52 protein-coding genes and 2 riboswitches (1 of these 54 running past the window's edge) are annotated in these 57,671 nt (G+C 50.5%); of the genes, 45 read left to right on the top strand and 7 right to left on the bottom strand.

All coding sequences use genetic code 11. The features are described 5' to 3' along the window. Positions 1-2,716 carry the 3' portion of a DNA-directed RNA polymerase subunit beta' gene (rpoC, locus tag ACTRC3_RS00260; protein WP_440320689.1) on the top strand. The gene continues 965 nt to the left of window position 1, outside the view, so the window shows 2,716 of its 3,681 coding nt (coding positions 966-3,681); the start codon falls outside the window, past its left edge; its stop codon occupies positions 2,714-2,716. A gap of 168 nt (positions 2,717-2,884) precedes the next feature. Here rpoC and ACTRC3_RS00255 read toward each other — a convergent pair whose 3' ends face one another. Further along, a complete protein-coding gene (locus ACTRC3_RS00255) occupies positions 2,885-3,115 on the bottom strand; it encodes a hypothetical protein (RefSeq protein WP_440320687.1) in 231 nt (76 codons plus the stop codon). Between the two features lie 112 nt (positions 3,116-3,227). Next, on the bottom strand, positions 3,228-4,400 hold the full coding sequence (fliB, locus tag ACTRC3_RS00250; RefSeq protein WP_440320686.1) for a flagellin lysine-N-methylase: 1,173 nt from the start codon (positions 4,398-4,400) through the stop codon (positions 3,228-3,230). 274 nt (positions 4,401-4,674) lie between these two features. Here fliB and yjeM point away from each other — a divergent pair, with 274 nt between their 5' ends. Genes yjeM through ACTRC3_RS00235 form a run of 3 tightly spaced genes read left to right on the top strand, consistent with a single transcriptional unit; the run spans position 4,675 to position 9,020 of the window. Further along, on the top strand, positions 4,675-6,168 hold the full coding sequence (gene yjeM / locus ACTRC3_RS00245) for a glutamate/gamma-aminobutyrate family transporter YjeM (protein WP_440320684.1): 1,494 nt from the start codon (positions 4,675-4,677) through the stop codon (positions 6,166-6,168). 13 nt (positions 6,169-6,181) lie between these two features. Next, complete coding sequence (locus tag ACTRC3_RS00240; RefSeq protein WP_440320683.1) at positions 6,182-7,594, top strand: Sapep family Mn(2+)-dependent dipeptidase; 1,413 nt, start codon at positions 6,182-6,184, stop codon at positions 7,592-7,594. A 4-nt stretch (positions 7,595-7,598) separates the two neighbouring features. Further along, positions 7,599-9,020, top strand: coding sequence for a Sapep family Mn(2+)-dependent dipeptidase (locus tag ACTRC3_RS00235; RefSeq protein ID WP_440320682.1), 1,422 nt, complete (start codon positions 7,599-7,601; stop codon positions 9,018-9,020). A 29-nt stretch (positions 9,021-9,049) separates the two neighbouring features. Here ACTRC3_RS00235 and ACTRC3_RS00230 read toward each other — a convergent pair whose 3' ends face one another. Beyond that, positions 9,050-9,712 (bottom strand): GntR family transcriptional regulator, encoded by a 663-nt coding sequence (locus ACTRC3_RS00230; RefSeq protein ID WP_440320680.1) that lies wholly within the window; start codon positions 9,710-9,712, stop codon positions 9,050-9,052. Between the two features lie 376 nt (positions 9,713-10,088). On the opposite strand from ACTRC3_RS00230, the gene ACTRC3_RS00225 reads away from it, so the two are divergent. The 6 genes from ACTRC3_RS00225 (at position 10,089) to ACTRC3_RS00200 (ending at position 16,827) form a co-directional block, all read left to right on the top strand. Then, a complete protein-coding gene (locus ACTRC3_RS00225) occupies positions 10,089-11,414 on the top strand; it encodes an MATE family efflux transporter (RefSeq protein ID WP_440320817.1) in 1,326 nt (441 codons plus the stop codon). An 84-nt stretch (positions 11,415-11,498) separates the two neighbouring features. After that, on the top strand, positions 11,499-12,635 hold the full coding sequence (iadA, locus tag ACTRC3_RS00220; RefSeq protein WP_158361828.1) for a beta-aspartyl-peptidase: 1,137 nt from the start codon (positions 11,499-11,501) through the stop codon (positions 12,633-12,635). Between the two features lie 423 nt (positions 12,636-13,058). Continuing rightward, the gene (locus tag ACTRC3_RS00215; RefSeq protein WP_262670604.1) at positions 13,059-13,226 is read left to right on the top strand and encodes a hypothetical protein; all 168 of its coding nucleotides are present in this window, start codon (positions 13,059-13,061) and stop codon (positions 13,224-13,226) included. A 407-nt stretch (positions 13,227-13,633) separates the two neighbouring features. Next, positions 13,634-15,007: a magnesium transporter gene (gene mgtE / locus ACTRC3_RS00210; protein WP_158361826.1), complete on the top strand. Its 1,374-nt coding sequence runs from the start codon at positions 13,634-13,636 to the stop codon at positions 15,005-15,007. 149 nt (positions 15,008-15,156) lie between these two features. Then, positions 15,157-15,816 (top strand): GntR family transcriptional regulator, encoded by a 660-nt coding sequence (locus ACTRC3_RS00205; RefSeq protein ID WP_262670603.1) that lies wholly within the window; start codon positions 15,157-15,159, stop codon positions 15,814-15,816. 15 nt (positions 15,817-15,831) lie between these two features. Continuing rightward, positions 15,832-16,827 carry an asparaginase gene (locus ACTRC3_RS00200; protein ID WP_158361825.1) on the top strand — a complete coding sequence of 332 codons (996 nt, stop codon included), beginning with the start codon at positions 15,832-15,834 and terminating at the stop codon, positions 16,825-16,827. Positions 16,828-16,922: 95 nt separating this feature from the next. Here the strand turns inward: ACTRC3_RS00200 and ACTRC3_RS00195 are convergent, their stop codons facing one another. Beyond that, the gene (locus ACTRC3_RS00195; protein WP_178039726.1) at positions 16,923-17,639 is read right to left on the bottom strand and encodes a GntR family transcriptional regulator; all 717 of its coding nucleotides are present in this window, start codon (positions 17,637-17,639) and stop codon (positions 16,923-16,925) included. 210 nt (positions 17,640-17,849) lie between these two features. Here ACTRC3_RS00195 and ACTRC3_RS00190 point away from each other — a divergent pair, with 210 nt between their 5' ends. The 14 genes from ACTRC3_RS00190 to ACTRC3_RS00125 all read left to right on the top strand — a co-directional run bounded on the left by ACTRC3_RS00190 (position 17,850) and on the right by ACTRC3_RS00125 (position 32,420). Further along, positions 17,850-18,290 carry a PTS sugar transporter subunit IIA gene (locus tag ACTRC3_RS00190; RefSeq protein WP_440320677.1) on the top strand — a complete coding sequence of 147 codons (441 nt, stop codon included), beginning with the start codon at positions 17,850-17,852 and terminating at the stop codon, positions 18,288-18,290. 15 nt (positions 18,291-18,305) lie between these two features. After that, entirely contained in the window at positions 18,306-18,794 is a 489-nt protein-coding gene (locus ACTRC3_RS00185) for a PTS sugar transporter subunit IIB (protein WP_158361822.1), read from the top strand. Positions 18,795-18,830: 36 nt separating this feature from the next. Then, on the top strand, positions 18,831-19,616 hold the full coding sequence (locus ACTRC3_RS00180; RefSeq protein ID WP_440320675.1) for a PTS mannose/fructose/sorbose/N-acetylgalactosamine transporter subunit IIC: 786 nt from the start codon (positions 18,831-18,833) through the stop codon (positions 19,614-19,616). Further along, positions 19,616-20,464, top strand: coding sequence for a PTS system mannose/fructose/sorbose family transporter subunit IID (locus ACTRC3_RS00175; RefSeq protein ID WP_440320674.1), 849 nt, complete (start codon positions 19,616-19,618; stop codon positions 20,462-20,464). Before ACTRC3_RS00180 ends, ACTRC3_RS00175 begins: the two co-directional genes overlap by 1 nt. A 14-nt stretch (positions 20,465-20,478) precedes the next feature. Continuing rightward, positions 20,479-21,579: an SIS domain-containing protein gene (locus ACTRC3_RS00170; protein WP_440320672.1), complete on the top strand. Its 1,101-nt coding sequence runs from the start codon at positions 20,479-20,481 to the stop codon at positions 21,577-21,579. Between the two features lie 57 nt (positions 21,580-21,636). After that, positions 21,637-21,808: riboswitch (Lysine riboswitch) on the top strand. Positions 21,809-21,898: 90 nt separating this feature from the next. Further along, the gene (locus ACTRC3_RS00165) at positions 21,899-23,410 is read left to right on the top strand and encodes a Na+/H+ antiporter NhaC family protein (RefSeq protein WP_440320670.1); all 1,512 of its coding nucleotides are present in this window, start codon (positions 21,899-21,901) and stop codon (positions 23,408-23,410) included. Positions 23,411-23,492: 82 nt separating this feature from the next. Next, positions 23,493-23,670: riboswitch (cobalamin riboswitch) on the top strand. Positions 23,671-23,882: 212 nt separating this feature from the next. After that, entirely contained in the window at positions 23,883-25,106 is a 1,224-nt protein-coding gene (locus ACTRC3_RS00160) for a sirohydrochlorin cobaltochelatase (protein ID WP_178039721.1), read from the top strand. A gap of 25 nt (positions 25,107-25,131) precedes the next feature. Further along, a complete protein-coding gene (locus ACTRC3_RS00155; RefSeq protein ID WP_440320668.1) occupies positions 25,132-25,701 on the top strand; it encodes a hypothetical protein in 570 nt (189 codons plus the stop codon). A 112-nt stretch (positions 25,702-25,813) separates the two neighbouring features. Next, positions 25,814-26,272: a hypothetical protein gene (locus ACTRC3_RS00150; RefSeq protein ID WP_158361817.1), complete on the top strand. Its 459-nt coding sequence runs from the start codon at positions 25,814-25,816 to the stop codon at positions 26,270-26,272. Further along, the gene (locus ACTRC3_RS00145) at positions 26,269-27,411 is read left to right on the top strand and encodes an ABC transporter substrate-binding protein (protein ID WP_440320666.1); all 1,143 of its coding nucleotides are present in this window, start codon (positions 26,269-26,271) and stop codon (positions 27,409-27,411) included. Before ACTRC3_RS00150 ends, ACTRC3_RS00145 begins: the two co-directional genes overlap by 4 nt. 102 nt (positions 27,412-27,513) lie before the next feature. Then, positions 27,514-28,557 (top strand): FecCD family ABC transporter permease, encoded by a 1,044-nt coding sequence (locus tag ACTRC3_RS00140; RefSeq protein WP_440320664.1) that lies wholly within the window; start codon positions 27,514-27,516, stop codon positions 28,555-28,557. Between the two features lie 3 nt (positions 28,558-28,560). Further along, positions 28,561-29,676, top strand: a complete 1,116-nt coding sequence (locus ACTRC3_RS00135; RefSeq protein ID WP_440320662.1) for an ABC transporter ATP-binding protein — start codon at positions 28,561-28,563, stop codon at positions 29,674-29,676. A 394-nt stretch (positions 29,677-30,070) separates the two neighbouring features. Then, positions 30,071-31,066: a DUF5688 family protein gene (locus ACTRC3_RS00130; protein ID WP_178039715.1), complete on the top strand. Its 996-nt coding sequence runs from the start codon at positions 30,071-30,073 to the stop codon at positions 31,064-31,066. A 52-nt stretch (positions 31,067-31,118) separates the two neighbouring features. Next, positions 31,119-32,420, top strand: a complete 1,302-nt coding sequence (locus ACTRC3_RS00125; protein ID WP_440320660.1) for a type II restriction enzyme — start codon at positions 31,119-31,121, stop codon at positions 32,418-32,420. 29 nt (positions 32,421-32,449) lie between these two features. On the opposite strand, the gene ACTRC3_RS00120 is transcribed toward ACTRC3_RS00125, so the two are convergent. Beyond that, a complete protein-coding gene (locus ACTRC3_RS00120) occupies positions 32,450-33,370 on the bottom strand; it encodes a LysR family transcriptional regulator (RefSeq protein WP_440320658.1) in 921 nt (306 codons plus the stop codon). A gap of 182 nt (positions 33,371-33,552) precedes the next feature. Here ACTRC3_RS00120 and ACTRC3_RS00115 point away from each other — a divergent pair, with 182 nt between their 5' ends. Both ACTRC3_RS00115 and ACTRC3_RS00110 read left to right on the top strand, forming a co-directional pair. Next, the gene (locus ACTRC3_RS00115; protein ID WP_440320656.1) at positions 33,553-34,842 is read left to right on the top strand and encodes an SLC13 family permease; all 1,290 of its coding nucleotides are present in this window, start codon (positions 33,553-33,555) and stop codon (positions 34,840-34,842) included. A gap of 30 nt (positions 34,843-34,872) precedes the next feature. After that, on the top strand, positions 34,873-36,021 hold the full coding sequence (locus tag ACTRC3_RS00110) for a M20/M25/M40 family metallo-hydrolase (protein ID WP_440320654.1): 1,149 nt from the start codon (positions 34,873-34,875) through the stop codon (positions 36,019-36,021). Between the two features lie 43 nt (positions 36,022-36,064). Here the strand turns inward: ACTRC3_RS00110 and ACTRC3_RS00105 are convergent, their stop codons facing one another. After that, positions 36,065-36,781, bottom strand: coding sequence for a potassium channel family protein (locus ACTRC3_RS00105; protein WP_440320653.1), 717 nt, complete (start codon positions 36,779-36,781; stop codon positions 36,065-36,067). A gap of 11 nt (positions 36,782-36,792) precedes the next feature. Further along, positions 36,793-38,097 (bottom strand): TrkH family potassium uptake protein, encoded by a 1,305-nt coding sequence (locus ACTRC3_RS00100; protein WP_440320651.1) that lies wholly within the window; start codon positions 38,095-38,097, stop codon positions 36,793-36,795. 205 nt (positions 38,098-38,302) lie between these two features. Here ACTRC3_RS00100 and ACTRC3_RS00095 point away from each other — a divergent pair, with 205 nt between their 5' ends. The 19 genes from ACTRC3_RS00095 to ACTRC3_RS00005 form a co-directional block, all read left to right on the top strand. Continuing rightward, positions 38,303-38,989, top strand: a complete 687-nt coding sequence (locus tag ACTRC3_RS00095; RefSeq protein WP_178039710.1) for an MBL fold metallo-hydrolase — start codon at positions 38,303-38,305, stop codon at positions 38,987-38,989. Next, complete coding sequence (locus ACTRC3_RS00090; RefSeq protein WP_440320649.1) at positions 38,986-39,342, top strand: VOC family protein; 357 nt, start codon at positions 38,986-38,988, stop codon at positions 39,340-39,342. Before ACTRC3_RS00095 ends, ACTRC3_RS00090 begins: the two co-directional genes overlap by 4 nt. 143 nt (positions 39,343-39,485) lie before the next feature. Beyond that, entirely contained in the window at positions 39,486-40,505 is a 1,020-nt protein-coding gene (gene galE, locus ACTRC3_RS00085; RefSeq protein WP_440320647.1) for a UDP-glucose 4-epimerase GalE, read from the top strand. 139 nt (positions 40,506-40,644) lie between these two features. Then, positions 40,645-42,099 (top strand): DUF1846 domain-containing protein, encoded by a 1,455-nt coding sequence (locus ACTRC3_RS00080; protein WP_349164395.1) that lies wholly within the window; start codon positions 40,645-40,647, stop codon positions 42,097-42,099. Between the two features lie 190 nt (positions 42,100-42,289). Continuing rightward, positions 42,290-42,913 (top strand): HD domain-containing protein, encoded by a 624-nt coding sequence (locus tag ACTRC3_RS00075; RefSeq protein ID WP_440320645.1) that lies wholly within the window; start codon positions 42,290-42,292, stop codon positions 42,911-42,913. 95 nt (positions 42,914-43,008) lie between these two features. Beyond that, a complete protein-coding gene (locus ACTRC3_RS00070; RefSeq protein ID WP_440320643.1) occupies positions 43,009-43,902 on the top strand; it encodes a hypothetical protein in 894 nt (297 codons plus the stop codon). 142 nt (positions 43,903-44,044) lie between these two features. Further along, positions 44,045-44,983 carry a DUF3878 family protein gene (locus ACTRC3_RS00065; protein WP_440320641.1) on the top strand — a complete coding sequence of 313 codons (939 nt, stop codon included), beginning with the start codon at positions 44,045-44,047 and terminating at the stop codon, positions 44,981-44,983. 22 nt (positions 44,984-45,005) lie between these two features. Further along, a complete protein-coding gene (locus tag ACTRC3_RS00060; protein ID WP_440320639.1) occupies positions 45,006-46,355 on the top strand; it encodes an esterase/lipase family protein in 1,350 nt (449 codons plus the stop codon). A gap of 169 nt (positions 46,356-46,524) precedes the next feature. Next, positions 46,525-48,177 carry a Na/Pi cotransporter family protein gene (locus ACTRC3_RS00055; protein ID WP_440320637.1) on the top strand — a complete coding sequence of 551 codons (1,653 nt, stop codon included), beginning with the start codon at positions 46,525-46,527 and terminating at the stop codon, positions 48,175-48,177. 2 nt (positions 48,178-48,179) lie between these two features. Continuing rightward, entirely contained in the window at positions 48,180-49,427 is a 1,248-nt protein-coding gene (locus ACTRC3_RS00050) for an ATP-binding protein (RefSeq protein WP_440320635.1), read from the top strand. Positions 49,428-49,478: 51 nt separating this feature from the next. Beyond that, a complete protein-coding gene (locus tag ACTRC3_RS00045; RefSeq protein ID WP_440320633.1) occupies positions 49,479-50,177 on the top strand; it encodes a winged helix-turn-helix domain-containing protein in 699 nt (232 codons plus the stop codon). 266 nt (positions 50,178-50,443) lie between these two features. Beyond that, positions 50,444-51,391: a substrate-binding domain-containing protein gene (locus ACTRC3_RS00040; RefSeq protein WP_440320631.1), complete on the top strand. Its 948-nt coding sequence runs from the start codon at positions 50,444-50,446 to the stop codon at positions 51,389-51,391. A gap of 19 nt (positions 51,392-51,410) precedes the next feature. Continuing rightward, the gene (pstC, locus tag ACTRC3_RS00035) at positions 51,411-52,286 is read left to right on the top strand and encodes a phosphate ABC transporter permease subunit PstC (protein WP_158364488.1); all 876 of its coding nucleotides are present in this window, start codon (positions 51,411-51,413) and stop codon (positions 52,284-52,286) included. Then, complete coding sequence (gene pstA / locus ACTRC3_RS00030) at positions 52,273-53,145, top strand: phosphate ABC transporter permease PstA (RefSeq protein WP_440320629.1); 873 nt, start codon at positions 52,273-52,275, stop codon at positions 53,143-53,145. Before pstC ends, pstA begins: the two co-directional genes overlap by 14 nt. A 2-nt stretch (positions 53,146-53,147) precedes the next feature. After that, complete coding sequence (pstB, locus tag ACTRC3_RS00025) at positions 53,148-53,897, top strand: phosphate ABC transporter ATP-binding protein PstB (RefSeq protein ID WP_440320627.1); 750 nt, start codon at positions 53,148-53,150, stop codon at positions 53,895-53,897. Positions 53,898-53,901: 4 nt separating this feature from the next. After that, the gene (phoU, locus tag ACTRC3_RS00020; RefSeq protein ID WP_349164406.1) at positions 53,902-54,549 is read left to right on the top strand and encodes a phosphate signaling complex protein PhoU; all 648 of its coding nucleotides are present in this window, start codon (positions 53,902-53,904) and stop codon (positions 54,547-54,549) included. A 1,160-nt stretch (positions 54,550-55,709) separates the two neighbouring features. Further along, entirely contained in the window at positions 55,710-55,976 is a 267-nt protein-coding gene (locus ACTRC3_RS00015; protein ID WP_440320625.1) for a type II secretion system protein, read from the top strand. A 64-nt stretch (positions 55,977-56,040) separates the two neighbouring features. Continuing rightward, positions 56,041-56,334 (top strand): hypothetical protein, encoded by a 294-nt coding sequence (locus ACTRC3_RS00010; RefSeq protein ID WP_440320623.1) that lies wholly within the window; start codon positions 56,041-56,043, stop codon positions 56,332-56,334. A 30-nt stretch (positions 56,335-56,364) separates the two neighbouring features. Then, the coding region (locus tag ACTRC3_RS00005) for a PD-(D/E)XK nuclease family protein (RefSeq protein WP_440320621.1) at positions 56,365-57,671 on the top strand (1,307 nt) is incomplete at its 3' end.

Below are 57,671 nucleotides of genomic sequence, written 5' to 3'. Positions count from 1 at the left end.
GTCTCTGTCTGACATGCTGAAAGGTAAGTCCGGACGTTTCCGTCAGAACCTGCTGGGTAAGCGTGTTGACTATTCCGGACGTTCCGTTATCGTCGTAGGTCCGGAGCTGAAGATTTATCAGTGCGGTCTTCCGAAGGAGATGGCCATCGAACTGTTCAAACCCTTCGTTATGAAGGAACTGGTACAGAACGGTACCGCGCATAATATCAAGAGCGCTAAGAAAATGGTAGAGCGTCAGGTACAGCCGGAGGTATGGGATGTACTGGAAGACGTCATCAAAGAGCATCCGGTTATGCTGAACCGTGCTCCTACCCTGCATCGTCTTGGTATCCAGGCCTTCGAGCCGATTCTGGTAGAAGGTAAGGCTATCAAGCTGCATCCGCTGGTTTGTACCGCGTTCAACGCGGACTTCGACGGAGACCAGATGGCAGTGCACCTTCCCCTGTCCGTAGAGGCGCAGGCGGAGTGCCGTTTCCTGCTGCTCTCCCCAAACAACCTGCTGAAGCCGTCTGACGGCGGTCCCGTAGCCGTACCGTCCCAGGATATGGTCCTTGGTATCTATTACCTGACCCAGGAGCGTCCGGGAAGTGAAGGCGAAGGCAAGTTCTTCAAGAACCTGAACGAAGCCATCTTGGCTTATGAGAATAAAGTCATCCGTCTGCAGTCCAGAATCAAGGTCCGCGTAACCAGAACCCTGGCTGACGGAACTGAGATGACCGGTATCGTAGAGTCCACGCTGGGCCGTTTCCTCTTCAACGAGATTCTGCCGCAGGATCTGGGCTTTGTAGATCGTACTGTTCCGGGCAATGAGCTGGTACTGGAGGTTGATTTCCACGTAGGCAAGAAGGGTCTGAAGCAGATTCTGGAGAAGGTTATCAATACCCACGGAGCCACCAGAACCGCAGAGGTACTGGACGATATCAAGGCGATGGGATACAAGTATTCCACCCGTGCGGCTATGACCGTATCCATTTCCGATATGACCGTGCCGCCTGAGAAGCCGGAGCTGATCAAGAAGGCACAGGATACCGTAGATAAGATTACACGTAACTACAAGCGTGGTTTGATTACCGAGGAAGAGCGTTATAAGGAAGTTGTTGAAACCTGGAAGGATACCGACGCTATCCTGACCAAGGCACTGCTGGACGGTCTGGATCGTTACAACAACATCTACATGATGGCTGACTCCGGAGCCCGTGGTTCCGATAAGCAGATCAAACAGCTGGCCGGTATGCGTGGACTGATGGCGGATACCACCGGTCACACCATCGAGCTTCCTATCAAGTCTAACTTCCGTGAGGGTCTGGACGTTCTGGAGTACTTCATGTCAGCGCATGGAGCTCGAAAGGGTATGTCCGATACCGCTCTGCGTACCGCGGACTCCGGTTACCTGACCCGTCGAATGGTAGACGTATCTCAGGATTTGATTGTCCGTGAGGTTGACTGCTGCGAGGGCAAGGGTGAAATCCCGGGCATGGTAGTAAAGGCCTTTATGGACGGCAAGGAAGAGATCGAGAGCCTGCAGGATCGTATTACCGGACGTTTCGCCTGCGAGACTGTATACGACAAGGACGGCAATGTCATCGTCAAGGCAAATCATATGATTACCCCGAGACGTGCAGCCGCTATTATGAAAAATGGCGTGGATAAGGACGGCAACCCCATTGACAGCCTGAAGATCCGTACCATCCTGACCTGTAAATCACACATCGGTGTATGTGCGAAGTGCTACGGCGCGAACATGGCTACCGGTGAGGCCGTACAGGTAGGTGAGGCAGTTGGTATCATCGCTGCTCAGTCTATCGGTGAGCCGGGTACCCAGCTGACCATGAGAACCTTCCACAGCGGCGGTGTCGCAGGTGGAGATATCACACAGGGTCTTCCCCGTGTCGAGGAGCTTTTCGAGGCCAGAAAGCCGAAGGGACTTGCGATCATCACAGAGATCGCCGGAACCGTTACCATTCTGGATACCAAGAAGAAGCGTGAGATTCAGGTGACAGCCGCAGACGGAGAGTCCAAGGTATACCTGATTCCCTACGGCTCCCGTATCAAGGTTCAGGACGGACAGGTACTGGAGGCCGGCGACGAGCTGACCGAAGGTAGCGTGAACCCCCACGATATCCTGAAGATCAAAGGCGTACGTGCCGTACAGGATTACATGATCCGCGAGGTTCAGCGTGTATATCGTCTGCAGGGTGTAGAAATTGCCGACAAGCATATCGAGATGCTGGTACACCAGATGCTGAAGAAGATTCGTATCGAGGACAACGGAGATTCCGATTTCCTGCCGGGTACTCTGGTAGATATTCTGGAGTTCGAGGACGCCAACGAGCGTCTGCTCGCAGAGGGCAAGCAGCCCGCAGAAGGAAAGCAGATTATGCTTGGTATCACCAAGGCATCTCTGGCTACCAACTCCTTCCTGTCCGCTGCATCCTTCCAGGAGACCACCAAGGTTCTGACCGAGGCTGCTATCAAGGGTAAGGTTGACCCGCTGATCGGTCTGAAGGAGAATGTACTGATCGGTAAGCTGATTCCTGCCGGAACCGGTATGAAGCGTTATCAGAATGTAAAACTGGATACCGATATGGACGAAGAGGCTGAGCTGGACTTCGACGAGGACATCGATCTGGATGAAAGTCTGGAGCTGACTGAGGACGGAGCTGAGGATGAGGCTGCTGTAGAGGCAGAGGAGACCGAGGAGCCGGCTGAGTTATAAGAGCCTGTATCAGAGATAAAGGATGCATTAGAAAACTGCTGTTTCACGAAAATGTGGGACAGCAGTTTTTTTAAATGCAATAAAAAACGCACCCGCCCGGTTTCCCACTGGAGCCAGTGGAAAAACGGGGGATGCGAGAATGTTTGGAATTATTTCCCGGGCAGGATGTCAGTCTACATAATGAATCCAGTTGGAATTCTCGGAAATATGATGTATCTGGAAGGACGGATGCTTCAAAAGCAGTACGCCGTTGACGCCGATAACTGCGATGAGCACACCTGCCAGGAAAGCCGGATGCATTACATGAACGCCGAACAGGATGGAAGATACATTTGCTGTGACAATGCCTGCAAAGGTAATCAGATACATAACTTTTTCAATCGTAGATTTTGTTCTCATAATAAACACCTCTCTATAGTTGACAGTATAGGAGGTGTTTGTTAGGTTTCAGGTGTATTTGTGTAAAGAGATTGTAAAGCTTCCGAAAAAAATCAGAGAAGGCTTACAAAGCTTAATGGCCGAGGATCAGGGCGAAATAGCCCCAGTCCCAGAGGGGATCTTCAAAGCTGTTTTCCAGGTATTCGAAAATGTCTTCTTCATTGTAGCCGGTCATACGGTTCAGGATGACAATGTAGTTCCGGACCGTCTCGTAGGAAAGTGGCTGCCTGCCGCCCTGAAGCCAGGCCAGGAACAGGCTGTGGCGGATGACGGCATAGGTCAGGATGATCCATTCCAGATGGAGAAGCAGCGTCGTGAGCGTGAGGTCGCTGCCGGGGAGCAGGAGACCGGAGTAGAGCTCATTTTCCAGGTAATGGAACAATAAAGGTCGCCAGACGGTGAAATCCTGTTGGAATGCGTCCCAGCCACGGAGCAGTTCTTCTTCGTCGCAGCCCTCGGAAAGTTCCTCTGCCAGCTGGATAATCGGTTCCAGATAGCCGGAATACAGGCCTTCCTTCCGGTAATTCACGGCCAGATCCTGTAAAAGCTCGTTGCACTCGTCCAGGGTGTCCAGGGGCGGCAGATCGATATTGGAGATGGCGTCGCGGAGTTGTGCGCGGGAACTATCGGAAAAGTATTCGGTGATATGGGCGTCGTCCAGAGTATCAGTCCGGTTCAGTTCCTGAAGGATATAGGAGAGCTCCAGGAAGGCCTGCTCCGGGGTATCATTTTCCGGCGCCCGGTGGCTTAAGTCCAGCAGACGGATGCTCGCAGAACGCAGACGGAACAGAAGCCGGGCTTGTTCGGAGGTCAGATCCTCCGGTGCAGGAGAGGGGAAGGAAAGCGTCTCCTGCTCCCGCCAGATATCCAACACCGCCGGACAGGCAGCCATCAGGCTCTCCTCTTCATGGGTGCGGAACTTCAGAATCTCCCGGGGAAAATCCTGGCAGGTCCTGGAAAGTACTGTGTCATCATAGGTGCATACAAGTTTACATAACTTATCTGAATTTAAAAACGGACATTTGTGTTCCGGGGTCAGTCCGATGACCCGTTCGCCGTCTTTGTGTATAGTATAAGCATTCAGATTTTTCTTCTGTTCCTCCACATCAGCCGGGGGAGCCAGCTTCTTCCAGCGCCTGGCGGTGTCGTCATCCACAGCGATTTTCCATTCCTGACAGCAGGTAATGGGACAGGCTCCGGCGATGCAGTGAAATAAGGGGTAATAATCAGGCTGAAGACATTTCATAAATTTCAAATCCTCCGGTTATGAAATAGGATAACATGTGCAGACTATCAAGGATATGATAGCATTTTCGGAGAAAGAAGGAAAGTAGCAGCTTGCCGGAAGGAGAATTGTCATTCTTCCCAAAATTAAGATACCTAGATTGTGCAAAATAAATAAAGATTATATAAAGTTGTTTAAAATGTTGCAAAATCTGAAAAAGATGATAAGATAGAATTAACCAAAAGGGGTGAAAATGACAGAAAACACCCGATAGGAAAAACGAAGGAGGAAACTTATGGAACAGAAAGGCAACGAAAAGAATATTACAGTGATAGGAATGGTCGCAATGATATTCACAACAATTTTTGGATTTTCCAACATTCACACGGCATATTTTATGATGGGATATTCGGCAATCCCCTGGTATATTCTGGCGGGGCTAGCATTCTTTATTCCCTATGCACTGATGGTGGCAGAATATGGAATGGCCTTCCGCAATGAAAAGGGCGGAATTTTTGCCTGGATGAGCCGTTCAGTCAGTACAAAATATGGATTTATGGGAATTTTCATGTGGTATACGGCATTTATTATTTATTTTGTGAATGTCAGCACTGCATTTTTCCTGAAGGTATCTGCATTCATCTGGGGAGAGGACCGAACCTCCACATGGAGCATTCTGGGGCTGAGTTCCACCCAGACCGTAGGTATTCTGTCGATTCTTCTGATTCTGTTAATTGCCCTTCTGGCTTCCAGGGGTGTCCGGAATGTCACCTGGATGGCGAAGATAGGCGGCACTGCAGTTCTGGTGCTTCAGCTGTCCGTGATCGTGGGAGCCGTGGTGATTCTGATTGCCAATAAAGGACAGCTGGCACAGCCTGTGAATTTCCAGGCATTTACCAAATCACCGAATGCAGGATATACATCCATGATAGCCATGGTATCCTTTGCGACTATGGCAGTGGGTGCCTATGGTGGAATCGAGGCAACCGGAGGTCTGGTGGATAAGGCAGAATCCAGTTCCGGAATTCCCAAAGCTATTATGGGCGCTGCTGTGGCCATTACAGTCTGTTATGCAATTCTGATCTTCTGCGTAGGAAGCTTTACAAACTGGAGCGAAGCTCTGGGTGGCGATACAGTGAATCTGGCGAATGTGCAGTATGTGATTATGTACAATCTGGGAGCAAAGCTTGCAGAAAGTCTGGGGGCAGCAGGAGCAGCAGCGGCAGCAGGAGCCTGGTTTACCAGATTTTACGGACTGGCAGTAGCATTGGCTACCTTAGGTTCCATCACCGTATTCTTTTATGGGCCGCTGACCCAGTTGATCGAGGGAACACCGAAGGAAATCTGGCCAGCATGGCTGGTGAAAAAGGATGAGAAAACGGATGTACCGGTTCATGCCATGTGGGTACAGAGTGCCATTATCTGTCTGTTTCTGCTTTTGATTTCCTTTGGCGGTACCTCAGTGAATTCCTTCTGGAATCTGATTTTACTGATGACAAATGTGGCAATGACAATCCCCTATATATTTGTGGCAGCTGCATTTCCGTTTTTCCGGAAAAATAAAAGCATAGAAAAACCTGTAAAACTGATTCGCTCGGATGCGGTTGCAACAGCTCTGACGATTCTGGTGGTATGTGTGGTCGGTTTCGCGAATGTGTTCACAATTATCAACCCTGCCATGGACGGGGATGTGACCTCCACCCTGATTCAGATTGCAGGTCCGGTGATTTTCGCACTGATAGGCTATGTACTCTATCGGAAGTATATGAAAAAACAGCAGCAGAAGTAAGAGGACAGAAAGTATGTATAAGACAGAACTGGATGAATATATCGAGACGCACCGGGAGGAAATGCTCCGGGATATTATGGAGCTGATCCGGATCGACAGTGTAAAATCAGAACCGAAACCGGGAATGCCCTTTGGAGAAAAAAATGCACGGGTACTTCAGAAGGCAGAAAAGCTTTTGGCCTCCTATGGTTTTCAGACGAGAAATTATGATAATTACGTGATTACAGCAGATTTGGCAGAAGGAGAGAGAAAGCTGGATCTTCTGGCACATCTGGATGTGGTTCCGGCGGGAAATGACTGGAGCGTGACAGAGCCGTTTTCTCCGGTGATTCAGGATGGAAAATTATACGGCCGGGGTTCTGCGGATGATAAGGGGCCGGCTCTGGCTGCAGTCTATGCCATGCGTGCGGTCAGAGAGCTGAAGCTTCCGCTTTCCGGAAACGTCCGTCTGATTCTGGGTTCAGATGAGGAATCCGGAAGTGACGATATTGCTTACTATTATCAGAAAGAAAAGGCGGCACCGATGACCTTGTCTCCGGATGCTCAGTTTCCGCTGGTGAATATCGAAAAGGGAATTCTGCACGGCCAATTTCAGGGAACCTATGAAGAAACAGAAAAAAAAGGAGCCCGGGTGGAAGAAGTTCAGGCGGGAACCGGCATCAATGTGGTTCCCGGACAGGCACAGGCAGTACTTGGAGGTATTTCGGAAGAAAAACTGGAAATGCTCTGTGCGCAGGCAGAAGAACAGACAGGAATCCGGTTTACTACAGAAAAAGAAGGAAACCGGATCCGCCTTACTGTTCATGGCAATTCCTGTCATGCGTCCCTGCCTGACACAGGTAATAATGCACTGACCGGACTTCTGACGGTGCTGACGGAGCCTGTATTTCAAGAGTGTGGAATGTATTCGAAGCTTCAGGCCCTGCATACCTGTTTCCCACATGGAGATTTCAGCGGTCAGGCTCTGGGAGCGGCGATGTCAGATGAACTTTCCGGAGCTGTGGAAATCAGCCTGACGCAGCTCACCTGTAAAGACGGACAGGTGACGGGAGGTTTTGACAGCCGTACACCGCTCTGCGCCACCAATGAAAATTTCCGTGATGTGATCCGGAGACGGATGGAGGCAGACGGCCTGCATCTGGGTGACAGAGGAATCTATGCGCCCCATCACGTACCGGAAGACACGCCATTTGTACAGAAGCTTCTGGACTGCTGTGAAATGTATGAAGGAAAACGTGAGAAACCTCTGGTGATAGGAGGAGGTTCCTATGTACATGCAATTCCGGGTGGAGTTGCCTTTGGCTGTGCAGACCCCAGGGTAGATAACCATATGCATGGGAAAGACGAGTTCGCAGAGATTGAGCAGCTTGTGAAGAGTGCAAAAATCTATGCACAGGCCATTGTCCGTTTATGTGGGAAGGAGTAAAAGAATGGGAAAAATAGACAAGAAAAAGCTGGAGCAATTTTTAGAAGAACACAGAGAGGAAATGGTGCAGGATATCTGTGATATGATCCGAATTCCCAGTGTGGTAACAGAGCCGGTGGGAGAATTCCCCTATGGGGAACAGGCCGCCGCAGCTGTCGATCAGTTTAGGAAGATTGCACAGCGTCTGGGTTTTGAAACAAAAAATGTGGATTATCGGGCAGTTTATGCATCCAGTGGCGGAAAGAAAAGAGGATTGGATCTTCTGACACACCTGGATGTGGTTCCGGCAGGGGATGAATGGACTGTGACAGACGGGTATACGCCGCTGGTAAAGGATGGAAAGATATATGGCCGTGGCGCAATGGACGACAAAGGACCTCTGATTATGGCGCTGTATGCACTGTATGCTGTCAGATGTCTGGGAATTTCCCTGGATAAAGAGGTAAGAATCGTTGCCGGTTCCAATGAGGAAAACGGAGGACGGGAAGATCTGAAATATTATCTGGAAAAAGAAGGAGAAGCGGAGATTACGTTGTGCCCGGATGGAGATTATCCTGTTATCAATGTGGAAAAGGGAAAACTCAGAGGAAAAACAACAGCGAAATTTTCCGATACAGGTGCATTACCAAAGATTGTTTCGGTATCAGGTGGAAGCAAGAGATATATTATTCCGGGAGAGACCCAGGCAGTTATTCAGGGATTTGAAGCCGGAGAACTGCAAAATTATATCAGAGAAGCAGAAAAAGAAACAGGTATCCGGTTTACTGTCACAGAAGAAAAGGATAAAAAATGTACCCTGCTTGCCACAGGAGAAGAGAGCCATATGGGAGCACCGGAAGCAGGTAATAACGCTTTGACAGGAATGCTTCACCTGCTGTGTATGCTTCCCTTTGCTCCCGGTGAAGGATTTGAGCGGCTGAAAGGACTGAATCGGGTCTTTCCCCATGGGGATTATCTGGGAAAGGCTTCCGGGATCCAGAGAAAAACAGAAGATTCCGGGGAACTGTTTGCAGTATTTAATATTTTTCACTACAGTCCGGAGGAATTTACAGGAAGCTTTGACTGTAAGCTTCCCAGAGGCTGTACAGAAGAAAATACGAAAAATATACTGATTGCCGCATTGGAGAAGCAGGGAATTACAGTGAAGGACAGTGAATTTGCAGAAGCGCTGTATATGCCCATGGACGGAAAGCTGATGCAGACAATCCTGAAGTTCTATACGGAGTATACAGGAAAGGAAAGCTACGGAATTACGATCAACGGAAATACCTATGTGGATATTTTGAAAAATCAGAGGGCTACCTTTGGATGTATGATGCCGGGAACAGATTATCATATTCATTTTGGAGATGAATACGCTCTGGTAGAGGAATTGCTTACCAGCGCAAAAATCTACGCGGAACTGATAGCGGAGTTCTGTTCATAAGAGAAATTTTGAGAGGCATACAGACAGTTTCAGGTGTTCAGAAACTGTCTGTATGCCTTTAATGCCAGTACCACATCATCCTGTGTATGTTTCCGCATCAGATCTGACGCCAGGTTATAGTCATCCTGACGGATGGCATTGAAAATAGCTTGATGTTCCTCCTGTATTTTGGCAATATTTTCAGAAGAACGGTACAGATTACTTAAGAGAGCAAGCTTGGCCTGAATCCGGCTGGCTGCCTCATACAGGTAATGATTATTGGCGTGGTGATAGAACAGCAGATGAAAATCTTCTGAATTTCCCTGCCAGGTTTCGATATCGCCCTGTTCCAGAAGCTGGGCGGAGGTGGTCAGAAGTTCCTCCATTTCTGAGATAAGCGGGGTGGAGGAATAAGAATAGCGGCAAAATTGTACAGAAAGGGAATCAAGCTCCGCAGCCAGCTGATAAAGCTCGCGAATGTCCTGTTCCGTAAAAGAAACAACATTGACACCGCAGTTGGAATAATAGGTAATGATGCCTTCTTCGTTTAATCTTGTCAGGGCATCACGGATGGGAGTGTGGCTGACGCCAAAATGCTCCTTTAATGTCTGAAGAGTAAGCTTGGCCCCACAGGGAATTTTCTGGGTAATAATGTCCCTGCGCAGCTGACGGTAGATTTGTTCTGATAATGTGATTTTGCCGGATTCATTCATGGTATTAGGTTCCCTTCTGGAAATAGGATTGTGGGGGTGCAGAGCACAGAACAATCCGTAAGTATCATAGGTGAGGACGTTTGTCCACAACATCATTTTATAAAATTGTGCGAAAATATGCAACATAAAAAAGAAAAGAAGAGCAAAATCATGTCATTTATCAGTGGGTTTGATGTACTTGGCCCCAATATGATAGGTCCTTCCGGCTTCCACACGGCCAGGGAAAAGATTTAGCGATAAAAGCGCTAAGATTTGTGCACAGGTGTCCTTGCATTTGAGAATAATTCCATGTAACATAGGAGATAAGAGGAGCCTGAAAAGGGCGAAAGATGAACGGGAGAGAACAAAGGTGAAAAAGAGCAAGTATGAAATTGACATGTGCAACGGCACGCTGATGGACAAGCTGATTGTGTTCGCGGTACCGCTGATGATTTCCGGTGTGCTGCAGCTGATGTTCAACGCGGTGGATATCATCGTGGTGGGGCAGTACAGCGGAAGCCAGTCCCTGGCGGCAGTGGGCTCCACGACAGCCCTGATCAATATCTTTACGAATCTGTTTATCGGTATTTCTATGGGCGTCAATGTACTGGCGGCCCGGTTTTACGCAGCAGGCCAGGATCAGGAGATGTCTGAGACCGTTCATACGGCAATTCTGGTGGCGCTGATCAGCGGCGTGATCATGACCTTTGTGGGAGTGGGGATGGCCCGGTGGGCGCTGGAAGTGATGGCGACGCCTGATGATGTGATTGATTTATCTACGCTCTACATGCGGATTTATTTTCTGGGCATGCCATTTTTCATGCTGTATAACTATGGAGCGGCGATTCTGCGTGCGGTGGGTGATACCAGGCGGCCTTTGCTGTTCCTGATTGTGGCAGGTGTCGCCAATGCGGTGTTGAATGTGATTTTGGTGGTAAAATTCCACATGGCTGTGGAGGGCGTAGCTATTGCGACGGTAGTGTCCCAGCTTATTTCCTGCATTCTGGTGCTGCGCTGCCTCTATCGGTCGGAGAGCAGTTATCAGCTGAGGTTTTCGAAGCTGCGGATGAACGTGTCTTATCTGGTGCAGATTTTCCAGGTGGGTATCCCGGCGGGCATCCAGAGCGTGGTCATCAATTTTTCTAATGCTATGCTCCAGTCCTCGGTAAACTCCTTCGGATCCACAGCCATGGCGGGCTACACAGCGGCCAACAACCTGCTAGGCTTCCTCTACGCGTCGGTGAATTCCGTCACTCAGGCCTGTATGAGTTTCACCAGCCAGAATTATGGCGTGGGGAAATTCAAACGGATGGATCGGGTGTTGATTGACTGCGCGCTTATCTCAGTGGTGTTCGCGGGAACACTGGGAACGATTTTTTATGTATTCGGACCGGAGATTTTACAGATTTATACAAAGGATCCGGAAGTTATCAAAGCGGGAATGGAAATTATTTCCATTACAACGATTCCCTATTTTCTGTGCGGCATCATGGATCTGTTCCCGGGCGCCATGCGCGGCATGGGACGGTCGGGCGTGCCGATGATTTTGTCGATTATCGGAACGGTGGGAACCAGAATCGTCTGGATCTACGGGATCTTTCCGCTACATCGGTCCTTGTTCGTACTATTTATTTCCTATCCGGGATCCTGGCTGATTACGATTGCCATGCAGGTGATCTGCTTCTTTATCGTGCGAAAACAGGAGCGGGAGCGTTATATGTAAGATGGAAGATAGACAAGACGGATTTTATCGTATATACTGGATAGAAGTTACAGGGAAAATAAAAGGGAAAAAGAGAAAACGATCATGTTATTGGTGAAAAATGCAGAGGTCTATGCTCCGGAATATCTCGGGAAAAAGGATGTGTTGATCTGTGGCAGAAGGATTGAACAGATTCAGGATACGATCGGAGCACTCCCGGTGGAGTGCCGGGTGTTGGATGCGGCAGGCAAGCTTCTTACGCCGGGACTTATCGATCAGCATGTCCACATTACAGGAGGCGGAGGAGAAGGAAGCTTCCATACGCGGACGCCGGAGCTTCAGCTTTCAGAGCTGGTGAAGAACGGTATCACAACGGTGGTAGGACTTCTGGGTACCGATGGAATCACAAGGAGTGTGGATAATCTCTATGCGAAAACAAGAGCTCTCTGTGAAGAGGGCGTGAGCGCCTATATGCTGACAGGCGCTTACGGATATCCGAGTCCGACGATTACGGGAGAAATCGAACGGGATATCGTATTTGTGAAAGAGGTGCTCGGTGTAAAACTGGCGATTTCTGATCACAGGGCGCCGAATGTGACAGAAGATGAACTGATTCAGATTGCAAGTAAGGCCAGGGTGGCCGGTATGCTCAGTGGCAAGCCGGGCATGGTGACGCTGCATATGGGTGACGACAAGGCGGGATTGAAGCCGGTATTCCGGGCACTTAGGGAAAGCTCCGTTCCGGTTCGGATCTTCCGCCCTACTCATGTAAACCGCAATGACGCACTGTTGGAGGAAGGCTATCAGCTGCTGGAGGAAGGCGGTTATGTGGATCTGACCTGCTGTATGCATACGACTCCGGGTGACTGTATTCTGGAGGCAAAGAAGCGCGGACTTCCCACAGAGCATATCACCATCAGCTCTGACGGGCACGGAAGCTGGTCCAACTATGCGGAGGATGGTACACTTCTGGAGATTGGTGTATCCGGCGTGGACGCGATTCGAAAAGAGATTTTGTATATGGTGAAGACGCTTGGAATGCCATTGGAGGAGGCGCTTCCCTATGCTACCAGCCAGGTGGCGGAAGGACTGGATCTGCTGCCGGAGAAGGGCGTAATTCGACCGGGCGCGGATGCGGATTTTCTGCTTTGGGAACCGGATTTGACGCTGGATACCTTTGTGGCAGGCGGCGAGATCTTTATGAAAGACGGAAAAGTTGTAAAAAAAGGAACCTATGAATAGATAAAGGAACGCAGAAAGAGCGGGGCGATAGCCCCGCTCTTTCTTTATTATGGAATAGGAAATTCCGATAGAATTCCCTATTCCATAAAAGCAAGCAGAGCTTGCAAAGATGCGCACTCGGCGCAGTGGTAGATGGTTGCTGAAGCAACCGCGCCTCGGCGCGAGAATGTGCCAATGGCACATTCTTTTTTATATAGGACACATTCTATTGATACTCCTCCACCTTTACAAAAGGAGGAACAGGCCAGTAAACCTTGGGGGGAATCTGATGGGCAGCCAGATGCTTCATCAGGGATTCACGATTCTCCACCAGGAAAGGGAAGAACATGGGGCAGACATCATCAGGCAATTCCGGAGGTAGCGGTAATTGGTACGCCGTTTTTCAATGGCCTCCCGGAAGGGATAAAGAGAGCCGTCGCAGCGGTGGTGGCAGGCCTTATTACTCTGCTGCTCTTCACCCTGAATCCGTCTGTGAAGGCACTGGCTATGGGCTTCCAGGGCGCGCTGGGAACGGACTTTATGGTACCGTCCTATCTGGCAGTTTCCTATATCCGGGATTTCCTGGAAGAAATGAAACACATGGAGCTGTAAAAGCGAAAAAAGAGAAGGTTTTTAAGGAAGGGGGTTGTATACCCCCTTCTTTGATGTTATACTCACAAAGGAAACAAAATGAATTCTAATTTTCAGGAGGTGAATTTCATGGACAGTTGCGATAGTACGGGACGAAGTAGAAAGTACGGTGCGAACAGGACAGGCAAAAACGTGCAGCTGTGCGTGAAGATTCCCTTAGGAATCATAAAATAGCTGCATGCTTTTGCGTGTCATGGCTGGCTTTATATTGACATTTGATTCACACCGTATTCAGTAAGGTCCGGACTTCACAGCGTGTAACCGTTAAGTCTGCTTTGGAAAATCTGAAGCGGTGTTTTTTTGCGGTCATTTTTCGAAAGCTTCCGGTGGAAGGTTCTGGAAAAATGCGGCTCAAATGGAGGTAGGCTATGACAAAGTACGTAGAGGAACTGATTGCGATTATCCGGGGAAACCTGTCCCGGGAGGAGCTGATTGACCGGCTCTTCGATTACCATGATAACGATATTGCGGAGGCTCTGGAGCTTCTGACGCCTGAGGAGAGAAAGCGCCTGTACTCGGCCCTGGGCGCAGAGCGGGTGGCGGAGATTTTCGCCTATCTGGACGACGGCGATATTTATCTGAAGGAGCTGTCCTTAAAACAGCAGGCCAAGGTCATTTCCGAGATGGATTCCGACGATGCGGTAGACATTCTGGAGGAAGTGGACGACGACACAAAGTGTAAAATTCTGGGGATGCTGGACAAAGAGGCCAGCGAAGATGTCAGGCTTCTGCTGTCCTACGACGAGGATGAGATCGGTAGTTATATGACCACCAATTTTATCCTGATTCACAACGATCTGACCGTCCGGGAGGCCATGCGGGAGCTGGTGCGTCAGGCCGGAGAAAATGATAACATTTCCACGATCTATGTGGTGGATCGGCAGGAGCAGTACTACGGAGCCATCGAGCTGCAGGATCTGATCATCGCAAGAGAGCATGTGGAGCTGGAGGATCTGATCAGCCGTTCCTATCCGTTCGTCATGGACCATGAGAAAATCAGTGACTGCATTGAGAAAATCAAGGACTACGCCGAGGATTCTATTCCCGTATTGTTGGAGGATCGGAGCATCGGCGGTATCATCACAGCCCAGGATATTGTAGAGGTGGTAGATGACGAGATGGGTGACGATTATGCGAAGCTGGCTGGTCTGACTGCCGAGGAGGACTTAAACGAGACCACAGGCGAGAGCATCCGTAAAAGACTGCCCTGGCTGGTGATTCTGCTGTTCCTCGGCATGGTGGTGTCCGCTGTGGTGGGCGTCTTTGAGTCCGTCGTGGCGGTGCTGCCCATCGTCATGTGCTTCCAGTCCCTGATTCTGGATATGGCCGGCAATGTGGGAACCCAGTCCCTGGCGGTAACCATCCGGGTGCTGATGGATGAGAACCTGACCACCGGACAGAAGGTGAAGCTTATGTTCAAGGAGATGAAGATCGGCTTCTTCAACGGCGCGATTCTGGCGGTGATGGCCCTGGTATTCCTGGGCGCGTACATCCACCTGTTCAAGGGTTTCACCCTGGGCTATTCCCTGATGATTTCCGCCTGTGTGGGCGTGTCCCTGGTGGGCGCCATGGTGGTATCCAGCCTGGTGGGAACCCTGACCCCGATTTTCTTCAAAAAGGTGGGCGTGGACCCGGCAGTGGCGTCCGGTCCCCTGATCACAACCATCAACGACCTGGTGGCTATCGTGGTATATTACGGCCTGGTGGCTGTGGTGCTGATTGATATCGTTCATCTGGTGTAAAAGAGAGAAAGAAAAGATCTTGTCGTATGGATACGATAAGGTCTTTTTTGCTTGACAGAGGAAATCCCCGGGTGTACGATACAGATATCAGTGATATATCACTGATATTCCAAAAACAACAGGCAGACTTAAGATACAGGAGGCTCATTATGGCGAAACGGCAGTCTATGACAGAAAAAGTCCTCGAAGCCCTGCGGGAGGATATCATCAACTGGGTTTATGAGGAAAATGATATGATTACCGAGGCGGAGATTTCGGAAAAGTTCGGTGTCAGCAAGACGCCGTCCCGGGAGGCGCTGAATTACCTCTGTATGGAGGGATTCCTGGACAAGATTCCCAACAAGGGCTATCTGGTCAGAGGGCTTTCGGTGGCGGAGCTGCAGAGCCTGTTTCAGTTCCGGGGAATCCTGGAAAAGGCCTCCGCAGAGCTGGCGATCCAGTACGCGGGGAAAGAGGAGTTGGCTCATCTGGAGGCGGAGGTACATAAGCAGATAGCGGCCATGAAGGAGGGCACCTACCGGCAGTACAGCGACATGAATATGCAGTTTCATATGTCGGTCGTCTATCTGTCCCGGAATCCCTATCTGATTTCTACCCTGGAGGGAACCCTGAACAAGCTGCGCCGGGTGCTGGTGCGGGACTGGAAAAGCGCGGATGCGGTGGGGGCGATGGAAGCGCATCTGGAGCTGGTGGAGGCCCTGAAGGAACGGGATGTGGAAAAAGCGAGAGCCTTTGTGGATAAAGAACTGAGCGGTGTGGAATACCGACTGTATTTTCATGACCGGGCGGCAGCACCCTGGCAGGGGTAAGGAGGAACAAAGAGAATGAAAAAGGTATTATTGCTGGCGACAGGCGGAACCATTGCCTGTACCCATTCAGAGGAGGGGCTGACCCCGGGAATGTCCGGAGACGGAATTCTGGAACTTCTGCCGGAGCTGCGGGAAGGCTTCGCGATCGAAAGCCGGGATATCCTGAATCTGGACAGCTCCAATATTCAGCCGGAGGAATGGCAGTTTATGGCAGAGCAGGTGGCGGAGGCGCTGCCGGATTATGACGGTATCATCATCACCCATGGCACAGATACCATGGCGTATACGGCTTCCGCACTCAGCTATATGCTGCAGAACCTGACGAAGCCGGTGGTGCTGACCGGAGCGCAGATTCCCATCGGCCAGATGTTTACCGATGCCAAGCGGAACCTGCAGACGGCCTTCGCGGCGGTGGACGCAGGTCTGAGCGGGGTAATGGTGGCCTTTGACGATAAGATTATGGGCGGCTGCCGCGCGGTAAAGGTGCGAACCATGGGCTTTGACGCCTTTGAAAGCATTTCCGCGCCCTATATCGGGAAAATCTATGCGGACGGCGTACACCTGGAGCACAGCCGGACGGGAGAAGAGGCGGCGGCTCCCTTTGAGCTGAAAAATAAGCTCTGTACGGACGTATTTCTGATGAAGCTGATTCCGGGAACCAAGCCGGAGATTTTTGACAGCCTGCTGGAGCTGGGGTACCGGGGCGTTGTCATCGAGGCCTTTGGCGCGGGTGGCACCCATTTTGAGCGGCGGAACCTCCTTCCCAAGCTGAAGAAGCTGACGGATCATGGGGTCAGCATTGCGGTGTGCAGCCAGTGTCTCTATGAGAAGAGCGATCTGTCCCTCTATGAGGTGGGACGCAAGCTTCTGGACTGTGGGGTCATTCCGGGCCGTGATATGACCACGGAAGCCATTGTGACGAAAATGATGTGGGCGCTGGGACAGACAGAGGATCCGGAAGAGGTAAAGGAAATCTTTGCGCGGAATTATGCAGGGGAAATTTCAGAATAGCTGATTTATAAAAATGAAAATAGAAGGAACTGCGAAGCTGCATGAGAAATACAGGTTCACAGTTCCTTCTATTTTTATAAAAAAATCATTGGTTCCTAACGTGGGGCAAATTTGTAGGTAAAGCGGTTGCCCGCATAGTAGGTCTCTGTATATTCGAACAGTTCCCCTGTCTCGATAATACTCCGGTGGGAAGATTTTAACAGGGCACAGGAGTCCACCTGAAGCAGCTCCTTCTGCCGGTTGGTAGGAAGCAGGGCTGCAAAGCTGTAATCCAGTGCCTGGGGATGTACATGGTAGGTTTCATCCAGATATTCATAGAGGGATCCTTCCAAAGCAGAGACATCAACAGCAGGAAGATATTTGCAGGGAATATAAGTGTGACTTAAAGCAATCCGGATCCCGTCGCTGGTACGAATTCGATGGATATAGTGCAGAAAATCATTTTCATGCAGCTCCAGCTGCTGAGCTACAGACGGAAATTCAGAAGCACGGACTACACGATATTCTACCAGAATGGCACCGGGCTTGGTGTGAATGGAAGCCATATCACGGGAAAAGCTTCCGGGCGAGGCAGCTCCGATGTATTTGGTAACCTGCTGGTCCAGAACGAAGGTTCCTTTTCCGGAGACACGGCGCACAAATCCTTTAGTAACCAGGGTAGTCAGTGCTTTATTGACGGTCATACGGCTGACTACGTATTCTTCACACAGCTGTGCCTCTGTCATAATCTGATCACCAGGGCGAAGTTTTCCTTCCTGAATTTGAGTGATGATATCCTGTGCGATGGCAAGATACCGCGGTGAATTTTTCAATCGTAATCTCCTTGTTTCTATATTTACACATATTTGTATATACTTATGATAGCTGGGGAAATGAAAAAAGTCAAGGGAGATAGAAAAAAGGCAGATATAAATAATGGAAATGGAATAAAAATTATTAAAAGTATATAAAAATAGGATTGACAAGAGGGTAAAAGTATAGTAGCATATAGTAAAATGTATATACAGTTATAGGAGGTGCTTATGAAGAACATTGTTTTACTGACACACGGGGAATTTTCCAAGGGAATTGCGCAGTCCTGCAGATTTATTCTCGGTGAAGTTCAGAATTTGAAAGCGCTGAGCATTACCATGGATGAAAACATTGCACAGACGAAGCAAAAACTGAATGATGCGATCGCTTCCTTTGAGAATGATTGGCCGACAATTCTGATTACAGATCTGCCGGGCGGCAGTACCACACAGGCAGCCATTGGAATTATGGCGGAGCATCCGGAGATTTATCTGGTAAGCGGCCTGAATCTGGGATTGCTGGTGTCACTGGTTATGCTGGAACTTACGGATGACAGAGAAGAAAATCTGAGGCAGATTCGTACAGCTTTGGCGGAAGCCAGAGATACGATTATACTGATCAATGACCAGCAGGCAGAACCCGTATCCATCAGTGATGACGGGGAACTGTAAGATTGGAGGAAAACGATGATTAAAGTATTGCGTGTAGACGATAGACTTCTTCATGGACAGGTAGCCGTGGCATGGACAAACTATTACAAGATTGACACGATTGTAGTGGCAAACGATAAGCTGATTACAGATGCGACCATGCAGATGGCTTTTAAACTGGCCACACCGCCGGAGGTAACACTTTCCATGAAATCTCTGGATGGAGCAGTAGCAGTGATCAACAACCCAAAGCATGCAGCACGTACGATTATGGTAATCTGCAAAGATATGAAGGATGCGGAATATCTGTACGATCGGACAAACGGAGCGATCAAGGATGTATTGTTGGGCGGACTCCGAAGCGGAGAAGGAAAGAAAAAAATTGATATGAATTCTTACATGGATGCAGATGATATCGCTGTGATGGACAGCATGGAGAAAAAAGGGGCTGAGCTTGTGATGCAGGCAGATCCTACATCGAAGCGCCTGACCACAGCAGATATCAGAAAAAGTTTTGCAAGGTAACAGAAACAGAGAGATTCAAAAGAAGGAGTGTAGGTTATGGGTATAATTCATGCAGTACTGCTTGGTATTCTGGGCGGTATCGGTATTTGGGACAGCCGTGTATTCGGAATGTGTATGTTGGATCGGCCATTGGTTCTTGGACCACTGGTAGGTCTGATTTTGGGAGATTTACAGACAGGTATTATTATTGGAGCTTCTCTGGAGCTGGTTATGATGGGTGTAGTTGGAATTGGTTCCGCCACACCGCCTGACACCGTATCCGGAAGTATTCTTGCTACCGTATTTGCCATCAGTGCCAAGCTGGATGTCAGTGCAGCAGTAGCCCTGGCACTGCCCATTGCAACCTTAGGACAGCTGGTAGGTATTCTTTGTAGAACTGCCAATGGCTACTTCGTACATCAGGCAGATAAGGCAGCAGAAAATGGTGATTATAAAGGAATTGACCGCGCTCTCTGGGGCGGCGCCATTCTGTTCTTTGTTGCTTATTTCCTGCTGGTATTCTGCGGTGCACTGCTTGGGTCTACCGTTATCAGTGCATTTGTTGATAAAATTCCGCAGAGTGTAATCAATGGATTTTCTGTAGCCAGCGGTATGCTTCCGGCACTTGGAATTGCCATTCTGATGCAGCTTCTGTTTAACAAGAAGAATGTAGCTTTCTTCTTCATGGGCTGGGCAATTACAGCACTTCTCGGTGTGAATACCGTAGGAGCAGCCGTCATCGGCACGACAATTGCCTATGTGATTTTCCAGTATGCAGGAAATAAGAAAACAGAAGAAGCAGCTGCTCCTGCAGTATCTGATGATTTGGGAGGTGAACTGTAATGGCAGAGAACGTGAATCAGACAACAGCAACCGAAGAAACTGTTATGACAAAGGAGGTATTCAAGAAAACCTTCTGGCGGTCATTTCCGCTGCAGGCATGCTTCTGCTATGAAAGAATGCAGAATGTAGGCTTTGCTTATCAGATGGTTCCGGCTCTGAAGAAACTGTATCCGGATAAGAAAGAGGCTTCCGAAGCATTGAAGAGGCATCTGGCTATCTTCAATACCACACCGGCTATTGTATCCTTTATCACAGGTGCAGCAATTGCTATGGAGGAAAAATTCAAGAAGGCCAAGGACGCAGGGGAAGAATGTGATGAGGAATCTATCAATGCAGTAAAAGCAGCACTGATGGGGCCTCTGGCAGGTATTGGTGATTCCTTTTTCTGGGGAACCTTCCGTATTATCGGTGCAGGTATCGGTGCCAGCCTGGCAGCACAGGGAAGCATTTTAGGTGCCATTCTGTTCCTCCTTATCTACAATATCCCGCATTTCCTGGTGCGTTATCAGGGACTGCGTATTGGTTATAAGAGTGGTGTAAATTTCCTGGCGGGCCTGTCTCAGGGAGGCGTAATTGCAGCGTTAACCGAGGCCGCAAAGATTCTGGGTCTGGTGGTAGTTGGTTCTATGGCAGCGTCCATGGTATCACTTTCCACACCGCTGGTATTTACAATTTCCGGTGCGGAAATTGTAGTGCAGGATATCTTTGATGCGATTATTACAGGATTCCTGCCGTTGTGTCTGACACTCGGGACTTACAAATTATTACAGAAAGGAATTAAGACAACCACAATTCTCTGGGGTATGATTATCGTAGGAATTATTGGTTCTGTTATTGGTATTTTCTAATGGAAAAGACAAAAATGTATGATTATATTTGTGAAACTCCGGTTGTTCTGAGAGGAATCATTGAGAACAGAAAAGAGATCACAAAGGAATTTGTAGAATATTTTAAGGATAAAAATATTGAGCAGATCTATGTGCTTGGTTCAGGCACCAGTTATCATGCAGGACTTTCTGCCAAGAATTATCTGGAAGAGCTGCTGAACCGGAAGGTGTTCTGCATGTATCCGACACAGTTTGCACGCAGCGAAAAGGTATTCAATAAGAATACGTTGGTGATCGGAATGTCCCAGGGTGGACAAAGCCTTTCTACAGTAGAAGGCCTGGACGCTGCTATTGCAGAAGGACTGTATACAGCAGCAGTGTCTGAAAATCCCACAGCACTTGTTTTTGAGCATGCGGATACGAAAACCCGGATTGAGGTGGGTAATGAAAAGTGCGGAGCAAAAACGAAGGGCTATGCAGGAACTACTGTGACGCTGATGATGATGCTGACGGAGCTGGCTCTGGCCAAGGGCATTACCGATCAGGCTACTGTAGATGCTTATCTGAAAAGAATGAATAAGGTCATCGATAACCTGGGAAATGTGACAAAGGCCGCAACAGAATGGTATGGCAGGATCAAGGAAGAATTCCTCCCGGCTAAGAGAATTATTGTAGTCGGATACGATGGAATGTATGCCGATGTACTGGAGGGAGCCTTAAAGGTTCTGGAAACTGTCCGTCAGGGTGTAACCGGATATGATATTGAAGAATTTTTCCATGGTATCTACAATTCCATTACAGACAGCGCACATATTTTCTATCTGGCTTCCAAGGGAGATTACAAGCCCCGTGTATTAAAGCTGATAGAGATATTGAGCGATTGGACACCCCATAATTACTTCATCGGATCTCCGGAGGGAGTAGAGGAATATAGTGACAAGTATCTGCTCTGTGATTTTGTAGAGGATCCGCTGTTTTCCGCGTGGGAGTATATCATTCCCATGCAGGTAGTTGCATGCCTGGCTCCGCAGGATCTGGGTATCAATCCGGATATTCCGAAAGATCCGAATTTCCACGTACGGATTGGCAGCAAGAAGCTGGATGGAGTACGGGATCATTATCCTGCAGAGAAATAGTAGAAACACTTGATCTTCCTCCCATTCCGTGATAGGATAGCCACATAGGCAATTTTAGAAAATGATAGAGGCGCGGGGCTTCAGGAGTATCGGTTGACATAAGGTCGGAACCAGTCAGCCGGGAAAGGGAAGACCGCCGAAGGGATTCATCCGTTCCGAAGGATGGGTTTCTGGGCTGCCGCAGAATATGCGTCAGACTGTCACAGGACTGTGGAGAGCTATCATAGGTCGAAGGGGAAGTTCGGACCGTGAGTACAGTCGGGAAGTATGTGCTCACGGTCTTTTTTTCGACTGTTTTCGAGGGAAGGAGATTTTAAAAATGGATTATGTACCTGTTATGTATGCTACCTTTTGGGCGTTGGTGCCGCCTGTAGTAGCGATTGTTCTGGCTCTGATTACCAAGGAGGTGTATTCCTCACTGTTTCTTGGCATCCTGGTGGGAGGCCTGTTCTACTCGGGCTTCAGCTTCGAGGGAACGGTGCTTCACATCTTTGAGGATGGAATCGTAGGCGTTCTGTCCGACAGCTACAATGTGGGAATTCTGGTGTTTCTGGTGATCCTGGGAGCCATCGTGTCCTTGATGAACCGGGCCGGAGGCTCGGCGGCCTTTGGACGGTGGGCCAGCGAGCATATTAAGACCCGCACCGGCGCGCAGCTGGTGACCGTAGCCCTGGGCGTGCTGATTTTTATCGATGATTATTTTAACTGTCTGACCGTAGGAAGCGTGATGCGTCCCGTGACGGACAAGCACAATATTTCCCGTGCCAAGCTGGCGTACCTCATCGACGCCACGGCGGCTCCGGTCTGCATCATTGCCCCCATTTCATCCTGGGCGGCGGCTGTAACCGGTTTCGTAGAGGGTGAGGACGGACTGGCGCTTTTTGTCAGCGCGATTCCCTATAATTTCTACGCGATTCTGACTATCGTTATGATGATTACGATAGCAATTCTGAACATTGATTTCGGTTCCATGAAGGTCCATGAGGACAACGCAAAGAAGGGCGACCTGTTTACTACGCCGGACAGACCTTACGGCAACGCAGAAGGCCTGGATAACGTGGGAAATGGTTCCGTAAAGGATTTGCTGATTCCGATTCTTTCCCTGATCATCTGCTGTGTTATCGGCATGATTTACACCGGCGGCTTCTTTGACGGCGCGGACTTCGTGACCGCCTTCTCCAACAGTGATGCGTCCATCGGTCTGGCCATCGGAAGTGCTTTCGCCCTGGTCATCACGATTCTGCTGTATGTGAGCCGTAAGGTCCTGGGCTTCAAGGAGTGCATGAACTGCATTCCCGAGGGCTTCAAGGCCATGGTTCCGGCCATCATGATTCTGACCTTCGCCTGGACCCTGAAGGCCATGACAGACAGCCTGGGCGCCGCGGAGTTCGTGGCTAATCTGATTAAGAGCAGCTCTCAGGGTATGGTTGCTCTGCTTCCGGCTATTATTTTCCTGGTTGGATGCTTCCTGGCTTTTGCCACCGGAACCTCCTGGGGAACCTTTGGTATCCTGATTCCGATTGTGGTAGACGCGTTCCAGACCACCCATCCGGCGTTGATGACCGTGGCCATCTCTGCCTGCATGGCGGGCGCTGTCTGCGGCGACCACTGCTCCCCGATTTCCGATACGACCATTATGGCGTCTGCGGGAGCCCAGTGTAACCATGTAAACCATGTGTCCACCCAGCTTCCCTATGCGGTCAGTGTAGCAGTGATTTCCTTTATTACCTATATTGTGGCAGGATTTACCCAGTCTGCGCTGATTTCTCTGCCGGTAGGTATCATATTGCTGCTCGCTTATCTGTTATTTATGAAAAAACGGGCGAAATAATGCAAAAAGGAAGAAAAAATAGCGGAAAAACAGTTGATTATTTCAGAAAGACTGCTATAATGCTTGTGTAGGTTATGTGAAATCAAATAAGAAGCAGCTGGTGCCGTTAAAAAACGGAGAATAGGGAAGCAGGTGAGAGACCTGCGCGATCTCGTCACTGTATGCAGGAGCGGCTTATCATACGTCACTGAGCCATCGGGAAGACGATAAGCAGCGCTTGTACTGTAAGCCAGGAGACCTGCCAGACTGCGGCGCATGGAGTCGAAAGATTCCGGATCACGAGGATTGATAGTGCCAGATGGGGTATAGACACAGCTGTTCCGCGCAGCGCTGTTTTGCGTGGATGGGCGAACAGATGTAAAGCTGACGACTGAAAATCCGACGATCCACAGGATCGTCGGATTTTTTAGCAGATTCCTTCTGATCTTATGAATTTCATTTAACTGAAAAATTTTTGCAGGAGGAAAAGAAAATGAAAAAGAAACTTGTAACACTGTTATGTGTAACAACTCTGACAGCATCCATGCTGGCAGGCTGCGGCAGCAAGGCTGAGACGCCGGCTGCAGACACTACTACTACGGAAGAGACCACAGACGCTGCAGAGGAGACTGCAGACGACGCGGACGCAGATCAGGCTGCAGCTGACAACGTAGCAGCCCTGATTGACAAGATCTATGTTCAGGAGAGAACAGAGACCACAGACGCTGACTGTAAGGCAGCCAAGGAAGCATGGGACGCTCTGACAGACGCTCAGAAGGAGCTGGTAGAGGGCGAGAACGCTGACCCGGATTACTTCGGACGCGACACCGGAGACGCTTCCAAGGATGATCCGAGAAACCAGGACGAGATCGGCGAGAACGAGCTGCTGGTAGTAAGCTTTGGTACTTCCTTCAATGACAGCCGTGTAGCTGATATCAAGGGTATCGAGGACGCTCTGGCAGAGGCAAATCCGGACTGGTCCGTAAGACGTGCCTTTACCGCACAGATCATCATCAACCATATCCAGGCCCGCGACGGCGAGGCAATTGACAACATGGATCAGGCTCTGGATCGCGCAGTTGCCAACGGCGTAAAGAACCTGGTAGTACAGCCGACCCATCTGATGCACGGCGCTGAGTACGACGAGCTGATGGAGGCGGTAGACGCATACAAGGATAAATTTGAGTCTGTAAAGGTAGCTGAGCCGCTTCTGGGCGAGGTTGGAGCAGACGCTTCCGCAGTCAACGCAGACAAGAAGGCTGTTGCCGAGGCTATTACTGCTGAGGCTGTAAAGACGGCTGGTTTCGATACTCTGGACGCAGCAAAAGAGGATGGCGTGGCATTTGTATTCATGGGTCATGGTACCTCCCATACCGCAAAGATTTCCTATAGCCAGATGCAGGCACAGATGAAGGATCTGGGATATGAGAACGTATTTATCGGAACCGTAGAGGGCGAGCCGGAAGATACTGCATGTGAGAATGTGATTAACGCAGTTGCAGAGGCCGGTTACACCAAGGTTGTACTTCGTCCGCTGATGGTAGTTGCAGGCGACCATGCAAACAACGACATGGCAGGCGACGATGACGATTCCTGGAAGAGCATGTTCAACGCATCCGGCAAGTTCGAGAGCGTAGACTGCCAGATCGCAGGTCTGGGCGAGATCGAGGCAATCCAGAATCTCTATGTTGCTCATACCGCAGAGGCTATGAAATAAGTAAGGATAAAGGACAAGAAAAGAAATGAAGAAGAAAATCATCGCGTTAATGGGAATGGCAGTCTTAAGCTGCACACTGGTGATGGGCTGCGGCAGCAAGGCGGAGACGCCGGCTGCAGAGACTACCACAGAAGCGGAAAGCTCCGATGAGAAAACTGCCAAGACAGAAGAAACGGCGGAGCCGGAAAAGGCTGACGCAGAAGAAGCTGCAGCAGCGGCACTGGAGGACGGCGTTTACACCGCAGATTTCAATACAGACAGCAGTATGTTCCATGTAAATGAATTTTACGAGGGAAAGGGAACGCTGACCGTAAAGGACGGACAGATGACCATTCATGTGGTTATGCCTTCCAAGAACATTGTGAATCTGTATGAAGGTCTGGCAGAGGATGCCCAGAAGGACGGCGCAGAGCTTCTGCAGCCGACCGTAGAGACCGTAGATTTCGGCGATGGTACAGAACCGGAGGAGGCCAATGCCTTCGACGTACCGGTTCCCGCACTGGACGAGGAATTCGACCTGGCGCTGATCGGAACCAAGGGCGTATGGTACGACCATAAGGTCAGCGTATCCAATCCGGAGCTTCTTCAGGACTAGGCTTTAGAAAAAGCGAACAATAACATGCAGGGGCTGTTGTAGAATGTGCAGAACGTTTTGCGGCAGCCCCCTTGTTCCAATTATAGGAAATTCAAATAGAAGGAGTAAGACAATGACAATCGAGGATTTACAGCTGGCGGACGGTAATTATACGGTAGAAGTGGCCATGGAGGGCGGCAGCGGCCGGGCCACTATTGAGTCACCTGCCGCGTTGTCCGTGGAGGACGGACAGGCTGTGGCCCAGATTACCTGGAGCAGCAATCACTACGACTATATGATCGTGGGCGGCGAGAAGTATCTTCCGGTGAGTACAGACGAGCATTCGGTTTTTGAAATTCCGGTGGAGGTCTTTGACGAGGGGATCGATGTGATTGGCGATACGACGGCCATGAGTACGCCCCATGAGGTAGAATATACGCTGACCTTTGCGTCAGATTCTATTCAGGGAGAGAATGGCGGCAGCACGGGAGGAGCGGGCTCCACTACGGCGGCAGCAGGTATTGTGATAATTGCGGTAGCGGCAGCGATTGCGGCGACTGTGATGCGGAAGAAGAGGAATACAAAGGCATGAAAAAGAAACTGATGGCACTTCTTCTGTGCCTGGCTATGTGTCTGGGACTTACGGCCTGTGGAGCAGGCGGTTCCGGCACGGCAGAGAACAGCACGGATATCAGTGACGAGCTGACTTATACGGACAGCACGAAGCTGGAATACGCGCAGAAATTTACCATTGACAATTATGAGGGCGGCTATTCACTGATAACCATCACGGACGGCGGACGCTTCCTGGTGGTTCCTGAGGATAAGGAAGCGCCGGAGGATCTGGCGAAGGATATCACGGTACTTCAGCAGCCCATTCAGAATATATATCTGGTGGCTTCGGCGGTCATGGACATGTTCGTATCCCTGGACGCCCTGGACAGTATTCGCTTCAGCGGCACCAAAGCCGACGGCTGGTATATCGATGCGGCGAAGGCAGCCATGGAGAATGGCGACATTCTCTATGCAGGCAAATATTCTGCGCCGGATTATGAGCAGATTCTGGCGGAAAATTGCGGCCTGGCCATCGAGAACACCATGATTTCCCATACGCCGGAGGTGCAGGAGCAGCTGGATAAATTCGGAATTCCGGTGCTGATAGATCATTCCAGCTATGAGCCGAACCCCTTAGGCAGGACCGAGTGGGTGAAGCTCTACGGCCTGCTGACCGGCCATGAGGAAGAGGCTGAGGCGGCCTTTGCCAGTGAGGCGGATGCTTTTAAGGCCATCAGCGGCGAAGAAGCCACAGGCAAGACGGTGGCATTTTTCTATATCACCAGCAACGGCGAAGCCAACGTGCGGAAATCTGCCGACTATCTGCCGAAGATGATTGAGCTGGCGGGCGGCACGTATATTTTCCAGGATCTGGGAGATGCAGAGGATGCTACTTCCACCCTGTCCATGACGATGGAGGAGTTCTACGCAGGGGCGAAGGACGCGGATTACATCATTTACAACAGTACCATAGAGGGACAGCTCTCCTCGGTGGATGAGCTGCTGGCAAAAAGCCCGCTGCTGGGGAAATTCAGGGCAGTGCAGGAGGGCCATGTGTACTGTACCATGAAGAATCTGTATCAGTCTACCATGGAGCTGGGCACGATTACGTCGGATATTCACCGGATGCTGGTGGGGGACGACGGGGATCTGACTTATCTTTACAAGTTAAACTGATACGCTTCGGAACGCAAAGAGAGGGATCCGGAAAGTATGCGCCGGATAACAGACACACGATAGCTGTGGGAATTTGCACAGTGACAGAAGGGAACGGGAACAATGAGTAACACAACAGGCGGCAGAAATGCCCGAAATAAAGGAAGATACTGGGCTGCATTTCTGATACTGGCCCTGCTGGTGCTGATTTTTCTGGTTTTGAGCATCTGCATCGGAACCGTGAACATTCCGCTGGCGGAGATTCCAAAGATTCTGGGGAAAAATGGGAACGATGATACCTATACGGATATCGTCATGGGCATCCGATTTCCCCGGGCTGCAGCAGCAGGCATCCTGGGCGGCGGCCTGGCTCTGTCCGGCTATCTTTTGCAGACCTTCTTCCATAACCCCATCGCGGGTCCCTTTACACTGGGGATCTCCTCCGGCGCAAAGCTGGTGGTGGCCCTGGTCATGGTGGCAGCCCTGGGAAATGCTTTTGCTTTAAGCTCCTGGGTCCTGATTATCGCGGCCTTTGCGGGAGCCATGCTCTGTATGGGCTTTGTGATTCTCATGTCACGGGTCATGGATCAGATGTCCATGCTTATCGTCAGCGGCGTCATGATCGGCTATATCTGTTCGGCTGTGACGGACTTCGTGGTGACCTTTGCGGATGACGCGGACATCGTGAATCTGCACAACTGGTCCAAGGGAAGCTTTTCCGGCATGACCTGGGACAATGTGCTGATTATGGCCATCGTGGTGGGAATTACAGCTATCTGCGTCTTTCTCATGTCCAAGCCCATCAGCGCATACCAGATGGGAGAGGCCTACGCAAAAAATATGGGCCTGAACGTGCAGGTATTCCGGGTTCTTCTGGTGCTGCTTTCCAGCGTCCTGTCGGCCTGCGTGACGGCCTTTGCGGGTCCGGTCTCCTTCGTGGGAATCGCGGTGCCCCATCTGGTCAAGAATCTTTTCGGGACGGCGAAGCCTATCCTGATGATTCCGGCCTGTTTCCTGGGTGGAGCGGCTTTCTGCCTGTTTTGCGACCTGCTGGCCCGGACCATGTTTGCGCCGACGGAATTGTCCATCAGTACAGTGACGGCGGTGTTCGGCGCGCCGGTGGTCATCTACATCATGATTCACAGAAAAAAGGAGAGGGCGGAGTAGCATATGGATACCTATTATTTCTACACGGAAGGGCTGACCGTCGGCTACCACGGCGTTCCCCTGATCAAAGACATCCGAATCGGCCTGAAAAAGGGTGAAATCCTGACTCTCATCGGCCCCAACGGCGCGGGCAAGACTACGATTCTGAAAAGTATCATCCGGCAGCTGGCGCCCTTAGGCGGCGTGGCGGTGCTGGACGGCAAGGCTATGGGGGATTTGAGCGGCAAGGAACTGTCTCAGAAGCTTTCTGTAGTGCTGACCGAGCGCATCCATCCGGAAATGATGACCTGCCGGGACGTGGTGTCCACAGGCCGTTACCCCTATACGGGCAAGTTTGGCGTGCTCTCCGGGGAGGACTGGGCGGTGGTGGACGAGGCCATGGATCTGGTACATATCCATGAGCTGGCGGATCGGGATTATACGAAGACCAGCGACGGTCAGAAGCAGCGGGTCATGCTGGCCCGGGCCCTCTGCCAGCAGCCGGATATTATTGTGCTGGACGAGCCCACTTCATTTCTGGATATCCGTTACAAACTGGAATTCCTTTCCATTATTCAAAATATGTCACGGACAAGAAATCTGTCTGTCATCATGTCCTTACATGAACTGGATCTGGCAGGCCGTATCTCGGATAAAATTGCCTGCGTGCGGGGCGATAAGGTGGATCGGTTCGGGACGCCGGAGGAGATTTTCACCGAAGGGTATATTCCGAAGCTGTATGGCATGACCGTGGGAACCTACGACGAGCTGACCGGCGACCTGGAGCTCCCGGCTGTGGATGGGGAGCCGCGGGTCTTTGTTATCGCCGGAAATGGCATGGGCACGGCGGTGTTCCGAAAGCTTCAGAGGGAGAGAATCCCCTTTGCAGCCGGGATCTTGTGGGAAAATGATTTGGATTATCCGTCGGCGAAGGCGCTGGCAGTGCAGACGGTGAGGGTATCGGCTTTTCAGACGATCGGAGAGGAGCAGATCGCGGAGGCGAAACGGCTCATAGATGGCTGTGAACGGGCGATTTGTACCGTGAAACTTCCTGAGACAGGCGCAGAGGCCGGGATGGCGGCAGGACTGTGTGAGCTCAAGGAGTATGCGGCACAGCAGGGTAAATTAGAAGGAATATAGTAGAAAGTCAAAAGAGAACGTGGAAAGTGATAACCTCGGTTTTGCCGCAGAATCAGTGGAGAGAGGGATTACGGACCACGTTTTTTGTGGGTGCAAGTATAAAGCTTTCATGATATAGAACAGACTTTTCGCGGAAAAGCCAATTCATTGTCGTATCGTTACGAAATTTGCCGGATGGAAATAATTTACAAAAACATTACAATATGCTATTCTTTAACTATCAGATTAATCTTTTGTATCACAGGGCGCTTCTTCCCAATGATCCCATGATTTTTTTGACAAACAAGCTTCAAAAGCCCGTGCAAAATTCATTGCTCATCGGGTGTCTACACCTACAGAAGATAAGGAGGTTGAAAGTTCCGACCAATACAGCTAAAATAAAGGAGGATATGGCGTGACATATCAGGAGTTTTGCAGCAGTTTTCTGACCCGGCTTACGGAAAAGAAGGCTCTGGGAGTGAAGCCCGGCGAGATTCAGTTTTACCCGGAAGGTCTTTCGGATGGAGATGAGGGGTACGACGAGCGGTTTGTAAGGGAGACGAATCTGCGGTACAATCAGACGGAATCCGGCGTGCTGATCGGCGATTATGTGACGGTTACCAAAACAAAAAGCGAGAAGCTCTCACAGGTTTCCCGGTTTTCACTGGAAGAGCTTTATGACCGGCAGGAGGAAGAGGGCTGGGACAGCGTCTGGCGCTATGTGCAGGGCAGCATAAAAGCGGCAGGTGAGATGCTGGAGACCGGTGTGCTGGAACAGATGCAGAATTATGAGCTGATCAGGGACAAACTGCTGATTCGGCCCATCTATTTCAGCGACTGCAGACGGGAGCTCAAGGAGTATGTGTATGAGCGGTACGGTGACGTGGCTCTAGTACTCTATCTGACCGTGTATGACGGTGAAAATGGCCTGGGGACCATAAAGGTTCCCCGAACGACCGTGGATGGCTGGAGGCTGCCCAGAAAGCGCGTCTGGGAGGACGCCATGCTGAACACCTACGTGACGGCACCGCCGCGCCTGTATCTGGATCCCATGGATTGTGTGGGCGCTCCCTATGAAAAGGGAGAATTCATGTCGGAAAACAGTGGAATTCAGATGCTCAGTCCGGAGCGGGCGCCGCTTCTGACCACCACCCGGAAGCTGAACGGAGCCATCGCCATGTTTTATCCGGGTGTGAAGGAACGGCTGGCCAAGCTGTCGGGAGGAAGCTATTATGTGGCGTTTACCAGTGTCCACGAGGCCTGCATCCATCCGGCCGGGAGTATTCTTCCCATCCGGATTTTGCGGAGCCTGAAGCATCTGAACCGCACCTGCGGCGAAGAGGAGCGACTGTCCCAGAAGGTGTTCTTCTATAATGCGGAGAATGGGAGCTTTAAGACAGTCGAATTTTAAAAATGTGGTTTTATAGAACAGCTCTTTTTATGGGAAATAATGAGGTACCGATATGGCGGAGAAGACGACGCTTTCTGCAAATGAGGCCTGGAAACGGCTTCTGGAGAAATACCCTATCGCAGAAGAGGTGGAAAAAAACGGTGTATACAGAATCAAGGCGGACCAGATTCGGGAATTCCGGGAGCCCCGCCTGATGGCCAAATGGGACAGCTCCGACGCATTGCCGGACGCTCTTCGGAAGCAGAAGCTGAATCTTTTGCCGGATAGCAGGACTTCCTATGTGATGGGAGAGTTCCTGCTGTATGAGCCGATTCCGGAACTTCATGAGCATGTGGCCCGGATGACCCATGTGGACATGCCGGAGTATGAGTCCATCGATGTCAATAACATCAGTTCAGAGGCCAACGCCATTCATGCGCTGACTCTGTCCGGGATTCTCGATGATTTTCTGGGGGACGGGCGAAATGACGCTACCTTTAATGGCCGCATGGGGACGGGCATTTTTGACTTCCGGGTTCATACGGTGCGGGGCGCGGCACAGCAGATTCATGTGGAAAATGCCCAGTGCGAGATCGACGGCGGCTTTGAAAACGCCCGTTCCGTGGTCATTATGGAAGCCAAAAATGTGGTGCATTCCGATTTCCATGTACGGCAGCTTTACTACCCGTACCGGCTGTGGCGGACGCGGGTGAAGAAGCCCATCCGGCTGGTCTTTTCTGTGTATTCCAATCTGATTTATCGACTGTTTGAGTACCGGTTTGCGGATCCGGAGGATTACTCGTCCATCGAGCTGGTGCAGGCGAAAAATTATTCCCTGCAGGATACGCGGATCAGTCTGCGTGAACTCCGGGAGGTGCGGGAGCGGACAGCTATCCGGACAGACGATGACATGGATGATACGTCGGTTCCGTTTATCCAGGCCAACTCCATGGAGCGTATTATTTCTCTGTTGGAGAATCTGTACGGCAATCCCATGACGCCGGGGCAAATTGCGGAGTTGATGGATTTCGACCTGCGGCAGTCAGATTATTATTATAATGCGGGGCGGTATCTGGGACTCTTCGAGAAAGAAAATGCGGACGGTCAGGTGCTGGTGCGGCTGACCGGGCTTGGCGAGAGGGTCTTTCGGATGAATTACAAGCCCCGACAGCTGAAGCTGGTGGAGCTGATGCTGGAGCATCGGATTTTCGCGGAGTTTTTTGACATGGGCGCTAAGACGGGCCGGTATCCGGATAAGAAGGTCATCGGGCGGCGGATGCGGGAATTGCATGTCTGCAGCGAAGGGCAGATCGCCCGGCGGGCCAGCTCGGTGGAGCGGTGGCTGGAGTGGATTTTTAATCTGACCAGGCTGTAGGAGAGAACACAGGAGATTAGTTTTGACGGTTAATACAGTCCCACCAAAATATCCAGATACTCCTGCGCCAGCTCCGGCAGTATGGTGCGGCGGGGCTTGATCCAACCGTATTCGGCCATCAGCTCACAGTCCCTGATGGGAATAATCCAGGTGGAGGGTTCCTCGTGGTAGCGGCGGAAGGCCTGGGGCCAGGCGGCGACCAGGCCGATGACGTCGGTTTCGGCGATGAGATCGAAGAAAATCTGGGCTCCGGTCACATTGATTTCTCCGGCGGTGTGGAGGGACAGGCCGGTCTCATGGAGCAGGGAGTGGCTGGGATCGCTGAAGGTGGGACCGTACTGAACCGCGGTAAAGGGATAGAGATCTTCCAGGGCCACGGCCTCTGTGCGGCCATAGAGGGGATTGCTTCTGCCGACCACTACACAGATAGGGCTCCGGCCTATCAAGTGATACTCAATATCAGAATTCTTCAGCTTGCTGTATATGGTTTTCACATGGGTAGAAAAGGCGCCTATCACAGCCAGATCCAGCTTATTCGTAGTCATTTCGTCCACCAGTTCATCCAGGGAATCATAATTCAAAAAGGAAAACCGGCAGCCGCCTCCGCTGTGTTTTTTCACAAACCGGGAAAAAGCCCGGGCCGCGCGGCTGGAACGTAAGGATCCGATCCGAAGCTGCTGCCTGAAATCCCGGTGTGGCAGCTCAGAGAAGCTTTGAATCTGCTCATATTCCCGCCGGATGATGCGGAAGCGCTCGATGAGCTCCTGGCCGTCCTCAGTGGGAACCACGCCTCCGGGTACCCGGTGAAAGAGCTGCACGTCCAGATCCTTCTCCAGCTGACGGACTGCGTAGCTTAAATTCGGCTGGGACAGATAAAGATTTCTCGCCGCCTGGCTGAAGGAGCCCGCGTCCGCCACCTCCAGCGCGTAAAAAATCGCGTCAAATTTCATTTCCGGATACCTCCTATAAATAATTTTTATATCTTTTGATAAAGATAATATATTTGTTGTCGAACTCTGTCAAGTGCTATAATGCAGATAAGAGGAACGCAAAGAAGCGAAGACACCACCGGCCGGAAAATGCTTCTTTGCGTTTTTTGTATCTAAAAATATATTTATAGGAGGAAACTGTTATGAATCAAATGACAATCTGTCTGATCATTTTCATCCTGACGCTCCTGGCGTACGCGTTCCTGAGCAGCCGCGTATCCATGGCCGTCATCTCTCTGATCAGCGTCGCAGCACTGATGGTCACAGGCTGCATGGACCCCAACGACGCGCTTAGTTGCTTTGCTAATTCCAGCGCTATCCTGATGGCGAGTATGTTCGTGGTATCTGCCGGTCTGAACCGTACCCAGATGGTAAAGAAAATTTCCGCGTTTATCTGCCGCATCAGTAAAGGATCCTTTACCAAGGTTCTGGCGGGCTACGTGATTCTGACCTGTATTTTGGCGCAGTTCATCCCCAGCGCAGCGGCCTGCTTCAGCGTGGTATTTCCGCTGGCCTACGGTGTCTGTAAGGAGATGAAAATCGCTCCGTCCAAGATGATGTTTTCTCTGGGCATCACAGCGATTGGTACCGTTATCACCCTGCCCTTCAGCGCTTCTGTCAGTGAGATGGCGCGTATTCAGGGCTTCCTGGAGGCATATGAGTATACCACCTACAACATGAGCATTATGGACATCATGTACGCCAAAACGCCGACCATGATTGCGATTCTTCTGCTGGCCATCTTTGTGGTACCACGTTTCGCGCCAGACAACGAGATGGAGTCCGAGCTTCAGGTGAAGGAGCAGAAGGAGCAGGAAAAGCTGAGCCCAGTTCGCGAGTTTATCGGCTACGCAACCTTTGTCTGCGTTCTTCTGGGACTGCTGTTCTCCAACCAGATCGGTCTGAAGACCTGGCAGGTGGCCTTTATCGGCGCACTGGTGATCGCGGCGTCCGGTATCATGACCAAGAAAGAGCTGATTGAGTCCATGAATATCAGTATGGTACTGCTTTTCGTAGGCGCTCTGGCCATCGGAACCGCACTGTCCGGAACCGGAGTGGCGGATATGATTGGAAATCATCTGTCCGGCATCATTTTAAGCGTACACAATAACTACATCGCAGGATTTATTTTTTTCCTGGTACCGTTTGTCCTGACACAGTTCATGTTAAATCTGGGAATTTATTCCATTTTCGTGCCACTGTACATCATGATCTGCAAATCCATGGGCGCGAACCCGGTTGGACCTATCATGCTCTGCATGATCGCTTCCATGACCGCGTTCTTTACCCCGCTGGCGACTCCGGCTGTACCGCAGATGATGGGCGCTGGTAACTATACCGTAAAGCAACTGATGAAAATGGGCTGGGTTCCGTTTATTGTCATTACACTGGTAAGTGTATTCTGGGTGATGACCATTTACCCGGTTTTCTAAAATAAGGGGTTTGGGAAAAGGAGAAGTCTTATGAACGAGAAAATCAAAGAACTGGCGGAACAGTATGCCGCTGAAGCAGCGTCTGAGCAGAAGGAACTCTTAAAAACTCTGGGTGTGATTCCGGCCCCCTCTCATCAGGAGGATATGCGGGCGGCATTCTGCAGGGACTGGTTTCAGAAGCAGGGCGCGGAGGATGTGCATATCGATGACGCGAAGAATGTGATCTGCAAACTGGGCGACCCGGATGCGGAGGAGCTGGTGGTCTTCGCAGCGCATACGGATATCGTGTTCCCGGATACTACAGAGCTGCCTCTTAAGGAGGAGGACGGAAAGCTTTTCGCACCGGGCATCGGCGATGATACCAGCAATCTGGTGAATCTGATGATGGGCGCAAAGTATCTGATGAATCATGGGCTAAAGCCGAAGTGCGGCATTCTCTTTGTGGCAAATGCCTGCGAGGAGGGCCTGGGCAATCTGGATGGCACGAAGGCACTGTTTGCCACCTATGGATCGAAGATCAAGGCTTTTTATTCCTTTGACGGCTATACACCCCAGTGCTGCAGCTGTGCAGTGGGTTCTTACCGATATCGTATCACCTGTAAGACCCGGGGCGGTCATTCCTATATCAATTTCGGTGATCCGAACGCGCTGGAAATTCTCTGTGATCTGACGGAGCGGCTCTATAAGATTGAAGCGCCGAAGGATGGGGACGCTTTTACCACCTACAATATCGGACGCATGGAGGGCGGTACGACGGTCAATTCCATCGCTCAGGAGGCGTATATGCTGTATGAGTTCCGGTCTACCTCCCAGAAGTGTCTGGAGGAGATGGAAAAGCGGTTTGATGCGGCAGTGGAGTCGGTGCGGGGACGCGGCGGCGAGATCGAGGTGGAACTTTTAGGCGTGCGGCCGGGTAACGGACCGGTGGACGCGGATACGCTGAAGGCGTTTACAGAGCATACGGCGGATGTCATTGGAACCTGGTATCAGGATCCGATTGATTTTGAGGCTTATTCTACCGATAGTAATGTGCCGCTTTCACTGGGAATCGTGGCGAATACGGTAGGAACCGTGAGAGGCGCGCTGGCGCATACGCGGGAAGAGTGGATTGAGCTTTCCAGTCTGGAGAATGGACTTCGGATTGCATTGGCGTTGATGCTGGATTATGTAGAGGTATAATAGAACGGACGAAGCTCCGGCCTGGCTGGCCGGAGCTTCTGGTTTATGATAATGCCCGCTCTAATTCCCGGATATTCTGGACTTTTCCGATGACAACGATGATATCCTCCGATTGCAGTTTATAGTCGGGGGAGAGCTCGATGATGGTATTCTGATCGTGCTCAATGGCAATGATATTCAGGCCGTATTTTTTACGGATATTGATTTCCTGAATGGTTTTTCCTTCGATAAAGCCGCTGACCGGTACCTGTTGGATCTCGATATCATTGTCCAGAAAAATGAAATCCAGGAAGTTTCCGGACAGGAGCTTCTTACCCAGACGGATGGCCATATCCCGCTCCGGATAGACCACCTCCGCACCGATTTTCTCCAGAACAGCGCCTTGATCCTGACTGGTGGCCTTGGAAATCACGTGGGGCACGCCCAGGGAAACCACGTTCAGGGTGGTCAGGATACTGGTATCGATACGGCTGCCGATGCAGACGATGACGGTATCGCAGTTTTGGATTCCCACCTCTGACAGGGTAGCCTTGGAAAGGTTGTCGCAGACAAAGGCGTACTCCGTGTATTGCCGCATAGCCTTGACCTTTTCTTCATTCTGATCGACGACAATGACCTCTTTCCCGGCCTCCGCCAGAGTGATGGCAAGGGCAGTTCCGAAACGGCCCAGGCCGACGATTCCAAAGGTAGAATTTGCATTTTTCTTCATCTTTTTCGTTTCCTCATTTCTATAATGATAGCAGGCAAAAGAGCCTGACAAAACATGTTATGTTAACCGATGGTGATGGATTCTTCCGTGTACCGGGCGTTCTGCTCCGGCCGTTCAATCCACATGGTGATAATCGTAAATGCGCCCAGTCTTCCGATAAACATCAGAAAAATCAGGAGCAGCTTGCTGGCTGCATGCAGATTGGCCGTGATTCCCGTGGACAGTCCTGCGGTGCCGAAGGCGGAGACAACCTCAAAAAGCAGCTGCCTCATTTCAAAGGAAGGCTCCAGGAGACAGAGCAGAAAGGTTCCGATGAGAACGACACTGAGGGATAGCTGGGTAATCAGAAAGGCCCGGGAGGTGTTTTCCGGGGAAATGCTCCGGTGAAAGGCTCCCATGTGCCGCTTATTCAGGGCACTCCGCATGGTCTGTATCAGGATGAAGAAGGTGCTGGTCTTGATACCGCCTCCGGTGGAGCCGGGGGACGCACCGATAAACATCAGCAGAATCATCACAAAGAGTCCCGCATGGGAAAACTCATTTATAGGGTAAGTGGCAAAGCCGGCAGTCCGGGGGGTGACGCTGTTGAAAAACGCGCCAATCCAGGGCATATGCTCCGTAAAACGAAAGACCAGGGTACCCGCAATCAGAAGCGTCAGGGTGGTGCTTATAACTACCTTAGAGTGGAGGGTCAGCTTCCGGAAGGAACGGTTTCTCAGGACGTCTAGGATCACCAGGAAGCCCAGGCCGCCGAAGATAATCAGGCCGCCGGTAACCAGGTTCAGCAGGATATCGTTCTGGTAAGGAATGAGGCTCTGGCCACCGCCCAGAATGTCGAAGCCGGCGTTATTAAAGGAGGAAATGGAATGAAAGATACTGATTCCCACAGCCTCCAGGGGCGGATAGTCCCGGACAAAGACCGGAAAGCTCAGAAGCGCGCCCACTGTTTCGAAAATTAAGGTGGTAAGCAAGATAGCCTTTAACAGCCGGACGATGCCCCTGAAGTTGTCCACATTGAGGGCTTCCTTTAAAAGAAGCCGGCTCTTAAATCCCACCCGCCGTCTGGTAGCCAGCATAAGGCCTGCGCCCATGGAGGTGAAGCCCAGACCGCCGGTCTGGATAAGCAGCGCCAGAATCACCCGGCCGAAGACCGTATAGGTGTCGCCGGGGTCTACGGTCACCAGGCCTGTGACACAGGTGGCGCTGGTGGCGGTAAAAAGCGCGTCAAGAAAGCTGGTATGGACGCCTGGGCGCAAGGATACCGGCAGCATGAGGAAACAGGCTCCGGTCAGGATAATCAGGAAAAAGCCCGCGACAATCAGTCTTGCGGGCGGCTGGTTTTTAATAAAGCGTAAAATATGTTTCATAGGATCTCCCTTGATTTTTAACGACATGTCTCTATTATACGAGGAAAAGGTGGAAGGAACAAGAGATTCGGGGAAAATTTAAGAAAAAATCAAACTCTATTTTCAACGCCAACGGTCACCAGAGTTGACATACTAACGTAATAACGTATAAAATAAGGTTGTAAAATTTTATGGAAGCGCTCCATTATAAAATGCAGGTGATATCATGAAAATAACCTATATCAACCACAGTGGCTTTTTGGTTGAATCCGGCGACTGCTACTATATTTTCGACTATTACAGGGGTGAATTGCCCTCTCTCGACAGAAAAAAAGAGGTGATTGTCTTTTGCAGTCACTTCCATAAGGATCATTTTAATCCCAAAATCTTCGAAATGCTTGACCATATGGGGATGACGTATCAGGCAATTTTGGCGAAAGATATACGCAACAGGAACCACCTGTCGAATATAAAAATTACATACGCCTATCACGATCAAACCTATGAACTGGATCATGGTACCCGGGTCGATACGTTACTTTCTAACGATAGCGGCGTCGCATTTATCGTTCAAACGAAAGAGGGCACGATTTACCATGCCGGCGACTTAAATGACTGGTATTGGGAAGGAGAGCCGGAAGCGGATAACCGGCGGCTCACTTCGGCGTATCGTGCGGAAATCCGGAAAATTAAGGGTATGCACTTTGACGCTGCATTCGTTCCCCTTGATCCGAGGCAGGAAGCCCACTATGCCGATGGAATTCTGTATTTTCTGGAAAATGTAGATTGCAATGCTGTTTTTCCCATGCATTATTGGGAGGACGCCAGCGTAATAAAGCGGTTTATCACAGAATATCCGCAATACAAATCACGTATAAAAAACACAGAATGCGCAAAAGGAGAAGTGCTATGAAATTTAAGATGATTCATGAAAACTATAATGTATCCGATCTGGACCGTTCTATAAAATTCTATAACGAAGCTCTCGATCTGCACGAAGTGAGACGAAAGACGGCCAATGATTTTATCATTGTATATCTGAGTAATGAGGTAAGTGATTTTGAGCTGGAGCTTACCTGGCTGAAAGAGCATCCGCAGCCCTATAATCTGGGCGAATGTGAATTTCACCTGGCATTCCGGGCGGACGATTATGAAGAGGCGCATAAAAAGCACAAGGAGATGGGCTGCATTTGCTTCGAAAATGAAGAAATGGGGATCTATTTTATCGAAGATCCGGATGGCTACTGGCTTGAAATTTTGTCGTAAAGCTGTCTGTTATGAAAACGCTGCAATTTTTTTGGAGGAAATGGCACTTGCACCACCTACGAAACCGTGTTATGATTTAGCAGTGAATAGTAGTGAAACAAATGTTAGCAAAGGCTAACCTTTGAAAACAGGAGGACAGTTTGATGTCAATTTTGGTAACAGGCGGTGCAGGCTTTATCGGAAGCCACACCTGTGTAGAGTTATTGAATGCAGGCTATGAAGTAGTAGTTGTAGATAATCTGTATAATGCAAGTGAAAAAGCGCTGGAACGCGTGGAGCAGATTACAGGAAAGAAGGTTACGTTCTATGAGGCGGATATTCTGGATCGTGACGCCCTGAACGCCATCTTTGATAAGGAGCAGGTTGAATCCGTTATTCATTTTGCAGGCTACAAGGCCGTGGGTGAGTCGGTACGCAAGCCCATCGAGTATTACTATAATAATATTACCGGAACTCTGATTCTCTGTGACGTGATGAGAAAGCACAACGTAAAGAATATTGTGTTCAGTTCCTCTGCTACCGTATACGGTGATCCGGCATTTATCCCGATTACCGAGGAATGCCCCAAGGGTAAGATTACCAACCCCTATGGACAGACCAAGGGCATGCTGGAGCAGGTGCTGACCGATATCTTTGTATCCGATCCGGAGTGGAGAGTGGTACTGCTTCGTTACTTCAATCCCATCGGCGCTCACAAGAGCGGCCTCATCGGAGAGGATCCGAAGGGCATTCCGAACAACCTGGTTCCCTATGTGGCGCAGGTAGCCATCGGCAAGCTGAAATGCCTGGGCGTCTTCGGAAATGACTACGATACTCCGGACGGAACCGGCGTGCGTGATTATATTCATGTGGTAGACCTGGCAAAGGGCCATGTGGCGGCAATTAAGAAGGTGGAGGAAACCGAGCCCGGCGTACTGATTTACAATCTGGGCACCGGCAAGGGCTACAGCGTCCTGGACGTGGTGCATGCCTTTGAAAAAGCCTGCGGCAAGGAGATTCCCTATGAAATCAAGCCCCGCCGTGCGGGCGATATTGCTACCTGCTACGCGGATCCCACCAAGGCGAAGAATGAGCTGGGCTGGGTAGCGCAGTATGGCATCGAGGAGATGTGTGAGGATTCCTGGAGATGGCAGACCATGAACCCGAACGGTTATGCAGACTAAATTTTTCATAATATAGAACTGTTTGGGGATACTGCTGCTTAAGCGTGGCAGTGTCCCCTTTTTGGGTTAAAAAGTATCCGGAAGAAGCTGTCGCTGGCAGGTTCTGCAGGTGAAAATAAAATACAAAGGGAGAAGCAACATGAGAAAAGGATTTGATAATGACAAATATCTGGCTATGCAGTCGGAACACATCCGGGAGCGTATCGCCAAGTTTGATAATAAGCTGTATCTGGAATTCGGCGGAAAACTCTACGACGATTACCATGCGTCCCGTGTACTGCCGGGCTTCGAGCCGGACAGCAAGCTGCGGATGCTGATGCAGCTTGCCGATCAGGTGGAGATCGTTATCGTAATCAGCGCAGAGGATATCGAGAAAAATAAGGTACGAGGCGACTTAGGTATCACCTACGATTCTGATCTGCTTCGTCTGAAAGCCATTTTTGAGTCCAAGAACCTCTATGTGGGCAGCGTCTGCATTACACACTACGCAGGCCAGTACAGCGCCCAAATGTTCCAGAGTCGTCTGGAGAAAATGGGCGTGAAGGTGTACCGTCACTATCTGATTCCGGGCTATCCGAACAATATTCCGCTTATCGTAAGCGATCAGGGTTATGGACACAACGAATACATCGAGACCACCAAGCCGCTGGTAGTTGTCACCGCGCCGGGACCGGGAAGCGGAAAGATGGCTACCTGTCTGTCTCAGCTTTATCATGAGCACAAGCGGGGCGTCCGTGCGGGCTACGCCAAATACGAGACCTTCCCCATCTGGAACCTGCCCCTCAGCCATCCGGTCAATCTGGCTTACGAGGCTGCCACCGCAGACCTGAACGATGTGAACATGATTGACCCGTATCATTTGGAAGCCTACGGTGAGACTACGGTCAACTACAACCGCGACGTGGAAATTTTCCCGGTACTGCGCGCCATGTTCATGGAGATTTACGGCGACTGTCCGTACAAGTCTCCCACCGACATGGGCGTCAATATGGCCGGCAACTGTATCGTAGACGACGAGGCCTGCCGTGAGGCGTCCGGACAGGAGATTATCCGCCGTTATTACCAGACTCTGGTGAACATTGCAAGGGGTAAATCCAAGGAAGAAGAAGCTTACAAGATCGAGCTTCTGATGAACAACGCAGGCGTAACCGTGAAGGACCGCAAGGTGGTACCTGCAGCCCTGACCCGTGCCGAAGCCACCGGTCACACCGCTGCAGCCATGGAGCTGCCCGACGGCACCATCATCACCGGCAAGACCAGTGAACTGCTGGGCGCCTGCTCTGCCCTGCTTATCAAGGCCCTGAAGCATTTGGCAGGCATTGACGAGGATGTGCTTCTGATTACGCCCAATGTGATCAAGCCTATTCAGAAGCTGAAGGTAGATTATCTGGGCAGCCGTAACCCGCGTCTTCATATGGAGGAGGTGCTCATCGCCCTTTCATCCAGCTCCGAGAGCAACCCGCTGGCCGACCTTGCCCTCCGGCAGCTCCCGAATCTCCGCGGCAGCCAGGTCCACACCTCCCGTATGCTGAGCGCAGCCGATGAGAAGACCTTCCAGAAGCTGGGCGTGATGCTGACCTCTGAGGCGAAATAGATATAGAATATGAAAAGGTAGAGCTGGCGTCAGGCGGCTCTGCCTTTTTTATGTAACAGAAAATTCATCACATATTAATCCTATTGACAAAGTAGGAATATAAGTATATGATGAATGAAATACAGAATTAGAAGAAGCCGCTCCGACAGCCGCCAGGCCTTTCGGAGGGAGTACAAGGAGACGATGAAGCATGAGCGATATTTCCAGAGAAAAGGCATTTGCCTTATTAAAAAAGTACAATCAGGATCCCTTTCATATCCAGCACGCACTGACGGTAGAAGCCGTGATGAAATGGTACGCACGGGAGCTGGGCTACGGTGCAGAGGAGGAATACTGGGGCATTGTAGGCCTGCTGCATGATATTGATTTTGAACTGTATCCGACGGAGCATTGCCTGAAAGCGCCGGAGCTTCTGCGGGAAGGCGGCGTGTCGGAGGATATCATTCACGCAGTCGTTTCCCATGGCTATGGAATCACCGTGGAGTGCGGCAAGACCCTGGATGTGGAGCCGGTGCAAGAGATGGAAAAGGTGCTGTTTGCAGCAGATGAGCTGACCGGTCTTATCTGGGCAGCTGCACTGATGCGTCCGTCCAAGAGCACCAAGGATATGGAACTGAAATCTCTGAAGAAGAAATACAAGAGCAAGGGCTTCGCGGCTGGCTGCTCCAGAGAGGTTATCGAGCGTGGCGCGGAACAGCTCGGCTGGCCGCTGGAGAAGCTGCTGACTATGACGCTTCAGGCCATGGCGGACAGTGAGGACGAGATCAACCGGGAGCTGGAAGCGGAAACTGCTCAGCTATATGCGAAGAGATGAGCGGATCTTTTTACCTCGGGAGAAGAGGGGAAAGCTTGCTTGATTTTATGTAAACTATAATAACCTTTTGAAAGATAAGCAGAGGAAAAGGTAACATGAAAAAAGCATATTATCATTTACCGGGCTTGTTTGAATTCTACGAGTTGTATCAGGTATTCCTGCCATTATTCCGTCGGCACCGGAACTGGTTTTACGACTGGTGCGACATCGGCTCCATCTACGGCGCTCCGGCGGACTGTATCTGGGGCGGCGGCCGCGCCGGGTTTGGGGAAGCAGAGCCTAAGGAGGTTCTGGAACTCATGCAGGGATACGGCATTTCTGCCCGGTTGACCTTCAGTAATTCGTTGCTTCGGGAGGAGCATCTTTTCGATAAAAAATGTAATGCGCTCTGCGCTTTATTCGAGCAGAAAAGTGCGGTACAAAACGGCGTCATTATTCACTCGGATTTGCTGCTGGATTATTTAAAGAAGACCTATCCGGGACTTTATTTTGTCTCTTCTACCACAAAGGTTCTGACGGATTTTCAGCAGTGCCATAAGGAAATTGAACGAACGGAGTTCCGATATGTGGTGCCGGATTTTCGCCTGAACAAGGCACTGGATAAATGGGAGACATTATCACAGCCGGAGAAAGACAAGGTCGAATTTCTCTGCAACGAATGCTGTTGGCCTGGCTGCAAAGACCGGAAAGAGTGCTACGAGACCGTCAGCCGGAAAAACCTCGGAGAAAACGTGGAGCACATCTGTCAGGCTCCCAACGTGGCAGAAGGCTATCGTTTTTCCAAAGCCATGAAAAGCCTGGCTTTTATCAGCATCGATGATATCCAGGACATTTATTTGTCCCTTGGATTTTCCCAGTTCAAAATGGAAGGCCGTGGTCTCGGCAGCGCCCTGATTCTGGAGTTTCTGCTTTACTACATGACGAAGCCGGAGCATCAGTTGGAAGTCAGAGAAGAGATTTATCTGGATAATATGCTGGATCTTTTTTAAAGAAAACTCTGATTCAATCAAAAGGTTGGACAGGAACGAACATAGAAAATAAGCGGAGGAGTATCGGATTCCGGATCGGAGTCTGCAGATCGCGGAGCTGCTGAGAAGAGCGTAAAATGAGAGAACACAAAAGAGGTTATACATGGATATATTTGTAATGCTGGAGGAATTGCTGGAGCAGGATCAGTTTGAATTATTGCCAGCAAAAGAGGGCGATACGGAGCGCAGGTTAGTTTATCTGATGAACGATGCCGTGGAAAGCTTTCTGGTATTTCGTGGCGCGGCGCTGACCGGTCATTACCTGGAGGATTATGAGGGAGCGCTGACCTGGTCCATGAGTCGGGACGCGGCCAGGTATGTGCTGGTGGTCCGGCAGGGCGATAACGCAGTGACGCTGCTGTTTGAAAATCTGGATTTGGAGGTGCAGCTCTACAATTATGGAAAAATCGCGCATTTCTGGGTGCCTGGATATGAATATCTGCGGCAGCTGGAATATCGGATTGCGATTCTCCGGGATAAATGCGAATATCTGGGGCCGGAACATTGCACCCCGGAAGAGCGGCGACTGGCGCATCTGGCTTATTTTCCACCGCTGAATTACTGCTGTTATCCGGCTGTCCCGGCGAAATACATTGTGCCGATTCCGGATCCGTGGAATCCTTCGGAAGAAGCGTTGAATGTCATGGAGGAGCTGGCGCGGGAATGCGGAAATAAAAAGCTTGGGTGGCGGCTAAAGTTTTACCGAAGACATCCCTGGCCCCTTCTGGCAAAACGGATTGCGGCCATGCTGCATCGCACGGAATGCGAGGAGGTGGTAGACCTGTTGTCCCGGCGATTGCGGGAAGCAGTGCAGGATTATCCCAGACGTTCCTTTGGGAAAGCAACTGATAACGCGATAAAACGGCTGGAGCAGCAGGCCGAAGAGCGTCGGCAGGAGCTGGCAAAGCGCGGAATCCGCGCGGAAGTACTGCGCGAGGAACCTTTTACCATCGCGCAGGATAATCTGGAATTCCATGTATATTTGATGATCTGGGAAACCAGAGGACGGGATCGTCGGGTGCGGATTGAGACGATAAAATAGAGAGAGAAGGGAAAGAGCATCAATGAAAAAATACATCCCCAGAATTTTCAATATTGCAGTAATTTCTACCCTGGCAGTCAGCCCATTGCTATGGAAGAGTAATTGGCTGAATTCGTGGGGAATTTTATTATTATTCCTGTGCCTGATTTTCATCTGCATGAAACCGGGCTGTTATATGGACATTCTACATTCCCGGCGGCTTCGGACCTGTCAGAACGGTGTGGAGCTTATCTATCTGTTCCTAAGCTCTTGCGTGCTGGCCGGTGGATTCTGGCTGGCGACATTTGCAGGCTGGACGTTACCGCAGGTGAAAGCGGAGGCGGACTGGAGACTCTGGCTGGGAGCGGCGGCAGTTCTGATTCTGGTGGAAGCCGTGGTATTCTGGAGCGGGATTCTACGGATTTACCTGTCTTCGGCGCAGATCGGGATAAAATGGCGCCTTATCGGTATCGTCTGCGGTATGATTCCGGTGGTGCATCTCATCGTCCTGGGCAGGTTGGTAAAACTGGCAGCCCGGGAGGTGCAGTTTGAAAATGAGAAAATCGTGCTGGACGAAAACCGTGCGGCAGATCAGGTCTGCGCGACGAAATATCCGATTCTAATGGTTCATGGCGTCTTTTTCCGGGATTTCCGTTACCTGAATTACTGGGGACGGATTCCGGCGGAGCTAGAGAAAAATGGAACCGTTATTTACTATGGAAATCATCAGTCGGCGGCCTCTGTGGCCGATTCGGGAGCGGAGATTGCGGCCCGGATTAAGGCCGTACTTCAGGAGACTGGCAGTGAGAAGGTGAACATCATCGCCCATTCCAAGGGTGGTCTGGACAGCCGCTACGCCATTTCCAGGCTTGGGATGGCTCCTTATGTGGCGTCCCTCACCACCATCAACACACCCCACCGGGGCTGCGAATTCGCAGACTATCTGTTGAATCTGATACCTGAGAAACAGAAAAATGCTGTAGCAGCCGCTTACAATGCCACGTTGAAAAAGCTGGGTGACGATAATCCAGATTTCCTGGCGGCTGTGGGCGATCTGACAGCCAGTGCCTGCCGGAAGCTGAACGAAGAACTGCAGGATCCGGCTGGCGTCTACATCCAAAGCACCGGCTCCTGCCTGAAGCACGCCTCTGGTGGTCGCTTTCCCCTGAACCTGACCAACCGTTTCGTCCACCTATTTGACGGTGAAAACGACGGCCTGGTAGGGGAAGCTTCCTTCCGTTGGGGCGAAGCATACACCTACCTGACTGCCCCCGGCCACCGCGGTATTTCTCATGGAGACATGATTGATCTGAACCGGGAGAATATCGAAGGGTTTGATGTGCGGGAGTTTTATGTAAATTTGGTGAAGGGGTTAAAAGAAAAAGGATTTTAAAATAATAGCGCAGAAGCATTCCGACAGGATTCTTTCTGCGCTATTTTACACAAACTTAACATAACCTGCGATCTTTTTTTACCTCTCCTTGATAAGGTGATAACAGAAACAAAAGAAAAAATTAACTTTGAGAAGTTATCATGAATGTAATATCAGGAGGGAGTAGAACATGCAACATGTAGAAATGCTGTTTCGTTTTATCGGAGGTCTGGGTATGTTCCTGTACGGCATGAACGTCATGGCGGACGGACTGCAGAAATCCGCGGGCAATAAAATGAAACATTTACTGGAGTTCCTGACCCGGAACCGTCTGATGGGAATTCTGGTGGGAGCCGGAGTGACCGCAATTATTCAGAGCAGCTCGGCGACCACGGTTATGGTCGTCGGTTTTGTAAATGCGGGTCTGATGAATCTGACCCAGGCAGTGGGCGTCATCATGGGCGCCAATATCGGTACCACGGTGACGGCCTGGCTGGTGTCCATGAGCGAATGGGGGGCGTTCCTGAAGCCGGAATTTTTCGCTCCGCTTTTGATTGGAATCGGAGCTTTTATGCTGCTGTTTTCCAAAAAGGAAAAAATCGTGGATGTGAGTGAAATTCTCATTGGTTTCGGCGTACTGTTTATCGGACTGAGCTTTATGTCCGGCGCGATTACCCCTTACCGGGACGCGCCGATTTTCTCCGAGGCCTTCCGGGTACTGGGCCGGAATCCGATCTTAGGCATGCTGGCCGGCCTGGCAGTTACGGCTCTGATTCAGAGCTCTTCCGCGTCGGTGGGTATTCTGCAGACGCTGGCGGCCAATGGCCTGGTCAACTGGAGCTCGGCAATATTTATTACCCTGGGACAGAATATCGGTACCTGTGTAACCGCGCTGCTGTCCAGCCTGGGAGCCCATAAGACGGCCAAGCGCGCGGCAGTCATCCATCTGATGTTCAATACCATCGGCGCAATTGTATTCGGCCTTCTGATGTTTGTGGTCTTTACCATCAACAAGGCCTGGGCGTCTTCGGAAATTAACAGCGTGGGAATTTCCGTGTTCCATACCTTCTTTAATATTACGAATACGCTTCTTCTTTATCCCTTTGGCAATCTTCTGGTGAAGCTGTCCGGAATGATTGTGAAGGACGACGGGGAGGAGGAGCAGGCAGAGGAGGCCTTCGAGCTTCCCCATATCGAATCCCGTTTTCTGGAGACTCCGTCCTTTGCGGTGGAGGGCGCCCTGAAGGAAGTGGTCCGCATGGGCGAGCTGGCGATTGCCCACGTGGAGCTTGTATTTGACGCCATTCGGACCGGCAGCCAGAAACGGGTTGACAAGGCAGTCCGCTTAGAGCAGAATATGAATGAATACGAGAAAAAGATGACAGAATATCTGGCGGAAATCAGCAAGGGTTCCCTGACGGATCATCAGCGTCTGATCATCAATGATCTGTTCTACACCGTCAGCGATCTGGAGCGGATCAGCGACCACTGCGATAATCTGGCGGAACTGACCCAAACCATGATCAGCGACGGGCTGCATTTCTCCATGGAGGCCATGCAGGGCTTTGAGGAGATTGCAGGTCTGACCGTGGACGCGGTGAAGGCAGCGGTGCTGGCCCGTGAGACCGAGAAAATGGCCTACGTGCAGCAGGTGGTTCAGATCGAGGACGAGATCGATGATCTGGAGGAGGATCTCAGAACCCAGCATATTAACAGGCTGGCGCACAATGAATGTTCCGCGGCCCGGGGCGTCATTTTCCTGGATATGCTCAGCAATATTGAACGGATTTCCGATCATGCAAACAACGTGGTAGGCTACGTGGCAGACGAGAAAGAGGGATAAGCGTGAAAAAGAAGGTTCTGGTAGGCTATATTATTGCGGCAATGATTGCGTTAGTCGCGTTTGAATACGCATTTTGGACAAATGGCTTCAGCTATCTGGAGCATCAGAGCGAGAAAAGCTACCTGACCCAGGCAGAAATGCTGCGGGATTTGTTCCGGGCAGAGGATGTGGCCGGGGAAAACGGCTATGAGCAGTTTGCGGAGAATTACGCGAAAGCCTACAATATCCGGATTACCATTATAGATTCCGAGGGCAATGTGCTGGGAGAGTCCCAGGGCGCCAGCGATCTGATGAGCAATCATCTGAACCGGGAAGAGGTGCAGAAGGCCCTGGAGGGGCAGAGCAACAGCCTGATCCGGAAATCCGATACCTTTGATGTGGACTACTGCTACTGCGCAGTCCCGGTGGACAGCGGCGACTTCCATGGCGTCATGCGTGTGGCCCTGCCTTTAAGTGAACTGAAAAATATGGATAATGAATTTGTCCGTTCCACGGTTCTGGTAACCCTGGTGCTTCTGGTTGTGGTATTTTTCCTGGGCGCTTATTTCCGGAAATATGTGCAGGCCATGAAGAAGGTGGAAAATATGCGGCGGGAATTCGTGTCCAATGTGACCCATGAGCTAAAGACTCCGCTGACCTCTATCCGGGGTTTCGTAGAGACCCTGAAGGACGGAGCCATTGAGGATCCGAAGATGGCCCACAGATTTCTGGATATCATTGACATTGAGACGGAGCGGCTGAGCCATCTCATCAGCGATACTCTGCTGTTGTCCGAGATTGAGAGCAAGCAGGACACCAACCGGGAGCCCTGCGACGTCAACGCAGTGATCGCCGAGGTGGTGGAGCTTCTGCAGCCCAAGGTCAAGGAGCATGTCCGCCTGATTTTCCAGCCGGATCCGACGCTGAAGCCCTATAACTGCAACCGGGATCGGATCAAGCAGCTGCTGATCAATCTGATAGACAACGGCCTGAAGGCCACGGAGTTCGGCGCGGTTACGATAGTGTGTCATACACTGGGAAATCAGCTGGTGCTGGAAATCTCGGATACCGGTATCGGCATGGAGGAGGAGCAGCTGGAGCGGATTTTCGAACGCTTCTACCGGGTAGATAAGGGACGCTCCAAGGCCCAGGGCGGTACCGGACTGGGACTGTCCATTGTGAAGCATATCGTGGAGTTGTATAACGGCACCATCCATGTGACCAGTAAACCGGGCGTCGGAACCGAATTTACAGTGAAGCTGCCCTACTAAAAAAGATCATAGAAATAATGGAAGGCACTGAATCATTGCAGAGGAGATATCATGGCAAAAAAAGTTATATTAACCATAGATGATGAAGAACATATCTTAGATCTGTTGGAGTACAATCTGGAAAAAAATGGATACGAAGTCCTGCGGGCTGAGACCGGAGAAAAGGGACTGGCGATTCTGAAAACCATGCAGGTGGATCTGGTGCTGCTGGATTATATGCTGCCCGGCATGGATGGCATTGAGGTTTTAAAAGAAATGCGGGCGGACAAAAATCTGTCTACAATGCCTGTCATTATGCTGACAGCCAAGGGCGAAGAGATCGATAAAGTCCTGGGACTGGAGATGGGCGCCGATGATTATATCAGCAAGCCCTTCGGCATCCGGGAGCTGCTGGCTCGGGTGAAAGCGCTGCTTCGCCGCAGCTCTCTTGAGAAAATCGAATCAGAGCCGGAGGATAAGATTACGGCGGGGGATCTACTGATTAACAATACATCCCGGGAAGTCTATATGGACGGAAAGCCCGTATTTCTTTCTCTGAAGGAGTTTGAACTTCTCTACCTTTTTGCCAGCCACCGGAATCGGGTATTCACCCGGGAGCAGCTGCTGGAGCTGATCTGGGGCTATGAGTATTCCGGAGAAACCCGGACTGTAGACGTCCATGTGCGGAATCTCCGCAAGAAGATCGAAAAGGATCCGGATCACCCCCAGTATATTCAGACCGTGCGCGGAATGGGATACAAATTCGTCTGAAACAGAATAGGAAATGTAAGAAGAAAAGCTCGCGGAGGCGTCAGTGCAGAGACCCTCTGCCGGGCTTTTTTTATTTCCACATAGTTCTGATGGCACAACAAAACCCTTACTGCTTCTTTACATACCCTTAACGAAACCTGGCTTTTACCCTTTACATTGGCAGACTAAGATATAAATCACAGGGCGGACAAGAGAAACCAAACGCCTTGGAGAAGAAAAGAGAGAAGAGGCCGGAAACGTTCACCCGGCGAAAAGGAGAAAACATTATGAAAAAGAAAACAGTTAGCTTATTGATGACCATGGCACTTACAGCAGCAATGCTGGCAGGCTGCGGAAGCTCTGAGACCGCAGATACCACAGCGGCTGTGGATACTACGGCTGAGGCAGAGGATACTGCGGCAGCGGCAGATACAGCAACAGCAGATTTTGACACCGACGAGGATATCTCCGTATACTCCCGTGAGGACGGTTCCGGAACCAGAGGCGCATTCATCGAGCTGTTCGGCGTAGAAGAGAAGGACGCCAACGGAGAAAAGATTGACAACACCACCGAGGACGCAACCATCACCAACAATACCTCCGTTATGATGACCGGCGTGGCTGGCGATGATTACGCAATCGGATACGTATCCTTAGGTTCCCTGAATGATACCGTAAAGGCACTGAAGATTGACGGCGTAGAGCCCACCGTAGAAAATATCAAAAGCGACAGCTACAAGGTATACAGACCCTTCAACATCGCAACCAAGGGCGAGGTAAGCGAGGCTGCGCAGGATTTCATTGATTATATCCTGAGCGCAGAGGGACAGCAGATTGTAAGCGATGAGGGATACATCACCATCGACGACGCAGCTCCGGCATTCGCGGGCGGCCAGGCAAGCGGCAGCGTGACAGTAGCAGGTTCTTCTTCCGTATCTCCGGTGATGGAGAAGCTGGCAGAGGCTTATATGAAGCTGAACGGCAACGTAAAGATTGAGATTCAGACCAGTGATTCTACCACAGGTATGACCTCAGCTATCGACGGCGTATGCGACATCGGAATGGCTTCCAGAGAGCTGAAGGACACAGAGACAGCTGAGCTTACCGCAACAGTTATCGCACAGGATGGTATCGCGGTAGTTGTAAATAACAACAACCCCATCGACAACCTGACCAAAGACCAGGTAAAGAGCATTTACGTAGGCGAGACTACTTCCTGGAGTGAGGTAGAGTAAGCAAAAGAGGGCAAATGATATGAAACAGGCGGCTTGGAAAGCGCGTATCAAGGAAGTATTTATGCAGGCGGTGTTCTTCATAGCCGCCTGCACCTCTATTCTGGCAGTAATACTCATTTGTGTATTTCTGTTTGCCAACGGACTTCCGGCCATCGGAAAAATCGGACCGATGGAGTTCCTGCTGGGAACCAGATGGAAGCCGGGCAACAATATTTTCGGAATCCTGCCCTTTATCCTGGGCAGTATCTACGTGACAGCGGGAGCGATTCTCATCGGAGTTCCCATCGGAATCCTGACCTCGATTTTCATGGCGTACTATTGCCCGAAGAAAATCTACCGTCCCCTGAAGGCAGCCACCGAGCTGCTGGCCGGAATCCCGTCGGTCGTGTACGGCTTTTTTGGCATGATGGTTCTGGTTCCCCTGCTCCGGCAGATTCCCCATTGCAAGGGAAATGTCATGCTGACCGCATGCATCCTTCTGGGTATCATGATTCTGCCGACCATCATCGGAACTACGGAAACGGCTCTTCGGAGCGTACCGGCCATGTACCATGAGGGAGCGCTGGCACTGGGAGCAACCAAGGAGCGGAGCGTATTTACGGTTATCGTCCCGGCGGCAAAATCTGGTGTGCTGACCGGAATTGTACTGGGAATCGGCCGGGCCATCGGCGAGACCATGGCGGTTATCATGGTAGCCGGAAATCAGACTAAGATGCCGGAAAGCCTGTTTAAGGGCGTCCGTACCATGACGGCAAATATCGTCATTGAGATGGGCTACGCCACAGACCTGCACCGGGAGGCTCTGATTGCCACGGCGGTTGTACTCTTTGTATTTATTCTGATTATCAACTTAAGCGTATCACTGTTAAGGAGGGGCGGAAATGGAAGCAATTAACAAGCAGACGGCAGGCGATAAGCTCCATGCTCTGCGGAAGCATCCGGGTTCTTTGATTCTGTTCCTGCTGGTGGTGCTGGCAGCATGCGTGACCTTTGCCGTACTGATTTTCCTGATTGCCTACATTCTGATTCGGGGCGTACCCTATCTGACGCCGGAGCTGTTCTCCCTGCATTACACCTCGGACAACGTTTCCCTGATGCCGGCTCTGTTCAACACCATCGAAATGATTTTCCTGGCACTGATTCTGGCGGTTCCCGTGGGTATCTTTTCTGCCATTTATCTGGTGGAATACGCGAAAAAGGGAAATAAATTCGTCGGCGTGGTGCGGGTAACGGCGGAGACGCTGTCAGGTATTCCCTCTATCGTCTATGGCCTGTTTGGTATGCTGTTTTTCGTAACAAAGCTGAAATGGGGCTATTCCATGCTGGCCGGAGCCTTTACCCTGGCGATTATGATTCTGCCGCTGATTATGCGGACCACAGAGGAAGCTCTGCTGGCTGTACCGGATTCCTACCGGGAGGGAAGCTTCGGACTGGGAGCCGGAAAGCTCCGAACCGTCTTTCAGGTGGTACTGCCCAGCGCCATTCCGGGTATTCTGGCGGGCGTTATCTTAGGCATCGGCCGTATCGTGGGCGAGACGGCGGCGCTGATGTACACCTCGGGAACCGTGGCCAAGTATGCGGGAGCCATGGAATCGGGAAGAACGCTGGCATTGCACATGTATGTACTGACCAGTGAGGCCCTTCATGTGGATCAGGCCTCTGCCACAGCTGTGGTACTGCTCATCATTGTGATCGGAATTAACGCATTTTCCAGCTTCATCGCAAAGAGGCTGGCGAAGAAGACAGGAGAATAGAAATGGGTATTATGAACATTGAACATCTGGATCTGTTCTACGGGGATTTCCAGGCGCTCAAAAATGTAAATATGGAGATTGAGAAAAATGAGATTACCGCATTTATCGGCCCCTCCGGCTGCGGCAAATCCACCTTCCTCAAATCCCTGAACCGTATGAATGATATGGTGGCCGGCTGTAAGATTACTGGAAAGGTAACCTTAAATGGACAGGACATCTACAAGGGAATGGACGTGAATGACCTGCGCCGGAGAGTGGGCATGGTATTCCAGAAGCCGAATCCATTTCCTATGAGCATCTATGACAATATTGCCTACGGTCCCCGGACCCACGGAATTCGGAATAAAGCGAAGCTGGACGAAATCGTGGAGGAATCTCTGCGGAATGCAGCTATCTGGGATGAGACTAAGGATCGCTTAAAGAAGAGCGCCCTGGGCATGTCCGGCGGTCAGCAGCAGCGTCTCTGCATCGCCAGGGCCCTGGCCGTGAAGCCGGAGATTCTGCTGATGGACGAGCCGACCTCCGCGCTGGATCCGATTTCCACCTCCAAGATTGAGGATCTGTGTATGGAGCTGAAGAAGAGCTTTACGATTGTGATGGTGACCCACAACATGCAGCAGGCAGCGCGTATCTCTGACAAGACCGCATTCTTCCTGCTGGGCGAGGTGATTGAGTACGGCAACACGGATCAGATCTTCTCCATGCCGAAGGATACCCGTACCGAAAATTATATTTCAGGAAGGTTTGGTTGATGTTATGAGAGATTTTTATGAAGAACAGCTGAATGAGCTGCATACACAGATGATCGCTATGGGCGGTCTGTGCGAAAAGGCCATTTCCAATGCTACAAAAGCTCTGACAGACGGCGATCTGCAGCTGGCAGAGGAAATTATGAAGAATGACGCCATCATCAACCGACAGGAGCGGGACATCGAGAGTCTCTGTATGAAACTGATTCTCCATCAGCAGCCGGTGGCAGGGGATCTCCGCCGGGTTTCCGCGGCCCTGAAAATGGTGACGGATATGGAGCGTATCGGCGATCAGGCGGCAGATATCGCAGACATCGTCATTGATATGAACGAAAAGCTTCCGGATAAGTTCCTTCATGTGTGCAAGATGGGCGTGGCTGCCATGAAAATGGTGACAGACAGTGTTACTGCTTATGTGGAAGAAGACCTGGAGCTGGCCCGTCAGGTAATTCGGGATGATGATATTGTGGACGGACTGTTTTTAAAGGTAAGAGGGGAAATCCTGGACGCCATCCGCGACGGCGGCAGCAAGGGCGAGGAGGTGCTCGATCTGTTCATGATCACGAAGTATTATGAGCGGATCGGCGACCACGCCACCAATATTGCAGAGTGGGTGGAGTATTCCATTACCGGGGAGCGGTCCAACGAGAATTAAATATCGTCTGAATGCTTGAATTCCTGAGAAAGCTGTGATATAGTTATCACAGGCAAATGATAGCAGTATTCCGAGAGAATACAAATTGAAAGCCAGAGAGCTGCAACTCTCTGGCTTTCTTGTCATTTATGGCTGACCAGACCAAGGCTAGTTACCGATCAATCATCTCTGTCTAACCATTTGCATATGTAGTAGGCGACTACACTTGCCATGACAGAGAGAAAAAATGATAGCAGAACTTCCAAAAGAATACCCCCTTTCTGTCACCAGTATCGGGGCGGTAACATGCTCATTATATCAATTGTTATGGGATATGTAAATACAAAACAGAACATTTGTTCTTGCAAATGGTTTTAAAATATCAGAAAATAATAAAATATTTGCACAAATAAAACAATAAAAGAAGAAAAAATTTAAAATAAATTAAAAATAAGTATTGACAAACGGAAGAAGTCCCGCTATAATACAATTAAAGATAAGGAACACGAAAAACAAGACAAAAGCTTCAGAAGAAAGGAAGCGAAAAACAACTCAACTATCTTCTTAAATATAACCCAGTTATATTTAACATAGAGAATGAGTAATCTAAGTAAAGGAGGTACAGTCCAACAGGAACGTAACGAACCACCCCATAATCTGAGAAAAGAGAGGTACGGACCGCCGAAGACTTAAGAGGGACTTCCTAAGAAAGCTTTCAGAAAGATGTCAATCTTAATCAAAAGCAGAATTACGGAAGGCAGGAAAAAAGGTAACCGTAAATCAAGCGTTCGATGAGAATCGGTAAAAAAGAAGAAAAAGCCGGATGAGAAAGAAGGAAGAAAAGGCAAACCGGTACAAATGAACTTTACAGAAGATCGAAAAACAAAAACCGAAGACAGAAGAAATCGAACGGAAAAAGTCTATGAGACTTCAAAATAAAAGAAACTGAAAACAGAATAAAGAAATGAGGTATTAGTCCAATGGACAGCATAGTTTAGCAGCGGGTATCAATGTAAGCAGAGTTGATGCCCGCTGATTTGTTGTGTGGGAAAATTCCCCTACTAAAGCATAACACAATATGCTATAATCCATATGGACATCGCGTACCATCATATAAACGCAGTGAAATTCGCAGAAAAGCGATATGAGGTATCGCAGAATATACAAGGGGAATGATAAAGATGAAGTCTCAAAAAAATAAACAGGGTTTTACCTTAGTGGAGCTTATTGTAGTACTGGTTATTCTGGCAATTCTTGCAGCCTTGCTTGTGCCGGCTTTGACCGGATACATTGACAGAGCCAGGGAAAAGAAGCTTACAGCGGAAGCAAAGGGAGTCTGGACGGCTGCGCAGGCAGCGGCTTCTGAGTATTACGGACTGCATATCAATGACACAGCGATGCAGAAGTCTATGACAAATTCATGTACCATCAATGGAAAAAAAATATAACAACCTTGGCAGAATATCAAATTCGACACTTTCGGATGAACTGAAGAAGTGGCATACAAAAAATTTGACTGCCAGCCAGATGATTGGCCAGCAGGTGCTGATCTACCTGGAAAGCACCGACAAGACGAATCCCCAGTATCAGTTTGGCAATGCCAATGTTCCAAAACCGGGGAAAACCTTAAAAGAAAATATTCGGAATAATTTTGGAAGCAACGTACCTGGAAATGCAGTATTTATCCAGATATTTTATGATGAAAACTGCAGAATTCTTGCGCTTAACTTTGGGAAAGAGGGCTATCTGGTGACCATGACGGAGGGACAGGATCCTGTCTGTGAAAAAAACGGAAAGGTGCTTTAAAGATGGGCGAAAGCAAGGAAGGAGAACACCATGTCCCTGCAATTCATTTTCGGTAATTCCGGCGCGGGAAAATCTTATACTTTATTTCGGAGTGTGATCGAGGATTCCATCCGGCATCCGGATCAAAGCTATCTGGTGATCGTGCCGGAGCAGTTTACCATGCAGACCCAGAAGGAGCTGGTGCGGCTGCATCCGGACGGCGGTATCCTGAATATTGATATTCTGAGCTTTCAGCGGCTGGCTTACCGGGTGTTTGAGGAGACCGGAACCCGGGTGGGAAAGGTACTGGAGGAGACCGGTAAGAATCTGGTGCTGCGGAAAATCGCCCAGGAGCGAAAAGGGGAACTGAAGGTCCTCGGTGGGAATTTGAAGAAAATGGGGTATATCAGTGAGATTAAATCACTGATTTCCGAACTGACCCAGTACGCAGTGACAGAGGAGGCACTGGCGGATTTCCTGGAGAAGAGTAAGGAGAAGCCTCATCTATATTATAAATTGTGCGACGTGCAGGTCCTTTACAAGGCGTTCCATGCCTATCTGGCGGATCAGTATATCACGGCAGAGGAGCTGCTGGAGGTGCTCTGCCGGGTGGCGGAGCGGTCGCAGATGATCCGGGAGAGCGTCATTGTGCTGGACGGCTTTACGGGTTTTACGCCGATCCAGAATAAGCTGATGCAGAAGCTGATGCAGTACGCAAAAAAGGTAATGGTGACCGTGACCATCGACGAGCGGGAGAACCCCTATCATGTGGAGGGTGAGCACCAGCTTTTTTACCTGAGCAAGAAGACGGTGGCGGGGCTGAAGCGGCTGGCCCAGGAAGTGGATGTCCGGGAGGAGGAGCCCATCTGGGTACACTCCGGGGAGAAAAGCCGGTTTGCGGCGGGAGGCGAGCTTCAGTGGCTTGAGCAGAATCTGTTTCGGCTGCGGTGGCAGCGATATCCGCAGAATTCCGGGCAGATCAGCCTTCACATTTTAAAAAATCCCGAGGAGGAGGTATCCTGGGCAGCAGGCCGGATCCGGGAGCTGATTCGGGAGAAGAATTATCACTACCGGGATTTTGCCCTGATTACCGGAGACATGGAGAGCTACAGCTCGGTGCTGGAGCGAATACTGGCGGATTATGAGATCCCCTGCTTCCTTGACAATAAGCGCAGCATCCTGAAGAATCCCTTTGTAGAATTCATCCGGGCGCTGCTGGAGATTGCGGAGCAGGATTTCTCTTACGAATCGGTGTTCCGGTACCTGCGGAGCGGTCTGTCCGGTATGGAGCCGGAAGAGGTGGATCTGCTGGAAAATTATGTGCTGGCGCTGGGTGTTCGCGGCGCGAAGCGATGGGA

The sequence above is a fragment of the Laedolimicola sp. genome, assembly GCF_051972735.1.
Taxonomy (GTDB): Bacteria; Bacillota; Clostridia; order Lachnospirales; family Lachnospiraceae; genus Laedolimicola; species Laedolimicola intestinihominis.
This window is presented reverse-complemented; position numbering and strand designations above follow the sequence as displayed.

Bases quoted from the DNA above. Each gene is read 5' to 3' on its own strand.
- ACTRC3_RS00165 (WP_440320670.1), top strand. From the start codon at position 21,899: ATGGATTATGTACCTGTTATGTATGCTACCTTTTGGGCGTTGGTGCCG.
- ACTRC3_RS00175 (WP_440320674.1), top strand. From the start codon at position 19,616: ATGGCAGAGAACGTGAATCAGACAACAGCAACCGAAGAAACTGTTATG.
- ACTRC3_RS00125 (WP_440320660.1), top strand. From the start codon at position 31,119: ATGGCGGAGAAGACGACGCTTTCTGCAAATGAGGCCTGGAAACGGCTT.
- ACTRC3_RS00160 (WP_178039721.1), top strand. From the start codon at position 23,883: ATGAAAAAGAAACTTGTAACACTGTTATGTGTAACAACTCTGACAGCA.
- ACTRC3_RS00140 (WP_440320664.1), top strand. From the start codon at position 27,514: ATGAGTAACACAACAGGCGGCAGAAATGCCCGAAATAAAGGAAGATAC.
- ACTRC3_RS00080 (WP_349164395.1), top strand. From the start codon at position 40,645: ATGAGAAAAGGATTTGATAATGACAAATATCTGGCTATGCAGTCGGAA.
- ACTRC3_RS00240 (WP_440320683.1), top strand. From the start codon at position 6,182: ATGTATAAGACAGAACTGGATGAATATATCGAGACGCACCGGGAGGAA.
- ACTRC3_RS00180 (WP_440320675.1), top strand. From the start codon at position 18,831: ATGGGTATAATTCATGCAGTACTGCTTGGTATTCTGGGCGGTATCGGT.
- pstA (WP_440320629.1), top strand. From the start codon at position 52,273: ATGGAAGCAATTAACAAGCAGACGGCAGGCGATAAGCTCCATGCTCTG.
- ACTRC3_RS00135 (WP_440320662.1), top strand. From the start codon at position 28,561: ATGGATACCTATTATTTCTACACGGAAGGGCTGACCGTCGGCTACCAC.
- ACTRC3_RS00115 (WP_440320656.1), top strand. From the start codon at position 33,553: ATGAATCAAATGACAATCTGTCTGATCATTTTCATCCTGACGCTCCTG.
- ACTRC3_RS00120 (WP_440320658.1), bottom strand. From the start codon at position 33,370: ATGAAATTTGACGCGATTTTTTACGCGCTGGAGGTGGCGGACGCGGGC.
- mgtE (WP_158361826.1), top strand. From the start codon at position 13,634: ATGACAAAGTACGTAGAGGAACTGATTGCGATTATCCGGGGAAACCTG.
- yjeM (WP_440320684.1), top strand. From the start codon at position 4,675: ATGGAACAGAAAGGCAACGAAAAGAATATTACAGTGATAGGAATGGTC.
- ACTRC3_RS00205 (WP_262670603.1), top strand. From the start codon at position 15,157: ATGGCGAAACGGCAGTCTATGACAGAAAAAGTCCTCGAAGCCCTGCGG.
- galE (WP_440320647.1), top strand. From the start codon at position 39,486: ATGTCAATTTTGGTAACAGGCGGTGCAGGCTTTATCGGAAGCCACACC.
- ACTRC3_RS00065 (WP_440320641.1), top strand. From the start codon at position 44,045: ATGGATATATTTGTAATGCTGGAGGAATTGCTGGAGCAGGATCAGTTT.
- ACTRC3_RS00095 (WP_178039710.1), top strand. From the start codon at position 38,303: ATGAAAATAACCTATATCAACCACAGTGGCTTTTTGGTTGAATCCGGC.
- pstB (WP_440320627.1), top strand. From the start codon at position 53,148: ATGGGTATTATGAACATTGAACATCTGGATCTGTTCTACGGGGATTTC.
- ACTRC3_RS00040 (WP_440320631.1), top strand. From the start codon at position 50,444: ATGAAAAAGAAAACAGTTAGCTTATTGATGACCATGGCACTTACAGCA.
- ACTRC3_RS00060 (WP_440320639.1), top strand. From the start codon at position 45,006: ATGAAAAAATACATCCCCAGAATTTTCAATATTGCAGTAATTTCTACC.
- ACTRC3_RS00110 (WP_440320654.1), top strand. From the start codon at position 34,873: ATGAACGAGAAAATCAAAGAACTGGCGGAACAGTATGCCGCTGAAGCA.
- ACTRC3_RS00185 (WP_158361822.1), top strand. From the start codon at position 18,306: ATGATTAAAGTATTGCGTGTAGACGATAGACTTCTTCATGGACAGGTA.
- ACTRC3_RS00100 (WP_440320651.1), bottom strand. From the start codon at position 38,097: ATGAAACATATTTTACGCTTTATTAAAAACCAGCCGCCCGCAAGACTG.
- phoU (WP_349164406.1), top strand. From the start codon at position 53,902: ATGAGAGATTTTTATGAAGAACAGCTGAATGAGCTGCATACACAGATG.
- ACTRC3_RS00235 (WP_440320682.1), top strand. From the start codon at position 7,599: ATGGGAAAAATAGACAAGAAAAAGCTGGAGCAATTTTTAGAAGAACAC.
- ACTRC3_RS00200 (WP_158361825.1), top strand. From the start codon at position 15,832: ATGAAAAAGGTATTATTGCTGGCGACAGGCGGAACCATTGCCTGTACC.
- ACTRC3_RS00150 (WP_158361817.1), top strand. From the start codon at position 25,814: ATGACAATCGAGGATTTACAGCTGGCGGACGGTAATTATACGGTAGAA.
- ACTRC3_RS00190 (WP_440320677.1), top strand. From the start codon at position 17,850: ATGAAGAACATTGTTTTACTGACACACGGGGAATTTTCCAAGGGAATT.
- pstC (WP_158364488.1), top strand. From the start codon at position 51,411: ATGAAACAGGCGGCTTGGAAAGCGCGTATCAAGGAAGTATTTATGCAG.
- iadA (WP_158361828.1), top strand. From the start codon at position 11,499: ATGTTATTGGTGAAAAATGCAGAGGTCTATGCTCCGGAATATCTCGGG.
- ACTRC3_RS00170 (WP_440320672.1), top strand. From the start codon at position 20,479: ATGTATGATTATATTTGTGAAACTCCGGTTGTTCTGAGAGGAATCATT.
- ACTRC3_RS00225 (WP_440320817.1), top strand. From the start codon at position 10,089: ATGTGCAACGGCACGCTGATGGACAAGCTGATTGTGTTCGCGGTACCG.
- ACTRC3_RS00255 (WP_440320687.1), bottom strand. From the start codon at position 3,115: ATGAGAACAAAATCTACGATTGAAAAAGTTATGTATCTGATTACCTTT.
- ACTRC3_RS00070 (WP_440320643.1), top strand. From the start codon at position 43,009: ATGAAAAAAGCATATTATCATTTACCGGGCTTGTTTGAATTCTACGAG.
- ACTRC3_RS00015 (WP_440320625.1), top strand. From the start codon at position 55,710: ATGAAGTCTCAAAAAAATAAACAGGGTTTTACCTTAGTGGAGCTTATT.
- ACTRC3_RS00155 (WP_440320668.1), top strand. From the start codon at position 25,132: ATGAAGAAGAAAATCATCGCGTTAATGGGAATGGCAGTCTTAAGCTGC.
- ACTRC3_RS00055 (WP_440320637.1), top strand. From the start codon at position 46,525: ATGCAACATGTAGAAATGCTGTTTCGTTTTATCGGAGGTCTGGGTATG.
- ACTRC3_RS00090 (WP_440320649.1), top strand. From the start codon at position 38,986: ATGAAATTTAAGATGATTCATGAAAACTATAATGTATCCGATCTGGAC.
- ACTRC3_RS00045 (WP_440320633.1), top strand. From the start codon at position 49,479: ATGGCAAAAAAAGTTATATTAACCATAGATGATGAAGAACATATCTTA.
- fliB (WP_440320686.1), bottom strand. From the start codon at position 4,400: ATGAAATGTCTTCAGCCTGATTATTACCCCTTATTTCACTGCATCGCC.
- ACTRC3_RS00145 (WP_440320666.1), top strand. From the start codon at position 26,269: ATGAAAAAGAAACTGATGGCACTTCTTCTGTGCCTGGCTATGTGTCTG.
- ACTRC3_RS00230 (WP_440320680.1), bottom strand. From the start codon at position 9,712: ATGAATGAATCCGGCAAAATCACATTATCAGAACAAATCTACCGTCAG.
- ACTRC3_RS00075 (WP_440320645.1), top strand. From the start codon at position 42,290: ATGAGCGATATTTCCAGAGAAAAGGCATTTGCCTTATTAAAAAAGTAC.